Consider the following 57,671-nt stretch of genomic DNA (forward strand, 5'->3'; position numbering starts at 1 on the left):
TCAGCATGTCTTCTTAACTCAATTCCAGCTGATGGAGTTGAAAAAGAATCGAAGACTAACAATTCTTCCCCTAAATCAACAAAACCGGCATTACTCCAAGCCCCGTGACCAGGTTTTGCAATAGCAGCGTAAACCCCTTCGCTTAAACAATTCAATATAAAAAAATCAGTTTCTGTTACTCTGGTCAATTTTTGTTCCCCCCTTAATCTATATTACTCTTGTACAACTAACCTGCCCCGTTAGTTCAATAAGAAAAAAGGCTTCACTCCTTATTGAAGTAGAGCACCCGTAAGTTGAGGAATAACCACTAGCTCTAATTTAATTTTTATACATAGCTTGTAAAATAAATGCCGATCCTATAGCCAATAATGAATATAATAAAAGTTCAATCAAACTTGATTTAGTTTTTTCAGAAGAAATAAAGTTTACTAAGATTACTATCTCTGCAGAAATTAGAACTCCCCAGAATACAGAGCCACTAAAAATAAAGATAACAATCGCTATTGCGAATCCTAAAATTGTAAAAACTGTTTTTTCCACTCTTCCTTCTGACATCAAATTCTCCATTTCTATCATTCTATTGATTTCGACCCTCAAAATCCGTCGCTTCATTTTACCACATTTTAACAAAACGAACCTTATAACTTTGTTCAACTAAACTGCCCCGTTAGTTCAATAAGAATGTGACATTATATTCGTTTCAACTTTTTTGAGCAAAAATCATCTAATTTCAATCGGTTTAGAAAGTCTTAATCCGTTCATAAGCTTCCGTAGGTCTTATCTAAGCGCAAATTTCCGGTTAATTATTTTGGGTTTCCGATGCTTTCCAACTATTCTAACCTAAAAATCATGTGGTATAATTAGCCATTAATGATGAGAGGGGAATTATAATGGACACAGGCGATAAAGTAACCATAACGGTAGAAACAATAGTTCATGCACCCGTTGAAAAAGTGTGGGAATTTTGGACAGAACCACAGCATATAACGAAATGGACGTTTGCTTCTGAAGACTGGCACGCACCAATTGCCGAAAATGATGTAAGGGTTGGCGGAAGATTCCATACAAGAATGGAAGCAAAGGATGGAAGCTTTGGATTTGATTTTGGTGGAGTTTATGATGAAATTAGAATAAATGAATTTATTTCTTACACTCTTGGAGATGGTAGGAAAGTTACGATCACGTTTGTTAGTCATGAAAACGACACTAAGATAATTGAAGTTTTTGAAGGAGAAGCCACTCATTCCATTGAGCAGCAAAAAGCAGGCTGGCAGGCGATTCTAGAAAATTTCAAAAGATATAGCGAACTTTCTAAAGAAAATTAAAAATAATTCGGACTTGAGATTGAATAAAAATTATTCAAAAGCTTATTGTTACCTTCCTTTGGGAAGGTTTTTTTATGTTAACCATTTTTAAACTTACTAAGAGGAATAACGTCTGGGAACGTATCATAAACCTCTATTTTCCTTTCTTCTTCTTCAACTAACCTGCCCAATTAGTTGAACAAGAAGAAAGAGCCGTATAGGAGTCCTCCTTGTTTGATAATGAGTCAATGACAGTTGACACTCATTATCATACAAGAGGGCTCTTTTTCGTTCAAGACCTCGAACATCCTTCAAACAGGAAAGCTGCCCTGTTAGTTAAAGAAGAATTAAGGCTCATCCTTTTTTAAAAAAACTTTTTTCTGAGTCCTCTTTTTATGCACTATTATTGATTTTGAGCGTTTTTTATTTTTCATGGGAGTTCACTAACTTCAACATTAAAGAACGTCAAACCTTCTTCGATCTACACACCGATACGAAGCTAATTTTTAACATCTTACATGTTTTCGTTTAAAACCCAGCCTCCCTTTATCAATTTCTTTTTGAATACTTTCGTAAGCGTTTAGGATACTGCTTTTTTTCTTGTCCCGTTTGACTTCTACCGTACCTACTGCCTTTGCGGTCTCGACTGCCTTTTCATGGTGAGGCAAATATGAAGTCCCTACAGTGTATAGAAAATTATTCATAGCTGATTTAGTTCGTTCTGGGGAATCGTGAATCTTATTTTTTACAAGATCAAGCATATTGGAAATCTTGCTTTCGGAAAATTCATTGTCTATGCGATTACCTAAAAGCCAGCAGTAGCAACTCCAGCCCGCTGACATTCTCAGCTCTTGACCGCTTGCAATCCATTTATCAGCAACGTCTTGTGCAATATCAGACTCTGATAAAGTTACTGCAACCACATAATCGGACAGCATATAAAAATATGCTGCATCCATCCACCGATCAAAATCCGACTCAGTCATGGCTTTTGGATCTGAAATAATGCCTGCAAAGTACATTGCATCGTAGTTACCTGTGGAATAAAGCTCGTCAGCTAAATGTTGATTTATTCTTATCTTCTTTGCAATTGGTTTCATAGCGCCTGTAGCTACGCCAAAAAGAGGCTCGTGCGCACCATTAGATAAGTATATTTTTTTCGTTCGTTCCTTACCGAGGGCTTCAAGCTCCTGCATAACTGTTTTGAAATCCATAGTTTTGCACTTCCTTCCTTATTAATAATTTCATTGTAACAACTATTTACTGAAATATTAAATCATATAAAAATAAGGTCAACCTTTAAAAACTTGTTGACCTTATAATACGAAAGCACATTTTAGTTTAAGTACAATACTTCACAATCTTGCATCCTTGGATAAATTACTATTACTAAATGTTTGATATGTAAAAAAAGGGAACCCTGCTAACCAGGAGGTTCCCTTTTTTATTAGTGAGATAAAAAATACAAAATAACGTTTGGAAAAAAACAGGCTGAGGTTTGGGTTTCAGCTTTTTTCAACCGACAACTGTTACATTACCTATAGGAGTGCATTGAATGAATATAGTTGGTAACCAGTACCTATAACTAAAAATGTTGTAGCACCAAAAGGCAAAATCACAAAAACCTCCAGAATTAATAATAGCTCTTAGACAACCTAACCACTATAAACACTATCACATGTTCCAGCTGCTGGTTCATAATAACAATGATTTTTAAATTGACCAGCATAAGGTTGACCGTACCATGTTGGAGGGCATGGTGCATATGGATTAAAATACCATAGAGCATATTTCCCTGGATGGTCTCTCCAATAATCTAAATTCTTTTTTGCTAATCTTTTTTCAACAGATCTCGCTCTTTCATAAAATAAATTACCTTTTTGAACCGCTTCAAAAGAATAATTTCCTCCTTGTACTTGAAAAATTACATCTGAAATTGTTCTTAAATCTCTAAAGTCTAAACAATCGGCTTTAAGACGATTAACAATTACATTTCCAACATATAACATTCCTTGCTGTCCTTCACCTTCGGCTTCTGCCCTCATCATCCTTGCCATTAAGTCAATGTCTGAACTTTTGTATTTTACTCTTGGCATTTATTCACCCCAACAATATAGTATGAAAAAAAACCTACCTTGTGTCATTGTAAACTTAGTTTTAATGCTACAGTTTCTAAGTAATATGAAAACTTAGACAAACCTTTTTTCTCAACGTATGTCAAATAGCCATTCAGCTTGGCGGATTTCCCGAATACTGCAGAACGTATCAGGGCTAGAAAGCGGCATAATAGTACAGAATTAAAACATCAAACCCTCTAATAACTAAGCAAAAAGCATAAGTAAATGAGAAAACCTCATTTATTTATGCTACGGTTCAGCGTTTTAGTGCTAGGAGGCAAAAAAGGGTATGTTCAGAAATCACTTTGAACATACCCTTTTTGATAATTTGTCATTTTATTTGATGAATATCGCTTTATGCAAATCTATTCTTCCAGCAGTTTAATTTCTACCAGTAACCTTTTTAGCATGACTGCTGTCTCTGCCCTTGTTGCAGATTCTTTTGGTTGCAATTCATTTGCCTTGTTTCCTTGAATTACGCCAAGTTGTATAGCTAATGCTACGTCTCCTCTGGACCATGCACTGATAGATTTACGATCGATATATTTTGCCAATACTTGATCCACATCCACTGTTGGTGCTTGTTTCTCTATGATTTTGTATGCACGACCCATCAATGCAGCCATTTGTTCACGTGTGATGTACATACTTGGTTTAAATGTATTGTCTTCGTAACCATTGATTAATCCTGCTTCAACAGCTGATTGTAGTTCCGAAACATACCAATCCGTTGGTCGGACATCTGTAAAGTTTTCTTGCTCCTTTGCTTTTGGCAAGTCGAGAGCACGCGCAAGTAGGGCTGTGAATTCTGCACGTGTAATATCTTTTTCGGGTGCAAATAATCCATTTTTCAGTCCATTAATAATGCCTTTTGTTGCTAATAATTCAATATCCTCTTTTGCCCAATGTTCTGAGATATCAGCAAAAGTGATTGGTTCAGGCGTTGGCTCTGGAGTTGGTGTTGGGTTTGGTTCTGGATTTGGCGTTGACCCGTTAAGCTTAATGACTTCTTTCTCGACAAGATTGCTTTCTGTAGTTACTTGAACGGTAAAGGATACATTGTTGGTCAATGCTTCTTTCGTTTTATACGTATTCGAATACTTTCCTGATTCGTCAGCTGTGAATTCGTCGATATACATCAAATTTTCGGATGTAAGAACATTTCCTTTGAAAACTGTAATCGTCATTACTTTATTGGCATATTTGGCATCATGTCCACTAGTTGTAAATGTGCCATCTTCATTATTGGTTGTTGCAGCAAGTGTTAATAATGGGATACATAGGCTTATTACAACTGTTGCGATGAACATACATATTAATTTTTTCATCCTTAACCTCCATCTAACTTCATTCGTACTTAGAAAGTTATCAGCGAGAAGATTACTTCCCGCTGAACAGAACAATTGATTATCTTAATACAGGACGTTTTAATGTTTCATCCCATTTCCAAACCGTTTCAAAATCCCAACCTAATAACTCACTGTACGTCTCAATCGTTTCGATTTCTTCTTTTGTTTTACTTAATCCTGACACACTGGATCCAGCATTTTCTTTTGTTTTTTCCACATTAACGATCGATCCATTATAGGCAAAGTTATTTTCCAAAATTGCAGTATGTCCGCTTAATATACGACCGACGACTCTATTCGCATATGGAGATGTTACAGTTCCATTTAATGCAATCGTATTTTTCACAGCTGTATTGTTGTAACCATATCCGGAAATACCACCTGCATTACTCTTAGTGGCACTCACTTTACCAGTAGCATACACATTCTCTGTCAAACTTCCAGAATTTGTGATACCTACCAGTCCACCAGCTTGACTCCCAGTTGCCGATACATCTGCGTTGGAGTAACTATTTCGTATTACAGCATTTGAGTACCCAACTAATCCACCTACTGTATTGGCCCCAGTTACTTTACCTGTCGAATAACTATTTTCGATCGTCCCATTGTTAAGATTCACTAGTACACCAGTTTGAGATGCGCCAGTTTCTCCGGTTACATCTACATTCACCATCGCGATGTTATGGATAGTTCCACCATTTAAATGAATAAGAGCACCTGAAGTTGATTTGAAGTTAATCAGCTTTTTCCCGTTACCATCAAGTGTTCCCATAAATGGTGCATCAACAGCAAATGGTGTTAATACTTCTCCTGTTAAATCAATATCATTTTCCAAAGTATACTTTTCATTTAAATGATCATCGATTTGCTTAAGGTCTTCCACCGTTCTGATCATGTAGAATCCATTTTCATCCTGATCCAATGATGGTTTTCCTGCCCCACTGTTTTCCGTAAGTTCTTTATTCCCTATTAATATAGGTCGATCTGCGTTTTCATCCCACGTCCATACGTGATTAAAATCCCAGTCAAGATCTTCAAACGTTGCTTGGTCTTTAAGGGCATCTTCACTCTTACCAAGACCTTTTTCATTATTTGGATCTTCCTGAGTGATTGCCTCTTTGCTGACAATCATCTTCTCTTTTGCGATGTTATTTTCTAATTCCGCCTTTTCGCCAGCCAACACTCTTCCTACAATTCTATTAGCTGCGGTAGTCGTAATTACTGAAGTATTCAATGCAGCACTGTTCTGTATCACTGTATCACCATAGGCGTAACCACTGATTCCACCCGCATTGCTTGCTCCTGCTGTTACAGTACCAGTTGCATATACATTTTCTGTAATACTTCCACGGTTCGTAATCCCAACCAAACCACCCGCTTGTTTTTCATTTGCTTTTACATTGGCGGTTGAATAACTGTTTCTAATTATTCCATTTGAATAGCCAACCAGGCCGCCGACAGTCGACTGTCCCTTGATAGCTCCTGTCGTGTAGGAGTTTTCAATCGTCCCATTATTTACATCTACCAGAATTCCTACATCATTCGTTCCTGTAGCAATGTTCACATCCAAAACAGCGATATTTTTGATCGTGCCGTTATTAATCCGGAATAATCCAGCACCATTTGTTGAAATATCAACACCTGTTATAAAATGTCCATTTCCATCAAAAACTCCACTGAATGGGGTGGCATCGGATCCAATTGCAGTAATTACATCCTGGTTTCCAATGATATCTTTTGTTAGGATATAATGTTTATCCGGATAATATTGGATTTTCTCCAAGTCTTGAACTGTATCAACTTTATATGGATTTTCTGCAGTACCTTCTCCATCCATCGCTTCTCTTACAATTCTAGAAGGGAAAATAGGATTTTGATTCGTCAAATTGTCCCAAACAAAAAGTTTCACCGTATTTTGATCATTATAAATAAGTGGTTTGTCGAAATTGATGATTTGTTCACGACCAAGTCCCTCTAATGCTACCTCTTTAATCTGTGCATCGATAAGCTTTGTACCTGTTGCATCATAGGTAGCACCAATCACAGTAACTTGATCACTTGAATTCGGATAGTTTAATAAACCAACTCCATTAAACTCTCCATCCTCCACATCTACACTTGATAATTCCATATGGCTTTCCGGCGGAGTCAATGTAAATTCATCAATAACAGTTCCGGCATTATTGTAGGCTTTAATCGTTAAGGAATCTTCATTAGCTTCCAGAATCACGCCAGTCTGAACATTTTCATCGTAAACTACGTTATCCCAATCATAGACTTCATTGTCATAAAATTTAGGACCAGATGAACCCATTGTAATAAACGTAGTCCCTAAGTTCATCGCGTCTTGGTTATTATTCATGACACCGTCTCTAATGGTTGTACGTTTATATACATGGTCATGCCCGCCAATATAAAGGCTTACTCCCAATTGTTGAAGTTTCTTAGATATTTGTGCTCTACCTGTACTCATCCCAGCATCATCGCTATGTGAACCACCATAATACGGGAAATGCCCCATCACAATTTTCCATTTCTTATTGGTTGCTCTCATGTCTTGCTCAAGCCACTCTAATTGCTTATCCGTGAAGTCCATCGAGTTTAATACAGCGATGTGTGCGTCTCCATAGTCAAACGAATAATTCCCTTCTTTTTTCGTTCCTTTGCCATTTTCAGGTAAGTTGAAGAAATTCGTGTATGAGCTTGCATCAACATCTTGTATGACTTCATGATTCCCAATCATGTTTGCTGATAACAAATTCAGGTCTTTGTAGATATACTTCATTACATCCGTCCAAGCATCAGTCATACCAGCTGAATTCACCAAGTCACCAACTTGGATCATTAGCTTGCCGTTTGCATTGTTTTGTTTCAATACATCCAGCATGTCAGTATAAAGCTTAAAGCTTTCTGGATTTCGGTCCGGAACTTGGAGATCCCCCATAAGGTAAATCGTTGTATCCTCTGATTCAGGAGCTGTTTCAAATGAATACGCTTGTCCCCATGGACCTTCCGGAGTCAGGCCATATCGGTATTGATAAGTTGTCCCTCTTTTTAAACCCGCTAAATCTGCCTCATGTGAAGCTAGTACTCTATAACTACTATTGTCTATATTTTCCCCATATGCAGATTCAAAATAAGAAACCTTTGTTTCCATGACACTTGCATTGCTCCAATCTTTTTCGGAAGTAGGCATATACTGAACATGGGCTTCCTTCAGAACACTGTCCGTAACCAGTGTTATGCCTACTTCTTCTTCCGTTGCCCCAACATTTACAGTTGGCGTAAATTCATTTAAAATTTTGTCTCCATCTAGACTAGTATCATCAACCAATATTCTGACTGTGTTAACCCGTGAATTTCCTGCTGAATCCGTCGTATAGTATCTAACAAAGTATTCGCCGTATTCCTCTACCACGAAATGATTATCCACTATTTCCGCCATGCCTTTAGAATCGAAAACTTCTGCTTTCACATTAGGAGTTTCACCACTATCATCAATTGATGTTGCATCAGGAATTTCCACTGTATCACCTAACTGAACAGTAGAAGGCAATTCCCCGTTTATGACGATGTCAGGAGCGTAGTCAGTTCCTTTCGTTACTTCACCAACCCAGATCGGTGCACTAAGTATTTCATCTCCATCTTTCTGGAAAGTTCGAACGAAGAAATATTCCCCATCACTGGATGGTATCGACTCATCTAATACAAACTCATTGTTATTAATATCCTTATATTCTTTTACAATCTCACCGTTGTTTGTATAGATAGTGACATTGTCAATAAGATCCTCTGTGTCTGGATCTTTCAATAAAACATTAAGATTAAGTTCTTTTGTGTCCCCAGAGAGTATAGAACCCATTATATTTCCATTAGCTGAGTAACCTAATTCAAAATTTTCATCGAAAGTAACATACGTACGGCGGTTCGCCATTGCATCGTAAATACTTTCTCTGGTTAATTCATCTGTCCAAACACCTGTTAAAGCAGGATTTCCGCTTCCCCAATTGGCACTGTGTTCATCCCCTCCATAGGAAGGAGAAAGGTGCCACCCATTATCTAAAGCTTGGACGAATGTGTCAAAATAACGTGAAACTTTATATTCAAACAACGTAACGTTATCATCTATGTCTTTATTTAAATGACCAAAGCCATTGAAATTGCCTTTACTATTTGGATCGGGATGATTGAATTGTGCAATTGCACCTTCTTCTTCTGCAAGACGACCATAAAATGTTGGAAGATCATACATTAATTCGCCCATTCCAAATTGTCCAGTTGCCCCTTTTCCATATGTTCTAGGAAACCATTCTGTATTGAACAAATTGATATGCCCAGCATTGTCATACCAAGTTACTTCAACACCAGGTATTGTTACAAGACTGTCAGAATTCAATCTATCAAGCTCTGATCGAGAAAACTTGTATTCATCCGAGTAAGAATCTGTGTAGCTTTCCAGATAGTCATTACCAGTAGTTATATCAAACGTCACATCATGTTCCGACGTACTGTAAAAATCAAGATTCGTATTTTCCGCCACATGATTAACAGCATCCTCCGGGAACAACACACCATCACTAATGGAAGTATGCGAATGCAACTCCCCCGTAAATAACTTCAGATCTAAATACTCTGCCCTTTCACTGTCCGGTGCACTCTCATCCCCTGCAGCATAGGCAGGAAACGTTTGCATCATCAAAGCTAACGGCATTAACAAAGCTATGCTCTTTCTCATTAGAACACTACTCTTTTTTCTCACTTGTAAACCCCTTTCTTTTGGTCGTGCAATCACTCACACAATTCTCACACAATCTAATATTTATCATATTGATGCTTTTATTTTCCATATTTCGGATAATTCTTAACGAAATTTACTATAAGTTAACAAAACTTAGTATATTTTCAACAAAATCATTCATCCAAACCCAATAATAAAAACACTCCTTCTACCTTTTCAGGCGGAAGGAGTGTTTTGTGATTTTCTATTATGTGCTGTACAGTTGAGAAAAATTATTCTAGTCTTTCGGCAACTCCGGGCTGATCGGATCATTCACATTGGTATGCGACTGATTGATTAAATCAATCCTTTTGATAAGAAAAGGATGTATCGGAAAACTTGGATTCAATTAATAGTATTAAATCCTGAATGTCCTGCTTGGTGGCTGGTTGTTTATTAGCGTTCAACTTATAACCAAGTTCTCCATTAACCTCTATTGTTCCCCACTCTAGATCACCTATAGTGTAGATTCCAACTTGGCGTAATCGCATTTCAAGATTTTCAGTAGTAAGTCTCATTTTTTTCATGTTTTCTTCATTTATGGTCCCATTTTCAATTACTAATATTGATTTTCCTGTAAGAAGTTTTTCTACCCCTTCAAACTTTATTTTAAGATACTGGATTACAAACACTGTAAGTATGAGAACAGAAGCAACACCAAATGTGTTCCAAAGTCCTTGGTTCTCGATAGGACGACTAAGTAAAGGTCCAATCGTAATCATTATAACAAGTTCGGAGACGGTCATTTGAGAAATGGAATTTCTTCCAGCTAGTCTTAATAAGAGCATTCCCACTACAACAATGAGAACTGCATTCCAAATCAAATTTAATTGCATATTACCAACCCTTTTTTGATTAGTTTGCCCACAGGACTAAATAATAGACATTTAATATAGAGGGTGTAGGGATTAAAACGAGAATTTCCATTTGGTGCAGAAGATGCAGTAAATCCGGATATTCCTAGACTTTGTGGCGAAATCCATACAATTGGAGCAGCTAAACGATTAACAGACCAAATAATTGATCCTAATCGAAGTAAAGCACCCATTAGTTGAATAACAATATTGCGTTTAATACTTTACAAATGTGGTGATACCACGATGGGTACGACTTAAATCTTCTATCCACTTTTTTAAATTTAATTGATATAAATCATAAATAACTCGGTATGTATAACTTCCCACATTTACTTCAATTGGCTCAGGATTTTCTTGCATATTTTGTTTGTAATTTTCAAATGTGTGTTGATTCGGTACTTCGTATTTCTAGTACGGCACAGCACAAGTGTTTTCGGAAAAGGTTAATAATGGGGTTATAGAACAAGTAGTTGCCGTAACTGTTTTTAATGACGTGAGTATTTTAGCTACAAATGATAAATTCGCGGAAACCGAGGATTCATCCCTATCAGTACGGGCATATAGTAGAATTTATTACACAACTCCCACAAATGCGGATGGAGTGTGATTTGCGGATTTAACACGTGTAACCGGAGGCTGGACAATACTTGATTCAACCGTTAGTTTATCAAGCAGAATGGTACGTTATGGTGCTAGCAGTTGGCCTAATGGTGCGCAAACAGCCACTAAATATCCTACTGGTAATTCTTATGACTACACGACACCAGCAACATGGGCAGCCATTTCTTTAACAGGAAGTTATACCTTTGAGACAAATTCAACGGTAACTTTAAAGAGATGCACAAGTTCCACTTGGACTCTGTACTTACTAAACAATCTCTAACAAGAAAAATTAGATTAAAAGACAAAATTTACTCAAACCTTTTTTGTCTTTTTTATTTGAAATTGCATTATTCTTGTTGGCGAAGTAATAATTATTTCAACTCAATAGTTTCCGACATCCCATTCCATTTAATGGTTGCGTTTATATCTTTAGTTTCTTGAACAGAACAACCTTTACAAGAATATCCTTTAATTTCTAATACACCCTTATCAAGCCCTGAGTTCCCATCTACTTTCCCTGAACCATCTTCAATGATATAGTCAATTGTTTGTGGAATGGGGCCACCACCGACATATTCTATTGTAATGAATGTGGATTTGTCATTTTCATCAGAAATTTTCACTTCATAATTCACATCCCAATTACTACTTTCCCCTTCAAAACTTGTCATATTTGAACAAGCCATAAGCAAAATTGATAGTAAAGTAATAATTAATATTATTTTCTTAGACATACAATCGCCTCCATTTTTAGCAAATAAGTCAATATCGAACGCCCAAAAAATTATATTTCCTCCTCATACTGGTTAAATAACAACCGACATGAAGTGAAATACACTTTAAAAGATCTTTCCTTTTGTTCAACAACTAACATATATTAACTTATTATACATTATTCCCAAAAACCCCTTCTTATTTAAAACCCTTCAATTGACTTGGTTTAACAAAAAAAGGTTTCTGAACATAAATTTACTTTCCTTATTGAAATAAAGCATCCGTAAGTTGCAACTTAACTTGATTGGATCATTTTTCGTGGATATTTCACTCTCATTTTTCTACCTAAAACGCTACCTATCTGGATTTTATTCGAGTTTGCACCTCATATAATACTTTTGAAACCGAACCCCCTGAGAGCTGAAGGAAAAAAAGCTGTTTATCTACTCGTATTGGTTGAAATTTGTATCCTTTGGCATAACGGATGTAATATACGCTATTTCTTCTTCACTAAGATTAGGGGCAAAAAATTCCGTTCCCCAATGTTCAGAATGAAACATCGTAGTATCACCTTTGCTTAAGAAAATAGAGAACCATTTGATATTCTCCGTTTCAGCTATGTGATCATAAAGAAGACGATGTGAAATATCGTACGTCAGGATTCCTCGGAAAATGGTTAATTTCATATCTTCTGGCAACTCAGGATCGTCTTGAACTAAGGCTTTCGTTTCCTTAATCACTTCTTTTTCTTCATTCCAACAATGGATCTCGATGGTATCCGATTTCTCAATGAAGTATTTCATTAACGGAACCCAGTACTCATAATCTTCAGGCATCAGATTAGGATTAGGGAATGCTGGAATGGTGAAATGCAATTGATATTTCATGTTTTAACTCACCTTCCCTTCTATAGATCAACAATAAAGTATATTTACCGAACGTTTCACTTTTAAAGAAAGCTTATCATTGGCTGATTCGTCCGCCATCCATCGATTCGATTACTCAACTGGCATGTATAGTCCATACACAACCAGTTGACATAGCATCACAATTGGGAAGTATTCCTTTTATTCAACTAAAGCACCCTTTAGTTGAAGATTACCCTCTCTTTTTTTTAGTTATTTTTGGTTCTTCATACGAAATAATATCGATTATATGATTCAAGCAAGGAACCTGATAATGTACAAATTTGTCTTCGGGAAATATATCTTCTGCTATGGTTCCAGCTTTAATGAAATCTAAGTATCTTGATTTGGTGTAAACCTTAAATATTTCACCTTGAAAAACTTCATATTCATCCACCACTGTAAATGACTCATTTATTACCGAATAAGATACATAGGACTTAAATTCAAGTTGAATTGCTGGTAATCCATCATCCACTTCAAAAGGATAATAAGCTTCTGTAAATCGTTCACCTAAATCTATATCCTCACTTTTGTTACTGATTTTACATCTATCGATTAATATACATAGGGCATTTTCTTCAGGTTCTGACAAGTTGTTCAGATAAATGTAACCTTTTGATTTCATTAAATCGTTGTAATTCATATCATCATCCCCTCTTTCTTTGTACACTTAAGTATTCATTTTATCATTTCCCTTGTTCAACTATCCTGCCCCGTTAGTTGAATAAGAAAAAGGCTTTACCCCTTATTGAAGTAAAGCACCCGTTAGTTGAAGAAGAGATCCATTTTACAGGTAATTAACTTCGGCGTATCGAATAGATTGTGTAAAGGGGTGATTAAGTGGTAAGTAAAGAAAAATGGAAACGATGGCGTTTCCCAACTTTATTACTAGGGGCTGTTGGAATATCTGGACTGGGGGATTTTGTATTTTTGGTCGCTATAAATTTATTAGTGTATCAAATGACAGAATCCGCAGCAGCTGTGGCTGTTCTGTGGATTGTTGGACCACTTGCATCGATTTTCACGAGATTTTGGGCTGGGAGCATTATTGATCGTGCAAATCGCAAAAAGTTAATGATATGGACGGACTTGATTCGGGCATTATTAATCGCTTTGGTCCCTTTTATGCCTACCGTATGGGAGATATACATATTGTTGTGGTTTGTGAGCATGGCGAAAGCATTTTTTGCACCTGCATCGCTTACCTATATTACGGAACTTGTTCCAGCTGAACAACGCAAACAATTTAATGCATTTTATTCCTTAACAAGCTCTGGTGCATTTATTGTAGGACCCGCGATTGCAGGGGTGCTTTTTGTCATTGGTTCAGTGTATTTAGCAATCTATTTAAATGCAATCTCTTTTTTAATATCAGCAATTTTGTTTTTATTTTTACCTGATCAACAGAAAGAAAAAACATCATTTAAAAATCCATTGTCTTTTTCAGCTATTAGAGAAGACGCAAAAACCGTTATTGCTTTTGGAAAAAAAACACCCGTTTTTATGCTAGTACTTGCTTTGTATTTAGGAACACTGTTCACAACATTTGCTATGGATACGCAAGAAGTTGTCTTTACTCAGCGAGTCGTTGGGCTATCAGAGCTGGATTATAGTTTGCTCATTAGTATTACAGGCATCGGATCTATTTTAGGAGCATTAACGGTTGCGTCTTTTTCAAAAAAACTATCCATACGTTTTCTTTTTGGTGGAGGACTTCTTCTAATGTCACTCGGTTACTTACTGTATGCCTTCAGTACGTCGTTCATAATGATTACAATAGGGTTCGTATTACTGGGGTTTTTTAATTCTTTTGCTAACACTGGCTACAACACATTTTATCAATTTCATGTTCCAATTGAAATTATGGGGAGGGTGACTAGCTTTTATGGACTCATCCAAAGTGCAGGGCAAATCCTATTGGTAATAGTCTTTGGTATCGTAGCAGATATTTTTCCACTCCGATATACAATTATCACATTATCTCTGGTGAATTTCTTCTCTATAATTGGCCTGATCGTACTGATGAAACATCGTATCTATCAGTCGATTTTTAGTGAAGTGGAGAACAATGAAAAGATGACTGCATAAAAAATGCTACTTTTTCTTATTGAACTAACCTCCCTCTATAAACATTGATGTATCAACGGTTTACATCACTTCGTGATGTGAGGAAAAATATTTTTGACGGTTTCAATAAACATAGATTTGAATATATAGTTTTTATTACCAACTTAAGAGTACGCTTCGCTAAAACTAATGGAAATCATTAGCTTTTCTTTGCCATTATGTGATGCACAATGGATCTCTGCGAAACTTATGATGACGGACCCTCCCATGTCTCTTAGCGTCAGTGCGCTTACATTCCTTCGTTTGGTCTATTCATAAGGCAGAGGCCTGCTAAGCTGCCCCGGGGACTCATGGTCTTAGTTTAGTTATGTTGCTGGCTTCTCCGTGTCATCCTTCTTGTCATAAATCGATCATCGAAATGTTTACGCTGCCTCTGAGAGGCAGTAAAGATCCTTCATCATATACTGCTCATTAAAATGGACTTTCTTTTTACATATGCCATGTAATACTTTCAGTAATTTACCGCACAAGACCACCATTGATTGCTTACCCCGTAAGGGATTTTGTTTGCGTGTTGTGTAGTATTCATGAAGCTGTTTAAACGCCGCGTTATGACGTATGAGTGGAACTATTACTTTGAAGAGGATATATCTGAGTTTCTTTCGCCCTCTTTTCGAGATATGTTTTTGTCCCTTATGTTGACCAGACGAGTTTTCACGTAGTGTTAATCCCGCTAGTTTGATAAGTTGGCGTGGATTTTCATAAAGTGAAAAGCTCCCTACTTCAGAAAGTAAATCAACAATCGTCGCATCTCCTAAACCAGGAACGGAACTGAGTAACTCATATTCCATTGTTGTTTGTGCCATTTCGGCTAATTGATTATTTACAGAGGCAATTTCGGTTTCTAATAAGCGATACTGACGTAGGAGCGTGGCGATTTCATGTCGGGCCATCTTTTCTCCTTCTTTCAGGCCGATTGAGTTAGTCGAAGCTTCAATGAGAAGCTTTGCTTTCGGCAACTGTGGCGTTCTCATACCCTCTACCTCACGGTATAGAAAAACCAACTCCTCAGCTGTTTTCCCTTCAATATCCTGTGGAAATGGAGTCATTTCCAATGCCGCCAACGCCATCTTTCCAAAAGACGGAAAGACTTGAGTAAACTCTGGAAAATAGCGATCAAGCCAACGGACGATTCGATTTTTAATACTCGCTAAATCTTCCGTTAACTTTGAACGGAGAGTAGATCCGATACGAAGTTCAGCTTCTACCTCTTTTAACAAACGTGGATAACTAAAACGGCCATCCTTCAATAAGCGTGCGATGACCAACGCATCTTTTTTGTCGTTCTTTGTTTGTAAATTATCGTCCAGTTCCTTCGAACGTTTGACGTGCATTGGATTTACCATGACGAGTGGAATGCCATAGTTACCTAAGAAATAAGCCAAGTTCATCCAATAGTGGCCTGTAGGCTCAATTCCAACGATAACGTCTGTTTTCTTAGCTTCCTTCATGGTTTGACGAATCTTTTCATACAAACTTTCAAAGCCTTCTTTTGATTGATTTACTGCAAAGGATTTTTCAATCACACGCCCTCGTTCATCGACAAAGCACGCATAATGAACACGCTTGGCAATATCCATACCGACAACGAGTGTATTTTCAGTCACTTGATTAATTTTTTCATTGCATTTAAACTGCATAGAGAAGTCCTCCTAGTTAGCTGATGGGTCAATGGTCGTTGACACTCACATCATACTAGAGGGCTTTTTTTCTTTCAAGATGGCACAAATCCTTCAAACAGGAATGCTGCCCCATTAGTTCAATAAGAAAAAAAGAGCTGACTTGTATGCAGTTGTTTACTGCGGAAAAAATGCTTATTCACATTCTTTAGCGGTCTATTATTTTGAAATAACGATATATTTTGTTTAATTTCTCGTCATGCTTTCCCTTCGGATTTTCCATATTCCCAAATTCAAAAAACTTCACTCTTTTTATCCCAACATAATTAAATAAGGCCTTCTTCATTAATACTTTGTGCGCATTATTCAACCAGAACAAAGGATAATGCGTTGGCCCCTTCATCGTTGAAATACAAACAACAGACTTCCCCTTCAAAAGTCCTTCTGGCAGAAGTCCGCCCTTGTCTTTGTAGGCAAATTCTGAAGCAAACATTTGGTCTATATACCCCAAAAGCATAGCTGGAGGCCGTCCCCACCAGATCGGATATATGAAAACTATTTTATCGGCCCAAATAATTTGTTCTCTATACTTTTCAAGTTGGGGATCGGAGTGCATATCCCTTCTGCGTATTTTCTCATTGAAAACTAGGATCGGATTAAACTCCTCCTCATATAAATCCAGCACCTTTATCTCCGCTTTATTGGGGTTTTCACTGCTTCCTTGGATGACCTTTTGAAAAAATGCATAACTAAGGCTCTGATGATTTGGATGCGTATATATAACAAGCGTTTTCATTGTGCCACCTCTTTACTTATCATTTGATAAACAAATCGTAACACACTCTTTTTTAGTTATCAAATGATAATTGTATTAAAACAACTATTTTGTTATATTGTCAGTAAGAGGTGATCCTTTTGGACAAAAAAGCTTTATTTCATAAATTTGTGGCCTTTACTACTTCTGTACATCAAGTGACGCATGAAATTACAAAAGATATTAAATCCGATTCTATTACCCCCGTTCAACATAGTATTCTTGAATATATAGCGGTAAGTCAGCCCGTGACCATTAGTCAAATTAGTGATTGTCAGAATATGTCCATGCCTAACACGAGCCGTGAACTGAAAAAACTAAGCGAAAAAAATCTATGCGAAAAATTTGCCGTTGCTGAGGATCGACGAAAGCAATATATCCGTCTTTCCAAAGAAGGCGAAGTCATGATGAACGAAGCCTTTAAACATATAGAAGCCCGTTTCCTGCAACGGATAAAGGAGGCGTCCGATGAAGATTTGGAAGAAATTAATCGGTCGCTGGATGTGCTTCACTCAAAAGTGTTTTATTCAAGTAAATCATTGTGAAGGTGAAAGGCCAATCGTGCTGCACCTCCAAATAAACGACGACAAGCTCTTTCCCTAAATGGGAGGAGCTCGTCTTTTAACTTGCAAGAAAATCTCTATCCCGATACTTGAATAAGAGAAAGACTTTACTCCTTATTGAAGTAAGCGCCAGTTTATGGAATGTTTTATGTGATTTTTCTTAAAGAAAAGCGCCCATTGATCGATCCCGTTTCCAAACTTATACGTCGATTGGCTTGTGCTACCCCTAGAACAGAAAAAGGCAAATCATAAGATTTAACCTTTTCCCTATTTGGAATTTCTATTTATCAAATAACTTAAACCTACTTAGTCCATTGCTATTAATACTTATAAAAAGCAAAAGACGGTTTAACCTTTTTAGAGGTTAAATCGTCTTTTTTTTATAAAATCGCCCCGAAGTTTTTTAAAAATAAGAAGTCATTCCAATTATCGAAACCACTTCTAGAGCAGCGGCGGTTCCGCAAAGGGCAACGATTTCTTCTCGTATTTATTTATTTTTGAGCCCCATCATACTTAAATTCCCACTTTAAAGTCATTGGTTCATAGAACTTTTCAACATCTTCAGCGTGACGAGATAAATCAGGTTCGCTGATTTGAAAAGTTAATTCATAATTTCCAGGTTCAGGTAATAAAACATTAGACGCATAATGTGGGTCTCCTGCTACCATTTGATACAATTGCCCTTGATCTACATCTTCATTTGTATCAAGATTATGTATCTTATAGCCAATTGTTAGATATGGAATCCATTCACCTTCATGAAATCCAAAAGAATTGTCTTTTGCTGCATGAATGTCGGCTTCTAAGTGAACGTTTCCTTCTTTTCCTCCACGCTCAACAGGAGCTACTTCAACTGAATGGGGCAAATAAACAGCATTAATCTCCATTCCATTTTTAATTACCTGACCAATCATTACATCTTCTCCAGCTTGACCTTCATGTTCAGAACCGTGTTCTTTCTGATTAGTGCAATCCGATAATACTAGAATTACTAATGATGCCAAAAATAAGATTAAGTATCTTTTCACAAGCTATCCCTCCCCATATCGATTTTATTTATCATTTCTAAACTTTGTTTGAACTGCTCATTTTAATTCCAGAGTTTTTTCAGCGGAACTCGGAATTTTGTATCTCTAAGTCTGTTAATAGTTAAGGAAAATAAATGATCTATTTTGAAGTATTGATCCAAGCTTAAACTATAAATCTGTCTTTCTCTTAGTAACAAGCAAAATGCGCTTGTATAAAGGGTAAGGCTCATTACATTGATATTACCTGAGAGAAGAAAATTTATATGCATAAAGAGACAAGTCAGAATCGATGGAAGTATCATAAATCCTGCGATGAGGAACAAACCAAGCATCATTTGAACGATGGGAATGGAATAATTTAAACCCATCACGTGCTTTAAAGCTACCTCTTCAATAAGAAATTTATAAAAATCTGGTACATTAGGTTTATCTAATGCTGTCACCAGATAATCACTAAGAAATACTCCGGGTTGAGCAAACCACGAATGCCCTGTGGAACCTCCTTTTCCCAAAATCTTCGTAACTCCCGCTAAAAGCCAACCTAACCCAAATAGAATACGCATTAAAACGACTAAAGATTGAAACACTTTTTTTCCAAGTTTGTTTTGATCTGTAGTATGGAATATATCTTTAGAAACTACTTCATTTTGCATCATAAAGTCCTCCTGAATATTTTTAGAACGAAGTAGAATCAGTACTGATAATCATAAGAAAAGTTCATCGACAATCCAAAACTATTTTTTGTAAAACAACCGATTAACAAACCTATACCTACCAATAGTTTCCCCAAGTTTCTAAAAAGTTAAATGTGTGATAACGAATAGCTAAATTTTTCAGAAATATCACCCGCGAGCCATGAAACACGTTTATTCGAGTTACACATGTAACACAGCTTCGATACCATGTTTTCCTCCTATTTTTCAAAGTAAAAAGCACAAAAGATATCATAACACAATTGATAATGATTTTCATTGTCAATTACATCCATGCAGTATCATAGCTTCGCTTGTCGAGATCTACTTCCCAACCAGCCTCAAACATGCTTCTTCACGGATCATCGTCCCACGCACCCGTAGGTCCTATCCTTGGCTACTGATATCTTAAATCCAATAAAAATAAGGTCAACCAGTAAAAACTGGTTGACCTTATAATACGAAAGCATTCGTTAGTTTAAGTGCAATCTATCACAATCTTATATTCTGACCATTTGATGACAAAAATCCTGCCTAAATGACGCTCTAGTCTTTAACTCAAGCACTCTTAATTTGCAGTTGATAGACCTCACTTAGTTATTAATGATCTCAATTATTTTTTGTTGAGCATCTTTAGCTTCAGGGATTGGCATTACAACAAACGCATGGTTCATTTTTGGATAAACAAATGTAATGTTCTCAATTCCTTGCTCAGTTAGTTTTTCATCAAGTTTTATAGCATCTGGATATAAACCTTCGTGTGTTCCAATAAAGTGAGTGATTTTCCCAAGTCCTTTAAAGTTACCGTAGATTGGACTAATTAATGGGTCATCTATGTTCTTATCAGCTGCCCAAATCTTTGTAATCACTTCCATTCCTCCAATAGCCAACATTGGGTCCTTTTTTTCATATTCAGGTATAAGAGGGTTATCAAGTCCCATATCAACACATGCAGATAGCAAAATGATATCTTTTGGTTGAGGTATATTATTCGTCTTTAAAAGATGTGCCAAACCAAGTGATATATTTCCGCCTGCCGAATCCCCCATGATGGTCAATTGTTTAGGACTTTCAACGGTTCCAAGGATTTCTTTATATAGGTTTAAGAGTTTTGGGTAGGTGTGCTGATAATTAAAATTAGGTACTTTAGGATAAATAGGAGCAATAATTTTTGCATTTAATGATTGAGCCATTTTATCCATGAACCTCCAGTGAAAAATTAAAGGTTGATTAGTCCAGGCCCCTCCATGTATATAAAGAATTACTTTTTGTTCCATAGATTTTTGGTCATTTAATGTGAAAACCTTTATGTCCTCAATTACTTGCTCCTTAATATCACTGGAAAATTTAGCATTCCCTATAACATATGGCTTAATATTTTCAGTTCCCCTTTGTTTTACGAACTGCGAGGTGTTTTCAATAGTGGAAAAACCCTTTTTTGTATTTCGCAAAGTTAGATATTTTTCAAAAAGATAACTTTGTATAGAACGTTTTTTGCTGTAAATTTGTAAACTCATTTTTATATCCCCTTTCACAAACCCCTTTTTTATTTATCATTCTGTTCAGTTTATGAAATAACGTTAATAGTTATTTTTCTCTTCATCAGAAGTTTTCAAGAATTTGAAAGCATGTTTTGAATAGAACGTAGGATTCTAATCTTCTTTTCAAGTTGTTATTCACAACACCCTGTTAAACACCAATTCTATTTTTAATTTACATATATTAACTTATTCAATACCATTTCAAAATACTCCTTCTTGAAGTAAACCCGTTACTTGAACACGAGAAAAACTAACCCTCATTGCTAATGGATAATAAATTCCCCAGATATTTAAATAACAATTAAGACAATTATCCAACTGAATACGGTAATACCTAATAAAAGATTTCTGATTTTACTTCGTGTTTCTTTAGTACAACTATTTAAGTATCGACGAGTTCCTAATCCAATCGACCAAGCAACTATAAGGATTAAAGACAAAATAATTATAAATTTTGCATTAGGGAATGTATCGTTTAATACAGCTACAACTAAACCATTCAAACCAAAATATAAAAGTAAAATAATTGCTAAACCATAACCACATAAAAACCACGTACTATTTTTATTCATCTTTTCCCTCCTATTAACTACAATAAAACTCCATTTCTTTGTTCAACTATACTGCCCCTTTAGTTGAATAAGAAAAAAGAGCTGACTAGGCAGCTCTCTGATCTTTACCACATGCACACGTTAAATAAAAGTAAATAGCTATTAGCAATTAATACTTATACTCTGTCGTGCTAAAATTATAACTAACATAGGTTCCGCCAATAAAATCGTGAATTGACCTTTTGTCTTCTCTAAAAATAATCATAAAGATACTCACCACCGCTGATAATCCAAAATTGACAAAACCCATTAGACCACGTCCAATTACTTCTCTTATAACCATATTTGAAAGTTTGACATTATCACCATCTAATCGTTTTACTTTAATTTTGCACATTCGCTTACCCAAAGAATAACCAATCCATAAGACTGGTAAGATAGTTAAATACAATGTATAAAACAATTGAAAAGATAAACCAGACGTCCAATTAACATTGTAATCACCTTTTAGGATCATCAAAACAACACCTCCAAGAATGACAATAATGCTAAATTCCACTATAAAGGCAAATGCTCTCACTATTAGACCAGCAGGGTTTTTCGTCTCCACTCTATTTCCTCCAATCCAATGAAATGTGATTCAATATTTCAATCTCATCTCCTAGCACTATCGTGGAACCTTGACTGTGATTTGAGCTTGTTGATTCAACGTCATATGTGGCAGTACAAATGTTTTCAAAATAATGTCACCATTACCTTTTGTATCATTAAAGTATAATTTATATTTATTCTTACCAATCGCTTTAGGATAACCTCCATCTGCTATTAAATCATTCCCGTCTGTGTCTTCCACACTTAATTGATTCATTTCAAAATTCGATCCAAATGGGAATGAACTTATTGATTCAAAGTAAAGTGCATACTTACCATTTTCTTCTTCGACTTTTGTCACCACAATGTCGCCCATTTCACCTTGTGAAATTGTTAAAGGTAATTGATTTTCTTCTAAAGTAGCTGTAATCTCCTTCCTTTCTATAACTAACGGCATAAAGAATGGACTAATTGTAAGACCAGTTACTTCCTCACTAAGTGGTTCGAATACATATTCGTAAAGCATACTCTCATCATCTCCCGAACCAGACGCATTAATCATCGGTATAAGTGTTCCTTCTTGGTCTAATAAGTGTAGCTGAAGTACCTGATGTTCATTCATGATTTCTTCAACTGTCCCTTTATATAAAATGTGCAGACTTACAGCTGAATTTGTACTCTCAAATTTTTTCACTTCATAGGAAATGCCATCTAATTCAGCCGTTTGACCTGTGGTTAAATTAATACTATTATTATTTGTTTTTATTACATGTGTTTCAAAATGCCAATCACCTTCTGTCTTACCAATTTGATGTATGGCAACGGATAAGTCAAACTCATTCGGTAAAGGCTTTGTTGGATGAACTTGAATGAGTCCGGAATATTGCCCGTTTGGTAGATACTCCCCCGTCATATTTTCCGAAAAGTTAATTACTTCCCCGTTTACTTCAATATGAAGTGGATAAATTTCTTCTGCCTTATCTTGAACGAATGAAAATGCAAGGCGTGAACCATCATATAAAACATCCTGAATCGTTAATGAAACCCCATTACTCGTTAATGTTTCATTTAGTGACATTGCATTTTCATCATTGATTGCAACTTGCAAACCTTTATCACCAACTGATGTAAAAATTGAATCGAGTATTGGTACTTTTGCAAGGACACTTGCCATCGTTGGTGAAATAAATCCTGAGCCAATGATTAAACCAAATGCGGCAGCACTTGAAAGCAGTAGCATCATTACTTTTTTAGGCGCAACTTTTTTTTGGCTAGCTCTTAGCCCTTCTTCAATCGCTGCATCTAACTTTTGAAAAGGTACTTGAATTGAATCAATTGATTTTTTAATATCCTTGTTCATTCACTTGTCCCCCTTGATAAAACTGTTTTAACTTTTGAATTGCTCTGTGTAAATTCGACTTCACTGTGCCTTCTGGACAGTTTAAGTAATCTGCTATTTGTTGAACTGGTAAATCCCTATAATATCGAAGAATAATGACCGTTTTATATTTTTCTTCTAGCTGTTCGATTGCTTGTAATAAATCCATTTTTTCTTCAATCCGCATATCGGGAGACTGTTTTTCCACCATTTCCTCTTTGAGTAGGATGATTTTCGATTTTTTTCGCAAAACATCGAGTGCTGTATTGATAAGAATCTTCGTAAGCCATGTATTGAAATACTTTTCTTCTTTTACAGTACTCATATTTACAAAGGCTTTCGTGATTGTTTCTTGAACAATATCTAAAGCATCATTTTCGTTCTTTACATATAAATAAGCCATCTTGTAAAGCTTTTCTTTATCGATTTCAATTAAATGAAGAAATGCTTTTTTGTCGCCTTGCTGAGCCTTTTTAAATAGACTTTGATTAAACACAAAGTACCCTCCATTTCCTTTACAATTGTTAGATGAATGAAACTCCCCTTTCGTTTCAAATTTTCAACGTTTTTTTGTAGCCATACAGAAAACGCTTCTACTGCTCGCAGAAACGTGGATAGAATTATGATTAATTTAACGCCTATTCAGCTAACCTGCCCCGTTAGTTCAATAAGAAAAAAAGCTTCACTCCTTAATGGAGTAAAGCACCCGTTGGTTCAACAACTTATCGTTTGTAACTCTATTCTAAGCACCAGTTCTCGACGCTTTATTTTTTTTTATTCTCCAAAAAAGTGAAAAAATAAGGAGAAGAAATCCTACAACAACTCCTATAATTTGGTCTAATAAAAGTTCTTCAGTTCTAAAGTAACGAAGAATAAAAGTTCCACCAAATATTAAAAGAATCATACAAGCCAATTGAATAAGATATGTGTTAATTTTCATCAGCTACCTCCTAACCCTCAATAAGTTAACATAAAACCAGAAACAGTAGCCTCAAAGGATGGCTGCTGTTTTTCAACATAAGCACCCGTTACTTCGTATATTACTTTGAACGAAAGAATCCGGATCAAATGGGTTAAACTTTTTGTTTTTTTCTTTTATCCAATAAATAGAAGGCTATCGCTGCTATGAATAAACCCGTACTTAGCCATAAAGCTATTCCATTCCAATTTCCATTAAAAAGGGTGATATTGGTAAGCGTGATGAGATGCATTAAAACAATTAGAATTAATAAACCAGTTGACGTTTTCAGATTACCACTCCATTCTGTGTACTTATTCATTTCTTACTTAGACTTTTAATTCCAACATCGAGATAAAAAAAGTAAAAACTCATTTTTTAAGCTACAAAGTAATGGTTTTTATTAGTTGATTTAAATTACTTCAGTTAAAAAGTTCAGCAAATTTATATACTCAAAACATAGCATAAGCATAACATTAAAAATCCCTTAGTTGGATATATTTAGAATATTTTTTGAACTAACCTGGTCCGTTAGTTCGGTTGTCGAATCGGAGAAATCATTTCGTTAGAAAGGAACCATATTAATTGGTCCAATCGATCTGCTTAAACGCTATATGGAGAGTCGCACAGAAAATGCCCCGGCCATCTTCGTCACAGTAAGACATCCCCATAAAATGAATGTCGCCCAAATGAGATACATCATCAAGAAGATTACATATCGTCCTGGAAAAGAGATCCATCCCCATCTACTTAGAAACAGCTATGCTACTCATTTGTTGAATATTGGAACACCCATTGAAGTCGTTCAAAGTCTTCTGGGACACGAGAAGAGCGCCCCCCTCTGATTTACGCTCAACTAAGCGAAAGACTAAGGAAAGAGTATTTTCAGAAGTACTTTTAAATGTAAAAAGGGCAACGTCATAATTGACATTGCCCAAATTGACTAAAGCGCGCTTTAGTTGAAGAAGGAATATTAGCATGCTCTAGTTACATAGGTTAATTTTAGCAATAGTAATAAAAAATTGAACGATTTAACTTCTTAAAACAGCTTTAATCGAATATTTAAATATCGAATTACATTGGGGAGTGAAACATGGGGGCTATTAATGGAAAAGATTATATTTACCGATTAAACCAGCTTAACAATGAGATTTGGTACGACGGTGAAAAAATTGAGGGGTTGCTCTCGGAACACCCTGCATTCAAAGGACTTATTCAGTCAAAAGCGGCTCTTTATGATTTGCAACATGACCCAAAAATAAAAGATGAGATGACTTTTATTTCCCCAGTCTCAGGTGAACGTATTGGACTTTCCTTTTTGCAACCAAAAACGAAAGAGGACTTAATAAGAAGAAGAAAGATGATTGAACATTGGGCTAGGTATTCAGGTGGTGTCATGGGAAGAAGCCCAGATTATTTGAACACAGTTTTAATGAGCTTTGCCTCTTCGGTATCCTTTTTAAAAAATAAAGACAAATGTTTTCCGAATAATCTGCAAGCGTTTTATGAATTGGCTAGAGAAAATGACCTGTCGTTTACACATACCTTTGTTTCACCACAAGTGAATCGTTCTGAAATCTACTTTGAAGATACCGATGAGCCACCAATCGCCGCAAAAGTTATTGATACAAATGAAGAAGGAATCATCATTAAAGGAGCCCGTCTTCTTGCTACGCAAGGTGGTTTAACTGATGAGTTATTAGTATTTAGCGTTGGTAAATTTCTATTTAATGAAGATGAAGCTTTTGCTTTTTCGATCCCTTCTAACACGAAAGGAATAAAGTTTATTTGTAGGGATTCATTCATCGGAGGACAATCTTCTTTTAATTATCCATTAAGCTCGCGATTCGAAGAAATGGATTCTATCGTTGTCTTTGACAATGTATTGGTACCTTGGAATAGGGTATTTTATTACAACAATGCGGAAGTAGCCGAAGAATTCCCAATTCAAAGCTCTTTCAATCCCTTTACTAAGCACCAAGTTTTGAATAGACAAATTGTAAAAATAGAGTTCGTCTTAGGTATTGCTGAGCTTCTTATCGAAACGATTAATATTAACGGGTATCAACATATTCAAGAAAAGATGTCAGAAATCATCATTGGTCTAGAAACGATGAAAGCCTTGTTAGAAAAATCGGAGAATAACGCAAAATTAGATGAATGGGGATATATGCGTCCAGATATTTTCCCGCTTCAAGTTGCTGGTAACATTTTCCCGAAAATTTATCCTCGTTTCACTGAAATTATCCAGTTAATCGGAGCTAGTGGAATGATTACATTGCCAACTGAAAAAGCATTTCATTCTATTATTAGAAATGACTTAGATATTTATCTTCAAGGAGCAAATAAGACCGCAGAGGAACGTGTAAAAATATTTCGTTTAGCTTGGGATCTAACAATGAGTTCATTCGGAACTAGACAAACCCAATATGAGCGATACTTTTTTGGTGACCCAATTCGATTATCAAGCGATTTATATAAGAAATATCCAAAAAATGAATATGTAGAGGTAATTAATAATTTCTTAAATCTAAAATAAGAAGAATAACAGAAGTTCAATTATTGTCTTAAATAAAGGTTTGAATATTCCTTTTAGGATCAAAATAGAACGCTCAATCTTTTTATACATTGAGCGTTCTTTTATTTTTACTAGGATTCCATGCACTTTTAACAATATTTCATCAAAAAAGAACAAATTTAAGGAGACCCAGTAAAACACTTTATTAAAATTTAATTTTCATCGGAGTTTAATAAGAAAATATTTTTAACTTTCATCAAAGAGTTTTTCTGTTCGCTCCATTATTTGGTTGTTTGTTTTATAGTAAAAATCATTAATTTTAGATGTGGTAAAAAAGATCTTCACATCATTTTCTTCAAAAAGTTTTACTGAATATTTATAACCAACTCTGCCTTCTTGGTTTTCTTCAGGTTCAAAAGTAATTTCCTTGATACTATCTAACCAATCATCAATAATTTCTACATCTGTAATTGTTTTTAGTTTTCCACCACCGTGTCTAATTTCAATTTTTGTCACATGAGAAAGATTAGCAGGATAAATTTCTTGAAATGTCATTGGCTTAAGTTGGACTTCTGATTGACAACCAACTATAAAAAATAAGCAAAGAAATAAAGCAATAGATCTAAATTTGTTTAAATTCATATATTTCCCCCCTCATTAAATCCCGCATTTTCAACATAATTTGTACTCATTGTTCAGCTAACCTGCCCCGTTAGTTCAATAAGAAAAAAAGCTGCCTAAGCAGCCCGATGTTTTTTACTAAAGCACCCGTTTGTTTAAGTAGAATGCTTCTTTTAGTTATCCAAATTCTTTTTCATCAGTGTAAAAACTACTGGATGTCCAAAAAATTCGCCTTTATTTTCTTTTATTACCTGGAATCCTTCATTTTCATAAAAAGAAATATTGGAGTTCCCTTTATACACTGTTAACGATAAAGAAGTTGGTTCCTTGTATTTTGCAATTCCACTTAGCAATAGTTGTTTTCCAATCCGTTTTCCTTGGTGATTAGGGTGTACATACAAGGACTCTAAGAACACGTCTTTTTCAGATAAATTTCCTGAGAAAAAAGCATATCCCATAATCTCTTCATTATTTTCAGCTACCAAGTTTAGAGAGGATTTAAACCGATTATTCATCTCCACATTAGAGTAAGCATCCTGTAAAACTTTATCTTGTATTTCATATGGAATAAACCTACTATATGTATCCCTCCAAGTTGCAACTGCAATAGCCCTGACTCGTTCAATATCTGATATGTTCATTTCTCTTATTATCATATTGCATCCCCTAATTTAGTTTTATTGAATCCACCTAAATTATGTAATTCTTCGTTCTTTAGTAAAAACCCTTCTCCAACTAAACTGACCCGTTAGTTAAACAAGAAATGCATTACTCATATTGAAGTAAAGCACCATTAGTTCCACAAAATGATTTTAAGGTAAAATAAGGTAAAATATAATGGGAAGCATGTTTATCGTTTAAAAAACCTAGTGAGTAAGGAGTGTTTTGTTATGAAAGAAAAGATTATATTCATTTTCGTCTTTCTATTTTCCATAATGTTATTGGGAGGATGTAACGAAGATGAAACTTCAATGTCACCTTTACCATTAACAGAAATTATCGCTGAAGAACCTTTAATTATCGGCTATATCGTCGAGGTTAATGAAGAAAAACAAGTAATTGCGATTGTCGAAAACATAACAAAACAAGTAGCCATAGACTGGAAAGACAGTCAAAGCCTTGATGTATACTGGTTATTTTCAAACGGAACAAAGTTTGATGGAAAATTGGTAAAAGGTAACAAGATAGCTGTATGGAAGACTGGAGATGGACCAGAGAAAACTGGAGAAATTGCTGAACGTATCATACTCTTAGAAAAATAAGAAATGTAAAAAAATAGACATTAGACAATAAAACCATCCATTCCATTTTCAAACTGGGTTGTGTGTGGCATACACAACCTGTTGACATAACCCCCGGATTAGGAAGTCTTCGACTTTATTACTCAATAAGAAAAAGCTGCCATGTAAAAGGCAGTATCAGTAAATTTCATTTAAGTAACTCACCCAAAATTATCGCCACTCCATTTTCATCATTGGTCTCTGTTATTTAAAAAATTGAAATAATTGGAATTAATCGATATAATCGTTTAATTGAATAAAATTGACACAAAGGGTGATAAAAATGAAGACATTAGAAAATAAGAGATTTATTGTTGAAAATAAATTAGGCTATACTCCAATGATTGGAAGATTATTATCCATGATGGATTATACACGTTCGACCACATTAAATGCAGTAGATGGTTTATCAGTAGAAGAACTGGATTATCGTATAAATGGCAAGGGAAATTCAATTGGTTGTCTTTTGTATCATATGGCATGTGTTGAAGAAGTCTATCAAATTTCGACATTTGAAGACCGTGATCCTACTAAAGAAGAACTTCAAAGGCTTAATGTAGGATTAAAACTTGGTGAAAAGGCACATAAAGAAATCAAGGATAAAGAAATTGAATTCTATCTTGAACAGTTAAGTAAAGTAAGAGAACGCACGCTAGATTTATTTAAGCAAATAGAGGACATCTGGTTGGATGAAGTTTCACCATTTGGTCCTGATCATGTAGCTAACAACTATTTCCGATGGTTTCATGTATTTGAAGATGAGCTAAATCATCGAGGTCAAATCCGTCTAATTCGCAACCATATGAATAGAGAACAGGAGAACTAATATTTAATATGAGTTTTCGACTGTATGCTAGTGTAATAATCTTATCGATGTATCCAGCCACTCCCTCGCTACACGTGAGTGTACACGGCATGCACAGTAGGTTTACATAACACCCCGACTCGGAAGTTAGCCCCTACGAACCAATCCCTCCCCCCTCACTTCTTCTCCTTTCCACCCATCCATTTTTGATTCACCCAATTTACAGCGTTGAGTTGATGGGCTTTTGGTTGATTCACTTTTCCCCTCTAATGAATAAATATCCAATCTGTCTTGGGATTTAGGCAATAAAAAAAGACCGTCTCTGACGATCTCCTGTTCCTCAACTAAAGCAACCGTTAGTTGAAGATGATACTCTTTACATGTTTTTTAAAGCAAGTTTGACCGATGTATTTATTTGTTCTTTGAACACACCAGTTTTATCAATAGCTAGTAGTTCCTCTTTTAAATGTTTTTCAAAAAAATCAACGTTATCTCCAAGAAATCGTTTAGCACCAAAAGAAGTTGAATAGTGATTTCCGATTATAGAGTCAAGTGTCCATACCTGCTCATAAGAAGGCATTTGATGAATTTCTAAGTCAAACTTTGAACTTGATATAATATCCTGATGGCTAACTGTAGGATGACTGTATGTAATATTCCCTGCTCTCCTTTCATTGCCATACCAATGTTTTACCACCTCTTGGACTTTCTCTTGCCAAGGTAGAAGCACATCCTTAGGAGAGTAATTATCTATAATAGCTATTCCACCACCAATAGCAATCATTTCGTACAAACTATCAAGAACTTTTGGTCGATTCATCCAGTGAAATGCCTTTGCAATCGTTACAAATCTAAAGGTTGTATTGTTTGTACTGTTATATTTTTCAATATCACCAATAAACCACTCTGTATGTTCAACCCTAAATTCCTTACTAAGTCTTTCAGCCTCCTGAATCATCTCACGTTCCGTATCTATCCCAACAATTTTTTCGAACCAATCAGAGAACCTTAATGATAATCGGCCATCACCGCATCCCAAATCTAGCATGTGGCCATTTCCATCTAAAGAAAACTTACTTCTTAAAAATCTAATTAAAGAAGCAGAATATAATGGTCTATTTCGTGAATAATACCAAGCTGTACCTTTAAACAAATCTTCTCCGTAATCTTTCATTTTATAATCCTCCTTATTTAAGCACCCAAAGGCATAAAAATCTTCTACATGTCTGGCTTAGTAAATCAACAGAATAATGCGTTAATCCTTCTTGGATCAACGCATCATTTAGTCTTATTGTAATTTGGTTTGCCTTCTTCAACTAACCTGCCCCGTTAGTTGAAGAATTACTTTTTTAATGTGAGTAGAGTTTTCTCGGCTATTTCAATGTCATCCATATCAAACATACTAATATTGATTGTTTGGTCTAATTTCTTGTTTCTTTCCTCTGATTCCTCACCAACCCAACAAGTATATAGTTCACAATAGTCTCCTCGCTCAAGATGACTATCTAGAATCTCAAGTAAAGCTTTCAAATATTGTTGTTGTTTTTGGTAATTGTGAGGTGAATTTTTTTTATCCTTTTTGTATAAAGAAAGACCTACGCTTTCTGCAGTAGCTACTTCATAAATATATTTAGTTGTAATGTGTTTACGAACATCTTCTCTATCATATTTACTCGAAAAGTTATTACCTACAATAATTAAGTCATCGCTCTCTTCATAGTTAATTGGAAGCGTGAAATTACAACCTAAATAATTTGTCAAACTCATTTGAATTCATTCTCCTTTTGGTTTACCTTGTTCAACTAACCTTTAGTTCAATAAGAAAACGAGTTGTAAAGCAGCCCGGTGATCTTTAACTAAAGCACTCGTTAGTTGAATAAGAATTTTCATTGATGCTCATTTAAACTGAAAAAATGTAATTTGTTTTTAAGTAGTTGAATAATGCAACTTCATTATTTGATAACCACTTTAATTCCCCTAAATGGTGTCCGAATACTAACATCATAAAACGGAGTGCTTTCCCAGTTATTCAGCTCAACAACTTTATCAATACCTTGCTTTAGCTTATCGAGTATTACTTCTTTTTTCTCTTGGTCATCTAATTTTAAAAATTCGCATACATCAAAAAGAATTTCTACATCGCAAAAGCCATCTACAACATTAGAATTCGCCTCTGGAAATTCTTTTACACAGAAAATATTAATTTGGCTAATATCGGTTGTATTAAACTTTGAGAAACTACTTTCGTAAAGAGAGGTTATACATCTTGATTGAAACGACAGTTTTTTATGTACCTCTTTAATTCCCACGTCCTCATTTACATACAAAAAAAATTCCTTAAAATCATTAGTCATCACCCATTCATAATTTCTATTCAAAGTTCCCTCACTCTTCTTCGACTAAACTGCCCCGTTAGTTAAGAAGGTTTCAATAATGTAATCTTTACGTAACCCCATTCGGTTCTTTCTTTATCTTCACAATTACTATGTAAAAAACAATGCTTACTACTATTAAACAAAAGGTAACATTTTGCGAAAAACCAACAATATCTCCCCAGCTACTTGTACCGTATAAAAACAACTGAAAGATTAAACCTACAAGTAAAATTAGTAGTGCATATGGCGTTTTTTTTAATAAAAACCCTGTAATTCCACCAAGAATACCACCGATAGCTGAAGCACCGCCCCAAATTGCATAAACAAGTGCCTGTTCTTTAAATGATGATGATACTGTTGTTTCTATATAATTGTGTCCAATCGCGAAGTAAAAAGTAATTGCACAAATTGTATAAATGGATCCAAGAAATGCAGCTTTACTAATGTTATTCGCAAATAGATAGCCAACAAGCATTGCAAGAATAAACCACATTGGTAAAGAATTAATCGTTATCGCTAAATAGAAAATGACGAATTCAAGAACTGTAACACCATCAGCTATAATTGGTAAATGGTCGGAAATAACTGAGAAAATACCGACAATTAAACCAACAACAAGTGTAAAAATAATAAAACTTCTCCAATTCCCTTTATATTCTTGATTCTCCATTAACAAAACTCCCTCCTCGACTTAATTTGTCTGTTCTTGAACCACTGTAAATCCAAATATTTTTTCAATTTTAGTCACTTTAAGTATTAGGAGACCTATCATAGTACCTAAAGTATTTAATATAATATCATCAATATCGAACGACCTGTTGGGAAGTAATAGTTGAATAATCTCTATAAACGTTGAACTTAATACACCGACTAAAACAACACTCATCATATTGTTTAGTCTCTTGAATTTTAAAATTAGAATGAATCCTAAAGGCGTAAATAAGATGATATTTCCTAAAATATTTCTTAAGGGAACCATATAATAAAAGTGATTTAATAATTCATTAATACTTGCAAACGGCACAAAATTATTAGGTAAATCCTATTCAGGACCAAAAGCTATTTCAAGTGGAAAAATTGTTAGTCCTATGATTCCCATCACACTTATGAAGTAAAGAAGATTTACCACTTCTCGTTTAAAATCAAATTTCTTATTAATAATGGTAAGGTTAAAAGCCTTAAAAATTATCCATATAATCGTAATTGCTATTGCGGGGTAGAGAAATTGGATTCTAATAAATCACACATCCTTTTTTATATATAAAATTACATAAGGAACAAATTATACCATTAACTAGTCAGATAACGTGTTAGGTCAAGATATATGTTAATTACCATTTCTTATTGAACTAACCTGCCCCGTTAATTTAATAAGAAAAAATGCAAAAAATGCTTTACTCTTTCTTGAAGTAAAGCACCCGTTAGTTGATGAAGCCACCTGCATATTCTATACCAAAAACAGATTCAAATAGTGCACGTTCATTGCAAAATATAGCCCCTGTATATGTTAGACAACAGCCGAATTTCTACGGGGGCGTTTGCTATTATTTTTTTAAGTCAACGATAATCGGATCAAGCTCAATTTCGATATGACCTTTTCCGGACATAAGACTCGCAATTTCAACAGGCTGAATGATGAGCTGGCTAGCACCTTCTTGGATAGCGCCAAGTGCGGCTGTTCCGTTAAATGTTTTCCCATTATCGGGTGACATGCCTGAACCACCCGACCCATTCAAGTACACATGACCGAGATCATCGGTTACATAGAAAACAGGTGACACACTTGGCCACTCTTTTAACAGTTCATCAGTTACCACTTGTTCATATAAAATAACGGTTGAAACGTCTGTAAATTCAACAGATTGAAGCGTGAAGCTCATGTCTTTATGCAGGACAGTTTCATTGACGAGCTGTATATCTCCCTCTAAACGCTTTAATGAAAAGGCGAACGACCAATCTCCCTCAACCTCTAAATCATTCGACATACTATAAAAGGCATGTGGAGTCCAAGTGACTTCCACCGTTTCTGGAGATACATCATCTTTGAAGCGTGGCGTAAATGTTGATAAGCCAACATAACGTGTATCACTAATCTTTGTAATTTGACTACCGCCACCACTACTACCGCTTGCACCGACGGCATCAAACCAATTTGGCGCACTCATATGCATCTCTTTTCCAAATTCATGATTAGTTTCAATCGCAAACGACACAGTGACGTTAGTGCCGTCATATACCGCATTGTCAATCATGACTGTAACACCATTACTCGTCTGCGCAAGATCAATATTAGTAGAGAAGGTCTCAAAATTTTTGTAGTGCTGCTCTTCGTTATTAAAATAACTAATGACATTATCCATAAACGGAATTTGTGATGCAAAAGACGGGAATGCAAAACCGGTTGCTGTAGTGGCACCAACAATCATAACTGCAGCGACTGCAATATGACGCCAGATTGGTGATTTTTTACGCTTATTAAGTACATTTTGTTTAACTTGTGCTTTTTCAATATCTGTCACCTCTAGAAGCTCAAGTTTATCGATATCTAAATCAATCCATTCTTTCATACTCATATGAATCGCTCCTTTAGCCTCATGTTTGTAGCTAGTATCTTCTTACCTCGATATAGGCGGTTATCAACAGCAGCTTTCGTTAGCCGGAGTGCATCGGCAATTTCACTGTTTGGTAGCTCCATATAATATTTCATCATAAAAATATCGCGGTCAATTTCCTCTAGTTGACTGATTGCCAGTAATAATTCATTTTTTTCTTCTCGTTGCAAGACGGATAAATCTGTTTGTAGGGAGCTTGCTTTTTGTTCGAGTGGTGCATCCGATTGTTCATGTGCGATTTGTTTTTCAGCGTGCCGATATCGATCGATTGCTTTGTATTTCGTAATCATGCCAATCCATTTTTTAAAGTCTGGTGTATCACCTTGAAACTGATGAGCATTTTGCCAAACCGTTAGAAAAACATCATTGATACATTCATCAATATCTGGTCGCTTCATATTGTGTAAAATTTTTGTAGCAATTGTTTTCACGAGTGGCATATAGGCATCAATGATATACTCGAGTGCATCTACTTTTTGTTTTTTTAATCTAGTGATAAAGTTGGTCGATGAACTTTTCATTTACTTCGCTCCTTATGTGATTGAAAAAGCATTTTCATAAAGTACAACGAACAGTCTTACAGTTTATTCTCAAAAAATTTCTAGAATTTTTTGTTTTTTCACTCATTAGTGTAACTTTCAAATAAAGAATAAGCGAAAGTTCGAACAGAACTTCAATATTAAAAATAATAAAAAGAATCCATTTTGAAAAAAGATTTAACAAAATGGATTCTTTCTTGTAATTATTATATAAAGTTTTTATAAAAAAATTTGATTATTTTCTTGGTTCTTATTCAACTAAAGCACCCGTTAGTTGAACAAGACATTTTTATTGTTTCTATTTTTTACAATACCTTTAAATTCGGATTATATCGAAGGAAGAAAAAAGACGATTACAAAGAGGAGAAACACTGTCCATACAAATGATAGTTCAATTTTTTTCTCATTTGAAGTACTCCTTTTTATTGTCTTATGGACTATTGATAGAACTAAAATATTAATTAAAAATAGAAAGTAGTAAATGATTATGTATAATATCCAACGACTATTTTGTATTACTTCGTCTAAAGGAAATAAAAGAAAAGAACTAATGAAAACAATTACTGATATAACCATAATAAAGGAAATAATTATATGCATTTTTTTCCATATAGGGTGCAATAAAAACGTTTTGCTTTTTTTAGTTTGAAAAATCATTAATAAACTGAACAAGCTTATAACGATAGTAATAAATACTAATGTTAATACCATTGTTATTACAGGACTCGATGACATCTGTGTTGATATTTCTTCTTTGAAAAAATCCATTAAAATCGAGAAAATTACTAAAGAGAGAACTACAACCCCTTGAAAAAAAGTCCAGCGTGAAAACAACATAAACAAACCCCTCTCCGTGTTTTCATTTACCCCCAAATTGTAATATTCCCCTACGTATTTTTGTGAAACCATTATAAGTATCTCATTTTGAATAACTACTATTTAATTATATTTACGTTTCGACATACTATAGGTTTCATTTATTTCCTAAGATTCTTTATTCAACTAAACTGCCCCGCTAGATTAAAATTGATATTCATTCTTTGTCCCCCAGTTTCATGTTTTATTTCTTGAACTAACCTGCCCCATAGTTTAATAAATTCAATAAAAAATAGAACGTTAATCCTTCTTAGATCAACGCACCAATTTGTTTATTCCTCATATAACCACTCAAAATCATCATGTATGATATATTCTTATGCTTAATTCAATAATGTATCGGTAAAACCTAAGGTAGCTGTTTGTTTATCCGAATTGTGGTTTTGTAGCCTTTTATAGTGATGAATATAAAGAATCTAGTGATTAGTATGAATGTCCATATTTGGTATGTAAATTACCTGCTGAAATAATAGTAGGAGATTTGCGGCTTGAATGGAATGATTCCATAGTTTTTGTTTTAATTAAGACCTTTTGAAAAATCCGTGTTTCTTGATTTATCAGATTAGATTTAATGAATTCGATTATCCCATTCAGAGCTTGACCTAATATGCCAAAAATATCAGAGTGGATTCAGAAGGTATAAATTACCTTCTTTTTCTTTGCATAATCCATGTTATGATTCGTTAGGTACTTTACATTTTCAAATATTAAGATATTAAAATACTGATAGAAAACCTAGGAGGAAAACATACATGAAGAAACTAATATCGTTAGTTCTGCTGATGTCTTTATTCAGTGGTGTATCATCAGTTAGTGCAATCACAACATTTAAGGAACCACCTTTCCAAGCATATAAAGTAACCCAAGGAGATTCATTTTGGTTTATTGCTAATAGATACGGATTAGATTACAAAAAATTAATGGAGCTAAACCCAACAGTTGATCCTATGCAAATGAAAGTTGGATCAGTGATTCAACTAAAACCAGCTTCACAATCAACTCCAACTCCAACTCCACCAACCACAGCTTCATCAGCTCTTTCAGCATATGAACAACAAGTGGTTACATTGGTAAATCAAGAACGTGCAAAAGTTTCTCTTCCTGCTTTGAAAGTTGATGCGAAATTATCTGAAGTCGCAGGCATCAAATCACAAGATATGAAAAACCTTAATACTATGTCTCATGACGGAACTTATGGATCACCTTTCGATATGATGAAACATTTTGGAGTTACTTATAAATCAGCTGGCGAAAATATTGCTCAAGGTCAAACAACCCCTGCAGAAGTCATGAAAGCTTGGATGAATTCTCCTGGTCATAAAGCTAACATCTTGAGTAAAAACTTTACTCATATCGGAGTTGGCCATGTAGCCAGTGGAAACTATTGGACTCAACAATTTATAGGAAAATAAGAGAAAGAAGTGTGGTTAATTCCATGCTTCTTTTTTTATTTGTCTTAATATATTGTCAAAACATTTTAAATAACCTTATCCTTTGAGGGTAGCTTTTTCTTATTGCTTTTAAGAGTTCGTAAAAGTGACCCTTTAGTTGAATAAGAAAAAAAGCTATCTAAACAGCTAAATGATCTTCAAGTAAAGCACCCGTTCTTATTCACCATAAAATATAATTTATGAAGCTTTTAAAAAACGTTGTTACCGCCAAATAAACCCCCATTCTTACTTCCTTGTTTTTAAAACTTAATTCAAATCGTTCACTCATATACTCCACCCCATTTATATCTTTATTCAACTAATCTCCCTCTATAAACATTGATGTATCAACGGTTTACATCACTTCGTGATGTGAGGAAAAATATTTTTGACGGTTTCAATAAACATAGATTTGAATATATAGTTTTTATTACCAACTTAAGAGTACGCTTCGCTAAAACTAATGGAAATCATTAGCTTTTCTTTGCCATTATGTGATGCACAATGGATCTCTGCGAAACTTATGATGACGGACCCTCCCATGTCTCTTAGCGTCAGTGCGCTTACATTCCTTCGTTTGGTCTATTCATAAGGCAGAGGCCTGCTAAGCTGCCCCGGGGACTCATGGTCTTAGTTTAGTTATGTTGCTGGCTTCTCCGTGTCATCCTTCTTGTCATAAATCGATCATCGAAATGTTTACGCTGCCTCTGAGAGGCAGTAAAGATCCTTCATCATATACTGCTCATTAAAATGGACTTTCTTTTTACATATGCCATGTAATACTTTCAGTAATTTACCGCACAAGACCACCATTGATTGCTTACCCCGTAAGGGATTTTGTTTGCGTGTTGTGTAGTATTCATGAAGCTGTTTAAACGCCGCGTTATGACGTATGAGTGGAACTATTACTTTGAAGAGGATATATCTGAGTTTCTTTCGCCCTCTTTTCGAGATATGTTTTTGTCCCTTATGTTGACCAGACGAGTTTTCACGTAGTGTTAATCCCGCTAGTTTGATAAGTTGGCGTGGATTTTCATAAAGTGAAAAGCTCCCTACTTCAGAAAGTAAATCAACAATCGTCGCATCTCCTAAACCAGGAACGGAACTGAGTAACTCATATTCCATTGTTGTTTGTGCCATTTCGGCTAATTGATTATTTACAGAGGCAATTTCGGTTTCTAATAAGCGATACTGACGTAGGAGCGTGGCGATTTCATGTCGGGCCATCTTTTCTCCTTCTTTCAGGCCGATTGAGTTAGTCGAAGCTTCAATGAGAAGCTTTGCTTTCGGCAACTGTGGCGTTCTCATACCCTCTACCTCACGGTATAGAAAAACCAACTCCTCAGCTGTTTTCCCTTCAATATCCTGTGGAAATGGAGTCATTTCCAATGCCGCCAACGCCATCTTTCCAAAAGACGGAAAGACTTGAGTAAACTCTGGAAAATAGCGATCAAGCCAACGGACGATTCGATTTTTAATACTCGCTAAATCTTCCGTTAACTTTGAACGGAGAGTAGATCCGATACGAAGTTCAGCTTCTACCTCTTTTAACAAACGTGGATAACTAAAACGGCCATCCTTCAATAAGCGTGCGATGACCAACGCATCTTTTTTGTCGTTCTTTGTTTGTAAATTATCGTCCAGTTCCTTCGAACGTTTGACGTGCATTGGATTTACCATGACGAGTGGAATGCCATAGTTACCTAAGAAATAAGCCAAGTTCATCCAATAGTGGCCTGTAGGCTCAATTCCAACGATAACGTCTGTTTTCTTAGCTTCCTTCATGGTTTGACGAATCTTTTCATACAAACTTTCAAAGCCTTCTTTTGATTGATTTACTGCAAAGGATTTTTCAATCACACGCCCTCGTTCATCGACAAAGCACGCATAATGAACACGCTTGGCAATATCCATACCGACAACGAGTGTATTTTCAGTCACTTGATTAATTTTTTCATTGCATTTAAACTGCATAGAGAAGTCCTCCTAGTTAGCTGATGGGTCAATGGTCGTTGACACTCACATCATACTAGAGGGCTTTTTTTCTTTCAAGATGGCACAAATCCTTCAAACAGGAATGCTGCCCCGTCAGTTGAATATGAAATCCTTTTCTACTTTTGAAAAGTCACTCCATAAATCTATAACATTAACTTCATATTTCTCTTTTTTAACCTATTAACCATAAGTTCCAACTCGGTTTTCAAATTATTAATAAGATATTTCTTAATTTCTATGGTATTTGCAGTCTCCCATCTGTCACGTGGCATTCCTAAGTGGGCAATGTTTTATCACTTAATAGCACCTATTCTATTCGGGGTTGGTTAAAATCATCAGTCATCAACAACGTATTCTTCGATTCTGTTCAAAAGATCCGTAAAGCCGTTCAAGGTTTTATTTGTCATATCAATGAAACACCAGAAGCTACTATGAATCGGCTATGCATTCAATTCTAAAAGTTTTCCACCGGATATATATCCAAACTATTCTATTAAAACTGAATTTTCTTGAAATATATTTTATCTTATCCTATACTAGTAACGATTGAGATTGAGAGTTGAGGAGATGAAAAATACTGATGGATTTTTGAACGATTGATGTCACAAACAGAGACGGCAGCTTCAAATGACAAGTATCAATTTATATTCGGAGGGATGGGAACGAATTGAAGAAAAGGAAACACTGTTACAAGCGAATATTTAGTATTGTAGCAACATTACTTATGGTATTTTCATTACTATCACCAGGATTCGCGGATGCTGAATCAATAAAGCCATCAAACCGTTATGTAAATGATCACCAAACTGCTGCAAAGGTAAAGGTAAGCAATCGTTTACTGGAAACGTTTAAAAAAGATGATAAAGTAACTTTTTTAATCAAATTTAATGAAAAAGCAGATACAGCAAATGCTATAAAGCGGGCGAAAGCGATTGCGAAGCAAGAAAAATTAACGGCGAATAAAGAAGAGTTTATCCAACGCTCTGCAGTAGTATCTGAGTTAAAAGCTACTGCACACGTAGAGCAGCAAAACGTTTTAAAATATCTTAAACAAGAAGAACTTAAAGGGAATGTCGAATCTTTTAATTCCTATTTTATCGTCAATGGTATGGCTGTTACAGCAACGAAAGAGGTTGCAGAAAAGATAGCAACCTTTTCCGAAGTTGAAAAAGTACTGCCAAACGAAACAAGACAATTATTTGCTTCAACAACTAAAGAGGAAAGCCTTAATTCAAATCTAGCGAATGTAGAGTGGAACGCTGAGAGAGTTGGAGCTCCGGCTTTATGGGAAAAGGGAATCGACGGTTCAGGTGTTGTTGTAGCGAGTATTGATACCGGTGTTCAATTGGATCACCCCGCATTAAAGGAAAAGTATCGCGGCTATAATGCAGCAACCGGAGAAGTTGATCACGACTTTAATTGGTTTGATGCCACAGCCGGACAATCGAGTCCATATGATGATTTAGGACATGGAACACATGTGACTGGGACAATGGTCGGCAGTGAACCAGATGGATCTAACAAAATAGGTGTAGCACCTGGCGCAAAATGGATTGCTGTTAAGGCATTCTCGGAGACTAGCGGAAGTGATGCCAATCTATTGGCTGCAGCAGAGTGGATTTTAGCACCAACAGATGCAAATGGGAATACCCGCGTTGACATGGCACCTGATATTGTTAACAACTCATGGGGTGGCGGACCAGGTCTTGATGAATGGTATCGGGATGTAGTAAGAGAATGGAGAAATGCCGGGATATTTCCTACTTTCGCAGTTGGAAACACAGGCATGACTAATGATGGCGGACCTGGATCAGTCGCCAATCCAGCAAACTATCCCGAATCATTTGCAGTGGGAGCAACGGATAGTAATGATATCGTTGGAGACTTTTCATTACGCGGCCCTTCACCATATGGTGAAATAAAGCCTGATATTTCAGCGCCTGGAGCGAATATTCGTTCATCGATACCTCGCAGTGATTACGAAGGCGGTTGGAATGGATCATCGATGGCGGCCCCCGCTGTATCGGCAGTTGTAGCATTATTATATGAAGTAAATGCAAGTTTATCGGTTGATGAAATAGAAAAAATTTTAATAGAAACAGCAAAGCCTTTAACGGATAAGGAATATCCAGAATCACCAAATAACGGGTACGGCTATGGATTAGTCAATGCATACAATGCGGTATCTTCTATTAGTGATGGTCTAGGGACTTTGGAAGGAAAAGTGGTCCAAACGAATTTTGATTTGCCGATAAGCGGTAAAGTAAGCGTGCTTGAAAGTAGACAGTACATCAACACAAATCCTGAAAATGGCTCTTATAAACTCCCGCATGCTGCTGGTAAATTTACAGTTCAAGCCGAAGCATATGGATATCAATCTAAACAGCAATCAGTAACGTTTGAAAAAGATAAAGCTATACACGCAGATTTCACATTGAATGAAATCCCAAAAGGAACTATAAGTGGTGTGATTACCGATAAAATCTCGGGGGAAGTTGTTGAAGGTGTGACATTACTCCTTATGGAAGATGCCAATATTACACCTGTGGCTACGGATAGGGACGGTAAATATGAACTTACTGCTATTGAAGGAACTTATACGTTGAGAGCCATGAGAAGCGGCTATCACAGTCAAGATGTTGATATTACAATAAAAGGAAATGAACATGCGGTTGATATTGTTCTTGATCCTTTTTACACGTATCCTGGCGGCGAAATTGGCTACGATAATGGAAAAGTTGATAGTGGCAGTATGTATTTTGGCGGTGGAGCTGGCTGGGCAGTAAAAATGTCATTGCCAGAGAATAAGAAATCAGCGATTGTCACAGATGGTGTGTTTCACTTAAAGGATAAAAAATACTCAGAAACACATGGGACGGAATTTAATGTGGAAGTATGGGATGCCTCTGGGCGCGATGGGTTACCGGGTAAGAAACTTGCTGGCCCGATAGCCGCTGAAGCTGTATTGGATGACTGGACAGTAGTTGATTTAACCGATTACAATATCAAGGTTGATGGAGACTTTTATATGGTGTATGTCCAAACACTGAATTATCCGGAGGCACTTGGTTTAGCAACCGACAACGGTAATCCATATATGGAGAGAAGCTATCAATATCTTGATGGCGAATTTTATCCAGCATTTGTTGAAGACGGTAATTATATGATCCGTGCACGTGTTAGTTATGAAGTAGACAAGCCATCAATTACTTCGCCAAAACAGGATGAAGTATTCAAAGACGAAAACATCACGGTAGAAGGAACTGCCTCACCTTCAACAACGATTAAGCTGATGAATAATAATGAAGAAGTAGGTACTGCAAAAGTTGGCGATGAAGGCAAATTTTCAATCCCAATGAAAATTAAAGATGGTAAAAATAGTTTAACAGCAGTCTCCATGTTGAATGGGAAAATGACGGGAAAATCGAATCCTGTTATTGTTTCACTACTATCCAAGGATGTTGGTCCTGGCCCTGGACCTGGTCCGGTTGATCCTAAACCAGAAATACCACCAGCATTCACAGATATTACAAATACTTTCGCAAAAGATGAAATTAATAAGCTCGCAGCGAAGGGAATTATCCAAGGGAAAACGGGAACTACCTTTGCACCAAACGCACAAATTACGCGTGCAGAATTCACCGTATTACTTGCTCGCGCGCTAAACCTTCCGTTGAAGACGTACGAGGGCAAGTTTGAGGATGTGAACACAAGTAAAAAGTGGGCATTTGCAGGGATTGAAGCAGCCGCCAATGCAGGCATTGTGAACGGAATGAAGGATGGTAAATTTAATCCAGACGCTCCGATTAAACGTGAAGAAATCGCGGCAATGGTTGTAAGAGCAGTTGAGATTAAAGATAAAATAAAACTAGACAACCTAGAAAAACCAGCTAATTTTAAAGACCATCAATTAATTGGTGCATATGCAATTGATTCTGTCTATAAAGCAACTGCACTAGGTGTTATTAAAGGTAACGAAGGTCAGTTCAATCCTAAAAACAACGCAACACGTGCTGAAGCAGCAGTTATGCTCTATCGTACATTGGACACACTTAAACTACTAGACTGATTTGAAAAAGAAGAGCCGAGTAATTTCGGCTCATTTTTTAATGCACTCTAAAAAAGTACCGATATAATTAAAATCTAATACAATTAGAAATATTGATAATCACTGTATGCCATTAATATAGAAGAAACGTATGGCCAGTACAAATTCATGGTTTCCCCCTTATCAAACCGCACGTGCCCTATTTAGGCATACGGCTTACCAATATGTTACAACGAGGTTCTAGTGTGATGCATTTCAGGTATTTTGCATCTTGTGAATGCGGAGAGGCGAAAAATACTCTTCACTTTTCATTTTGAAGCGAAACTTGTCTTGATCATATTTTTGTTTTGCCTTGATTTTCTTCTCTTTTGCGAAATCATCGAGTGTTGTACCGTATGATTTGTTGAGGTACAACCATAGACAATGAAGCCTCATTTTATTCACCCTCCACAGTAATTCGACGAGTAGTAGTTATAGAAGTTTCAATACACCAAAGCATGATTTGAGTGCTTAACTTGTAAAAAACTCGCATATCCAGACACGTAATGGCGCGATTCGGTAATGGTTTCACAAATAATCCCCCTCGAAATAAGAACATTCGTTCTTACAGTGAGGGGGATTCTAATATTTGTCTAGTGAGTATGTCTTGCTTTTATCGGTAAATCATGGATATAGGTTTCAATTTCTTTTTGATCGAGCCGCCACCAATCACACCAATTTTGAGGGTTTTCATGATTTCATCAATGGTTGCCCCGGCATTTAAGCAGCCTTCCTGTGATAGCAAATGCATTCATCGCAGCGACTGATTATTGATATGGCTAATCCCATAATGGTGTACTTACCCTAACTGGCGTTTAAATACTTTAATGGCGAAGAAGTAAGCGATGACCATGATGCCGACGCACCAGGCAAGCGCAATCCAGATATCGTTGCCAACAGACCCTTCATACAAAAGGGCACGAATCGCATTCACGATTGAAGTCACGGGCTGGTTCTCAGCGAACGCACGGACAATTTTAGGCATGGTTTCGGTGGGGACAAAGGCCGAACTGATAAACGGTAGGAAAATCAGCGGGTACGAGTAGGCTGTCGCCCCTTCCATAGACCCCGCTGTCAATCCGGGAATGACCGCCAGCCATGTCAGCGCCAGTGTAAACAGCCCGAGTATCCCAGCTACCGCGAGCCAATCCAGGATATCCGCGCTGGAACGGAAGCCCATCAAGAGCGCGACGAGGATAACCACCACGATAGTTAGCGCATTGGAAACAAGCGAGGTCAACACGTGAGCCCACAATACCGACGAGCGCTTGATGGGCATGGTAATGAAACGCGACATCAGCCCGCTCTTTACATCCGTAAACAGCCGTACAGAAGTGTAAGCGACGCCGGATGCGATAGCCATCAGCAAGATTCCCGGCAATAAATAATTGACGTAGTTGTCCGTGCCTGTCTCTATCGCGCCGCCAAATACGTAGACAAACAGCAGCAGCATCATAATCGGCGTAATCGCCACCGTGATAATCGTATCCGGGCTGCGCATGATGTTGCGCATTAAACGTCCTAGTAATACCCCTGTTTTGCTTTTCATTTACATCTCCTCCTTTTTGCCGATGATCGCGAGGAAAATTTCCTCTAATGTCGGCTGCTTCTCGATGTACTCCACTTTCGCTGGCGGGAACATCTCCTTGAGTTCGGTAAGGGTACCGGTCGTGATGATTTTTCCGCCATGCAGGATGGCGATACGGTCCGCCAGTTGTTCGGCTTCCTCCAGGTACTGGGTCGTCAGCAAGATGGTCGTGCCGCCGCCGGCAAGCTCCTTGACGGTATCCCAGACTTCAATCCGCGCTTCGGGGTCAAGCCCTGTCGTAGGTTCGTCGAGAAAAATGACTGCTGGCGTCCCGATCAGGCTCATGGCGATGTCAAGCCGGCGCTTCATCCCGCCTGAATATTTGTCTGCCCGGCGGTTGGCCGCATCGGTCAGGCTGAATCTTGCAAGCAAATTGTCGGCGACTTGAGCGGGATTGGAAACTCCCCGCAACTTGGCGATCATCATCAGGTTTTCCCGCCCGGTGAGCATCCCGTCTAAAGCTGCGAACTGCCCTGTCAGGCTGATACTCTGGCGAACATGATCCGGTTGACGCTGGATGTCAAAGCCGCAAATACCTACTTCGCCGCCATCGGCCTTCATCAGCGTCGAGAGGATGTTGACTATCGTCGTCTTGCCCGCTCCATTTGAGCCCAGCAGTGCGAAAATTTCGCCACGCTGTACCTCAAAATCTACTCCCTTTAAGACTTCCTTGTCTTTAAAGGATTTTTTTAACCCTTTTACAGAAATCGCTGCATTGCTCATACTTTTTTCCTCCTTATAAAATACTCTTCTATTTAGTCTGACTGATAATCTGTATAACTTATTACTAGGTGAAAATATAACTGAATGGCGAATGTGGCAATTCACATTTGTAATCAGCTATTCAGTCGGTATTATCTATTGAATTTATTTTTTCCCAATCGCTTCATGATACTCTGATTCAAATCTTCACGATACTTGGCGACATAGGTTTTAGCGTTTGCCACTAGTTCGTCGGCAAAGGACGCCACGTCGTCCCCGGTGATTTCCAGCACTTGTCTGCCTTCCGCCGCACCGGCTTCGAACAACTCGATTAATTCGTACTGCATGTGCAGCATATCCATCCCGTTGCCCGCTGAGAAATTCCACATGTAGTTTTGAATTTTCTTAAATATAAACTGGTAGTCCTCTGGCAGGGCTTCAACCCGTGCCATCATCATCTTGTATTCTTTTTTATCACCAATCATTTTTTTGAACATTTCCATCATGTTATTTTTCCTCCTTTTTTATTAAGCTGAAAACAAGACACTCCAAAATATTGTACGGAATATCTTATGAAGCTAGATTGACTTTAAGACGTTGATTTTTGATGATACAAAATCCCATTTTCTCCAAAATAATTCAAGTTCCTGTCGGCCAGACTCATTAAGTGAGTAGAACTTGTGGGGCGGCCCCATATCTGACGGCTAGATTGCCTATACTCTTCTATTTAGTCTGACTGATAATCTGTATAACTTATTACCGGGTGAAAATATAACTGAATAGCGAAGGTGGTAATTCATATTTGTAACCAGCTATTCAGTCGGTATTATCTATTGAATTTATTTTTTCCCAATCGCTTCATGATACTCTGATTCAAATCTTCACGATACTTGGCGACATAGGTTTTAGCGTTTGCCACTAGTTCGTCGGCAAAGGACGCCACGTCGTCCCCAGTGATTTCCAGCACTTGTCTGCCATCCGCCGCGCCGGCTTCGAACAACTCGATTAATTCATACTGCATGTGCAGCATATCCATCCCGCTGCCCGCTGAGAAATTCCACATGTAGCTTTGAATTTTCTTAAATACAAACTGGTAGTCCTCTGGCAGGACTTCAACCCGTGCCATCATCATCTTGTATTCTTTTTTATCACCAATCATTTTTTTGAACATTTCCATCATGTTATTTTTCCTCCTTTTTTATAAAGCTGAACAAGACACTCCAAAATATCGTACGGATAATCTTATGAAGCTAGATTGACTTTAAGACGTTGATTTTTGATGATACAAAATCCCATTTTTTCCAAAACAATTCAAGTTCCTGGCGACCAGACTCATTTAGTGAGTAAAACTTTCGGGGCGGCCCCATATCTGACGGTTTCTTTTCTATGCTCACCAGTTTTTTCTTTTCTAATCGCACAAGGATGGTGTAGACCGTCCCTTCCACGACTTCAGTAAACCCAAGATCGTTCAGGCGGCGGGTAATCTCGTAGCCATAGGTTTCATGGCGGCTGATGATTTCCAGCACGCAGCCTTCCAGCGAACCCTTCAGCATTTCAGTTAAATTTTCCATGTTCAGTTCCTCCTCTATTTCGTCTGACTTATATTCAGTATAACTTAGTACTAAGGGGAGATTTTTACTGAATAGCTTTTGCGAAATCACGCTATTCAGTATTGCTTATTACATGTATATCGTAACACCGAGTAGCGGAGGTGTCAACTATTTTCCTTAATAATATTTTTGCAACCTCACTATTCAGTGATGTCGGTATCCAGTGTGACCTACTACAGGTATATCGTAACACGTAGTAGATGGACTGTCAACTGGGTTTTCTAAATATTTATAAAACCAGCAATCCCCATGAGATACAGCCGATTTTCTTTATGGAGCTTTTACTTCCTCCTATGCTTCTTTCAAAAAAAGTTTGATCAAAAACAGTTCGCAAACCCATATTTCACGATAGAAAGAAGCCATTTTGAAAAAAGATTGATCATGGCATTTTAATTTGTTATTAGTTATTTCGTTTTTTAAAAAAAGTTTGAGCATTTTTTAGTAGTCCTTATTCAACTAATGTATCCTTTTGTTAAAAAGTATTTATTAGGATTTATTGTTAAAACAATCTTCACAAATGAACCTACCTTCGTTGCTTAAATATGCTTTTATTTCAGTAAAACCTTTTCGCTTAGGATAACGCATTTTCACAAAAACAACGTCGTCTTCCTTAATCTCTTTATCACAAATAGTACATTTGGGTTTTTCCCACAACAATTAAATCACCTCTAAACTCAAATTACTTTCCAATTTATACTTCACATCGTTATATATTTCTATTGCTTGTTCATAAATATCATCATTTGGGTCGATTTGATAATTTTCAGCACTATCACTTAGATGAAAAATCCCCTTATCATCTATCACTAAAGTACCTGAAATTTGGTCATTATAGATAAATGTTATCGTTATCGCCTTTTCATAATTAATTTGTTGGTTTGTTTGTCCACTATAATCTATTTGATTGTAAGCCTTCACAAGTGACTGAACAGTTTCTTTATCTACTTTGTTATATCCCTGGTACAAACTCTGTCCAAAGCCAATATCAAAGTAATCTGCTCTAATTTGTTTTACAGAGTTATTATTACATCCGCTTACAATTAAAAATACAATTATTATAATAGACATAAATAATAATCTCCTCACAATTTCACTCCCTCCAAGCTACGCTGATGAAAATCTTCTAAAACTTACCTGCTTTTTCTTTAATACGTTTGAAATGAATAGAGGTTCCAATTTTAAATAAATTTTCCATTTGAAAAAAAATCCATTTTTTCTAATTGAACTAACCTGCCTCGTTAGTTGAATAAGAATGAAGAGCTTTCATTACAGCCCAACTATCTTTAACTAAAGCATCCGTTTGATTCCACATAATAATTATTTATTCGGTATAATTTTTTACACTTTTCCAAAAGGACTCTGATTTATCCATTTTTTCCAAACTTGTCCTTTGTGAAATGTTTTTTAAAAGTGTAAAAAACAGCGGAAAATAATTTTTAGAATTCGTTTACATGAATATGACTTCGAAAGACAAACTAATACGAAACTAAATTAAGAAAGGAAGATGGAATGTGGGCAGAGATGATAATAAAGCTACAAGTAATAACAAAAACAGTTTACCTCAAACGCCAAAAAGCTTAAAAATCCCACAAAGTCTTATCAAAGAAGAAACAGCTAGTGAATTTGCAGAAATAGGTTCCAAAGCGTTGAAAGTTTTAAACACATCCACTCATCAAAAAATTGCACCAGATCGTATTAGAGCAGAACTCGCTAGTGAATTTGCAGAAATAGGTACCCGAGCGTTAAGAGGTAAAAACACATCCATCCTATACACAACAAAGAAAGAGTAGCATTGAGAAAACGCAGTAGTAATAAATGAGCTCCAAGAATTTGTCGTGGTGTAAACCTGTTATTAATTCACGATAGATAAATCTTTTCTTTTAATATTCTCATTTAAAAAGCGACCGAATATGTAAATTCGGTCGCTTTCTGATTCTTCTATGTCATTATTTAGTGTTTCTTTAAACAACATCATTTGTAAATCAATCTATATCACTACATAACGCGTTTGAACATTTTTTCAATTTCGTATGTGGAGAAATGAACAATTACAGGGCGGCCGTGCGGACATGTAAATGGATGCTCGGCATGTTTAAGATCTTCCATCAGTTTGACCATATCTTCTCTCGTCAAATAGTGATTGGCTTTAATGGAACGTTTGCAACTCATCATAATCGCTGCATTTTCGCGTAATTTCTTGATGTCTGTTTTACGGCTTGTCAGTACTTGTTCAACGAGTTCTTTTACAATCTCTTCTTCGAACCCTTTCGGAAACCATACGGGGTACTCCCGCACAATAAACGTTGTCGGGCCGAACTCTTCGAGAAAAATCCCCACTTCTTCAAGTTCATTTGCCGATTCTTTTAATCGAAGTGCTTCGTCAGCAGAATAATGCATGGACAGAGGGATGAGCAGAGATTGTCTTTCATTCGACTGCACATCGCCTACCTTCTCACGGAAAAATTCATATTTAATCCGTTCCTGTGCCGCATGTTGATCGATTAAGTAAAAACCATCAGCACTTTGGGCTACGATATACGTTCCGTGGATTTGTCCGACGATATCCAACTCCGGAAAAGGTTCCTTGGACGATACTGGTACCAGATGGTCGATTGATGGCTCAGGTGAAGATTGGACCGGTTCCATCTGCTCTTTCACCATTAACGATTCTGGACTTTTATTGAAAGTCTGCATCGGCTGGAATGGAGCAGATGTTGTTGGTGTTGTTGGTGTTGGTCTTGATTTCCACAAATCCATTTGTTCGCTTGGCGCAACCATCTTTTTCGGTTTTTCTGCAATTTCAGGTGCCCGCATAACGGATCTCAAACTCTTCCGAATCGTTTCCTCGACCAACTGTTGCAACTCTTTTTCTTTGCTCAAACGAATTTGTTGTTTCGAAGGATGAACGTTAACATCTGTTAAATATGGATCGCCTTCTATATGAAGGATAACCAGTGGAAAGCGTTCAATCGGCAAAAACGTGTGGTAAGCATTGACGATTGATTGCTGGACACTATAATGTTTTACCCAACGTCCATTGACAAATAGAGTCAGGTAATTTTTCGAAGCGCGTGTGATTTCCGGTAATGACGCATAGCCATGGATTCGGTAATCTGCTGATTCCCCTTCAAAAGGAATCATTTTTTTTGCGATGGCCATGCCATAAATAGCTGCAACGACTTGTTGCAAATCACCCCGACCATTTGTATGAAGAAGCACTTGTTCTCCATGTGTCAGTTTAAAAGCGATAGACGGATAGCATAGTGCAAGTCGATTAAGTAAATCAATGATATGCCCAAGTTCCGTCTGGATCGTTTTCATATATTTCAAACGGGCCGGAGTATTAAAAAACAACTGCGACACTTTGATATCTGTACCTTTACGAAGTGCGCCTGCCTGTTGTTTTTTTAAGTGACCCCCTTCTATCTCGATGCTTGTCCCTGTGGAAACACCGTCTGAAGTCCATAAAGAAACTTTGGATACCGATGAAATACTGGCCAGTGCTTCTCCACGGAATCCGAGTGTTCGAATTCGGAACAGATCATGTTCATTTGAGATTTTGCTCGTCGCATGTCGTGAGAATGAAAGAATTGCATCCTCTCCATCCATCCCGCTTCCGTTATCCGTTATTTGAATGGTCTGCAGTCCCGCTTCTTCCAAATACACATCAATGGAAGTGCTGCCAGCATCAATTGCGTTCTCAACGAGTTCTTTCACGACGGAAGCAGGTCGTTCCACCACTTCTCCCGCAGCGATTTTATTTGATAAAGGTTCGTCCATTAATCGTATTTGTCCCATAGGGTCCGCTCCTTTCTGAATCGTTTATTTACCGATTTTTTGTTGCAATTCATATAAGAACTGAAGTGCCTTCATCGGTGTTGTTCCGGAAATATCCAAATCTCTTATGGTTGTCAGGACATCCTCTTGCTGAGGTTCTTTTGAAATATTCTCAGCATCTTTCTTCGTTTCTTGGAAGAATGTTAATTGTTCATTTACAGAAGACTGTGTATCTTTAAGATTATGTTCCTTACCAGTTTCAAGCTCTTGAAGAATGTCTCTTGCCCTAGCAAGAATCGGTTCAGGTAACTGAGCCAGTTCCGCCACATGGATCCCGTAACTCTTATCAGCTGGACCATTTTTCACTTTGTGTAAAAAGACCACTTTGCCACTCTGCTCGACCGCAGCTACATGAACATTGCGTAATTTATCCAGCTGTTTTTCGAGCTGCGTTAATTCATGGTAGTGTGTTGAAAATAAGGTATTTGCACGAATTTCATGATGAATGTATTCCATCATTGCTTGAGCGAGAGCCATCCCATCGTAAGTGGACGTACCCCTACCAATTTCATCGAACAGCAAGAGGCTGCGTTCAGTCGCATGCGTTATTGCGTATGTGGATTCCAGCATTTCGACCATGAAGGTACTTTGACCAGCTGCTAAATCATCCGCTGCACCAATACGTGTAAAAATTTGATCGGTCACAGGCAGCAATGCTTGTTCTGCCGGCACGTAGCAACCCATTTGCCCCATAATGACCGTAATAGCCACTTGTCGCATGAATGTACTTTTACCCGACATATTGGGTCCTGTAATGAGCAACATATTCTCTTCGGATGTCAGGGCACAATCATTCGGTACATAATGCTGTTTGTTCATCATTTTTTCAACTACAGGATGACGTCCGTTAACGATATTCAGTTCCAAACCGTCATGAAACTTTGGTTTAGTCAGTCGATATTGGTCAGACACTTCAGCAAAACTCGTAAATACATCCAGTTCACTTACCTTGGCTGCCAGTTGCTGAACTTGTGGAATGTATTGTTTCACTTGTTCACGTATGTCGACGAAAAGAGAATACTCCAATGCTAAACTTTCTTCTTCTGCTGTTAAAATCAAAGACTCTTTTTCTTTCAGTTCATCCGTAATATATCGTTCCGCATTAGCTAACGTTTGTTTTCTTTCGTAGCGTGCCATATCAGCCAAGTGAATATTTGATTTTGTGATTTCAATGAAATACCCAAAGATACGGTTATAGCCTATTTTAAGCCCTTTGATGCCAGTCCGTTCCCGTTCCTTCAACTCGAGAGCAGCAATCCAGTCTTTGCCGTTCTTCTTCGCATAGCGGAGCTCGTCCAAGCGTTCGTGAAAACCGTCACGGATGATATCCCCTTCTTTAACTGAAAGAGGTGGATGATCGGCGATTGCTTCTTGCAGCAAACTCAAAAGCTCTTCACACTCATCTAACTGGTCAGCCGCTTTTTTAAGCGCAGGTTTACCACTTTCAATCAATTGGGTTTTAATCAATGGAATTTGAAGAATCGATTGTCTTAATTGACTTAAGTCCCGGCCACTAGCAGTGCCAAAAGAAATGCGACCAATCAAACGTTCCAAATCATATACTTCTTTTAAGCTTTCTCGAATATCCGCTCGGGAGAAATAGGCTTCCAGCATTTCAGTGACGATTTCCAAGCGCTCTTCAATTTTCATACGATTTGCTAAAGGTTGATGCAACCACTGCTTTAATTTGCGTCCACCCATAGCGGTCATTGTTTCATCGAGCAACCAGTATAGTGAACCTTTTTGATCACCACCACGAATGGATTGAACCAGCTCTAAATTGCGTTTGGAATGAAAATCTATCGTCAAAAGCTCCTCGCGTTCCTGGAATTGGAATGCTTGAATATGCTCAAGTGAACGTTTTTGTGTGCGGTGTAAATAGTTCACCAATCGTCGACAAGCTCCACGCACCTCGACTGGATTATGTTCCGTAAAGGATTCATCAGCTTGTGCTTCGAGTTGGGTCTCTTCGATGGATAGTAAAATGGAATGCACGTCAGCCAAATCTGACAGTAGCACAAACAGTTGCTCAGGTACAACGAGTTCCCGGATGGATAACGTTTGCAATTCTTGAATTAAATTCTTTTCAGTGCCTGTTAGTATCGCGCTAGTACCTTCGCCTGTCGATAAATCCAAATAAGCATAAGCAAAGCGATTTTCATCCAGTTCTTCTGCCGAAGCGATAAAATGATTGCTTTTGCCATCCATATTTTTACCTTCAATAATCGTACCAGGTGTAATTAAACGAACAACTTCACGCTTAACGACTCCTTTTGCTTGTTTAGGATCTTCCGTTTGCTCACAAATTGCCACGCGGTGACCTTTTTGAATGAGTGTTTCTATATAATTTTGCGCTGCGTGATGTGGCACACCACACATAGGAATGCGGTCTTTACTTCCTCCATCACGACTCGTCAGTGTGATTTCAAGTATTTGTGATGCATTGATGGCATCATCGAAAAATAATTCATAAAAATCGCCCAATCGGAAAAACAAAAAGGCGTCTGTATATTCGGATTTAACTTGTAAGTATTGTTGAATCATAGGTGTATAGGTGTTCATGTCAAAACCTCTTTCAAATACTAGCGATTCTTTCATTATAACTTAACTTTCACAGTGGTTAAACAACCATGATCTTACAAAGGAACGTGCATATGTATAAAGTGAAGAAAAAATTATCGGCAATCTCTAAAAACTGCAACCAAGTTGTGAATTTAAAATTAATAGCGAAGTGACTGCGTCACCTCGCTAATGTTTTTATTTCTTATGTTCATCGGAAAGTAGATGAAGTCCAATGGTCATAAAAAAAAGCCGGATTTCGTGCCCCGGCTTAAGAGAATGATGAGGACTCTTTAGCATCACTAAATGTTGAAGTTGACGATGAAGATGAACTTTCGTCTTTATATGACCATTCTTCCTCGTAATCACCTGGTTGAACTTGAATAACAACTGTTGTTTCACCAACAACTTCTGCATGCAATTCTCTTTCTACTGTTACTTTAAATTGCTCGCCATCCGGTGTAATGATGGCTTCCGTGCAATTCGGTTGTTGTATGACACGTACATGTATGTCCTCAACACCTTGTGAATCATCTTCACGATAATGAAGTTTAATACGCTCTCTGTATGGTACTGTTTCTGAAAATACAGAGGTTTTAGAATGGTCGTGATGTGCATACCACACATTGATGTCGTACTTTCCAGACACTTCCACAAATTTACCATGTTTCTTCGCTTGGTGAGTGTGATTAATAACCCAACACCCTAAAATGCTAGAAGGGTTATTTGGTGGACGTAACGTTTCACTAGCTTCTGCTCTCTTTTTACCTTTCGCCACGACTGCTTTCGTCACGATTTGACGGGTATATTTCAAAGCCATCCTCCTTCGTTCGATTCCTTTTCATCATATGCAGGCTGTGCCCATTAGGTGATAGGAATTGTGGAAAGCGCCAATTTTCTCGACACCGCTTGTTTCCGCTTGAGGGCTTGAAGCTTATGAGCGTGCTGGCGCTTGGAACTAGACATTATGAAAGGATGATTTAATAATGATTGAAACCATCGAAGGAAAAGAAAAACTGCTCCCTCTTATATAGAAGGAACAGTTTTATTTGCGTTTTATGAGCAACTGCCTGGTTTAGTATTTTGTACTCTTGAACCTGTTTCTCCGCGAAGTAAATCGCCTTCCGTTGATTCGATGATTTGGTTTGTTACATTGTTGGCAATAGTATTTGCTACTAATTGAAGTAAATCATTTACATCCCCTTGTGATTGCTTGAATTCTTGAACAATCGGGATTTCATCAATTTCTTCTTCGATTTTCTCGATTTTACCTTCAATTAATGTTAATGCTTTTTCTTTACCGTAATGTTGGAAATTAACTGCTTGTTTTTGAAGACTCTTCAAACTCGCAATTTTTTCACGGATTTTTTGATTTTCATTAATTTGCGCTTCCGCACGTTTAAAGAAATCCACTTCTTCTGTTTGTGCAATCATATCTGCGATTTCTTTAGCTTTTGCAATAATATCATCTTTTGTATATTTCGTTGTCATAAGACACCCACTTCTTGGCCTGATAGAACTTCGATTAATTCGCCTTCTAGAGACCATGTTTTTGTATTTGTAATCTTCACGTGAACCAATTTACCGATAATATCATTCGGACCTTCAAAATTCACTAGCTTGCTTGTTCTTGTATAACCCGCAAGTACCGCTGAATTTTTCTTACTTTCACCTTCAACCAATACTTCAACAATTTGGCCATCATAAGCCTGCATTGTCTCTGCTGATAATTTGTTGACAAGATTGTTTAACCTTTGCAAACGTTGTTTCTTCACATCCATCGGAACATTATCTTCCATTTTGGCAGCCGGTGTCCCTTCACGAGGTGAATAGATATACGTATAGGCATGTTCAAACCCAACTTCTTCATATAAAGACATGGTTTCCTCAAACTGCTCGTCCGTTTCGTTCGGGAATCCGACAATAATATCCGTAGTCAATGCCGCATCAGGAATCGCAACTTTAATTTTGCTGACCAATTCCAAATATTGTTCACGGTTATATTTACGGGCCATTAGTTTTAGCATACTGGAGGAACCTGATTGGACAGGTAAATGAATATGTTCCACTAGATTTCCACGCTTCGCGAGCACTTCAATCAAGTGATCGTCAAAATCTCGTGGATGGCTTGTTGTAAAACGAATGCGTGGCATATCGATTTGACGAAGATCATTCATCAAATCACCCAGTCGATATGTAAGATCGTCGAAATCTTTCCCATATGCATTCACATTTTGCCCAAGTAAAGTGACTTCTTTATATCCTTGTGCCGCTAGCTGTCTGATTTCCTGTATGATATCTTCAGGTCTGCGGCTCCGTTCTTTTCCTCTTGTATATGGAACAATACAGTACGTACAGAATTTGTCGCATCCATACATAATATTGACCCACGCTTTGATTTCGCCACGTCGGACTTTAGGCAAACTTTCGATGACGTCTCCTTCTTTTGACCACACCTCAATGACCATTTCTTTTGACAGATAGGCTTCATTTAAAATGTGAGGCAAACGATGAATATTGTGAGTACCGAAAATCATGTCGACTTGATTATAAGTTTTTAATATTTTATTGACAACTGATTCCTCTTGAGACATGCAACCACAAACACCGATCAACACATCTGGATTATCACGTTTAATCTTTTTGTAGTGGCCAAGTTCACCAAACACCTTATTCTCGGCATTCTCACGGATGGCACATGTGTTCAGCAAGATGACATTTGCTTCTTGTACACTCTGAGTTGGCGTATAGCCCAGTTGCAGGAATATACCTGCCATTACTTCTGTATCGTGTTCATTCATTTGACATCCGAATGTCCGAATGAAAAACTTACGACCTTGTCCCATTCCCAAAAATTCAGGTTGAATCGCAAAATCTTTATGGTAAGCTACTTCTTCTTTACCACGTTTCTTTGCTTCTTTCAAAGATGGTGCCACATAAACTGATTGGAAATACTTACTGTAGTCTTTTTCCGTTTTATTCGTTTCTTTTACTTGTGAATTATGTAAGCGTTGCTCTTCGTTCATAAAATTGCTCCTTTCATCCTGTACACCCATCAGACGAAAACTTCATTCCTCTATTATACTGATACGGCATGTGTTCCTACAAGATGTCAGCTGCAATTGTCGGTGTTTCGACAAAAAAACTGCCGATTTTCACCGGCAGTTCAATTCTTACAAAAATTCTTTTACAAGTTCATCGAAATCTCTTTGGCTCATCATTAAATCTTCTGTTGATAATGGCGTTTCAGCGTAGCCTGACACCATTTCCTGATAAGAAGGTTGTTCGTTGTTTTGATAGATGATGCCTGTTACAAGGCTTTCATGTTCCATTAACGTTGCCATTGCTTGTGGACGGTTGGATGAATCGTATCCTTCGACAGTTGAAAGTTTTGTGATGCGTTCCTTGAACCAATCATATGTGTTTATTTTGTTGTAAGTAACACATGGACTGAATACGTTGATGAACGAAAATCCTTTATGGTTAATTCCAGCTTCAATGATACTTGTCAATTCTTTTAAATCGGAAGAGAATCCTTGTGCTACAAATGTTGCACCAGACGTTAAAGCCATTTCCAGTGGAGCAAGAGAAGGTTCAATCGCACCTCCAGGCGTAGATTTCGTTTTGAAACCTGCTGCTGAACGAGGCGATGTTTGCCCTTTTGTCAGACCGTAAATCTGATTATCCATGACGATATATGTGATATCGATATTTCGGCGAATCGCGTGGATTGTATGTCCCATCCC

55 protein-coding genes and 2 pseudogenes (2 of these 57 cut by a window edge) are annotated in these 57,671 nt (G+C 36.9%); 11 read left to right on the forward strand and 46 right to left on the reverse strand.

Features of this window, described 5'->3' with window-relative positions; all coding sequences use genetic code 11:
• Together MHH33_RS11025 and MHH33_RS11030 are read right to left on the reverse strand one after the other, a co-directional pair.
• Positions 1-188, reverse strand: the 5' portion of a protein-coding gene (locus MHH33_RS11025; protein ID WP_342541755.1) for an MBL fold metallo-hydrolase. 772 nt of this gene lie to the left of the window's left edge; the window shows 188 of its 960 coding nt (coding positions 1-188); it begins with the start codon at positions 186-188; the stop codon falls past the left edge of the window.
• 130 nt (positions 189-318) lie between these two features.
• The gene (locus MHH33_RS11030) at positions 319-576 is read right to left on the reverse strand and encodes a hypothetical protein (protein ID WP_342541756.1); all 258 of its coding nucleotides are present in this window, start codon (positions 574-576) and stop codon (positions 319-321) included.
• Positions 577-890: 314 nt separating this feature from the next.
• Between MHH33_RS11030 and MHH33_RS11035 the strand changes: the two genes are divergently transcribed.
• Positions 891-1,325: an SRPBCC family protein gene (locus MHH33_RS11035; RefSeq protein WP_342541757.1), complete on the forward strand. Its 435-nt coding sequence runs from the start codon at positions 891-893 to the stop codon at positions 1,323-1,325.
• Between the two features lie 485 nt (positions 1,326-1,810).
• Here the strand turns inward: MHH33_RS11035 and MHH33_RS11040 are convergent, their stop codons facing one another.
• The 8 genes from MHH33_RS11040 to MHH33_RS11075 all read right to left on the reverse strand — a co-directional run bounded on the left by MHH33_RS11040 (position 1,811) and on the right by MHH33_RS11075 (position 13,272).
• Positions 1,811-2,518 carry a DNA alkylation repair protein gene (locus MHH33_RS11040; RefSeq protein WP_342541758.1) on the reverse strand — a complete coding sequence of 236 codons (708 nt, stop codon included), beginning with the start codon at positions 2,516-2,518 and terminating at the stop codon, positions 1,811-1,813.
• Positions 2,519-2,959: 441 nt separating this feature from the next.
• A complete protein-coding gene (locus MHH33_RS11045) occupies positions 2,960-3,400 on the reverse strand; it encodes a cell wall hydrolase (RefSeq protein WP_016427522.1) in 441 nt (146 codons plus the stop codon).
• Positions 3,401-3,786: 386 nt separating this feature from the next.
• Entirely contained in the window at positions 3,787-4,749 is a 963-nt protein-coding gene (locus MHH33_RS11050; protein ID WP_342541759.1) for an S-layer homology domain-containing protein, read from the reverse strand.
• 79 nt (positions 4,750-4,828) lie between these two features.
• Positions 4,829-9,505: a CehA/McbA family metallohydrolase gene (locus MHH33_RS11055; RefSeq protein WP_342541760.1), complete on the reverse strand. Its 4,677-nt coding sequence runs from the start codon at positions 9,503-9,505 to the stop codon at positions 4,829-4,831.
• A gap of 344 nt (positions 9,506-9,849) precedes the next feature.
• Entirely contained in the window at positions 9,850-10,371 is a 522-nt protein-coding gene (locus MHH33_RS11060) for a YetF domain-containing protein (protein WP_342541761.1), read from the reverse strand.
• Between the two features lie 1,007 nt (positions 10,372-11,378).
• The gene (locus MHH33_RS11065; RefSeq protein WP_342541762.1) at positions 11,379-11,741 is read right to left on the reverse strand and encodes a hypothetical protein; all 363 of its coding nucleotides are present in this window, start codon (positions 11,739-11,741) and stop codon (positions 11,379-11,381) included.
• Positions 11,742-12,164: 423 nt separating this feature from the next.
• Positions 12,165-12,608 (reverse strand): hypothetical protein, encoded by a 444-nt coding sequence (locus tag MHH33_RS11070; RefSeq protein ID WP_342541763.1) that lies wholly within the window; start codon positions 12,606-12,608, stop codon positions 12,165-12,167.
• Positions 12,609-12,819: 211 nt separating this feature from the next.
• On the reverse strand, positions 12,820-13,272 hold the full coding sequence (locus tag MHH33_RS11075) for a hypothetical protein (RefSeq protein WP_342541764.1): 453 nt from the start codon (positions 13,270-13,272) through the stop codon (positions 12,820-12,822).
• Between the two features lie 197 nt (positions 13,273-13,469).
• Between MHH33_RS11075 and MHH33_RS11080 the strand changes: the two genes are divergently transcribed.
• Positions 13,470-14,717 carry an MFS transporter gene (locus MHH33_RS11080; RefSeq protein WP_342541765.1) on the forward strand — a complete coding sequence of 416 codons (1,248 nt, stop codon included), beginning with the start codon at positions 13,470-13,472 and terminating at the stop codon, positions 14,715-14,717.
• Positions 14,718-15,118: 401 nt separating this feature from the next.
• On the opposite strand, the gene MHH33_RS11085 is transcribed toward MHH33_RS11080, so the two are convergent.
• Together MHH33_RS11085 and MHH33_RS11090 are read right to left on the reverse strand one after the other, a co-directional pair.
• Entirely contained in the window at positions 15,119-16,396 is a 1,278-nt protein-coding gene (locus MHH33_RS11085; RefSeq protein WP_342541766.1) for an IS110 family transposase, read from the reverse strand.
• A 187-nt stretch (positions 16,397-16,583) separates the two neighbouring features.
• Complete coding sequence (locus tag MHH33_RS11090) at positions 16,584-17,171, reverse strand: NAD(P)H-dependent oxidoreductase (RefSeq protein ID WP_342541767.1); 588 nt, start codon at positions 17,169-17,171, stop codon at positions 16,584-16,586.
• Between the two features lie 119 nt (positions 17,172-17,290).
• On the opposite strand from MHH33_RS11090, the gene MHH33_RS11095 reads away from it, so the two are divergent.
• On the forward strand, positions 17,291-17,734 hold the full coding sequence (locus MHH33_RS11095) for a MarR family transcriptional regulator (RefSeq protein WP_342541768.1): 444 nt from the start codon (positions 17,291-17,293) through the stop codon (positions 17,732-17,734).
• 509 nt (positions 17,735-18,243) lie between these two features.
• On the opposite strand, the gene MHH33_RS11100 is transcribed toward MHH33_RS11095, so the two are convergent.
• The 8 genes from MHH33_RS11100 to MHH33_RS11135 all read right to left on the reverse strand — a co-directional run bounded on the left by MHH33_RS11100 (position 18,244) and on the right by MHH33_RS11135 (position 24,473).
• Positions 18,244-18,780 (reverse strand): iron transporter, encoded by a 537-nt coding sequence (locus tag MHH33_RS11100; RefSeq protein ID WP_342541770.1) that lies wholly within the window; start codon positions 18,778-18,780, stop codon positions 18,244-18,246.
• Positions 18,781-18,842: 62 nt separating this feature from the next.
• Positions 18,843-19,436, reverse strand: a complete 594-nt coding sequence (locus MHH33_RS11105) for a hypothetical protein (RefSeq protein WP_342541771.1) — start codon at positions 19,434-19,436, stop codon at positions 18,843-18,845.
• Positions 19,437-20,065: 629 nt separating this feature from the next.
• A complete protein-coding gene (locus MHH33_RS11110; protein WP_342541772.1) occupies positions 20,066-20,989 on the reverse strand; it encodes an alpha/beta hydrolase in 924 nt (307 codons plus the stop codon).
• Between the two features lie 314 nt (positions 20,990-21,303).
• Complete coding sequence (locus MHH33_RS11115) at positions 21,304-21,585, reverse strand: hypothetical protein (RefSeq protein ID WP_342541773.1); 282 nt, start codon at positions 21,583-21,585, stop codon at positions 21,304-21,306.
• A 148-nt stretch (positions 21,586-21,733) separates the two neighbouring features.
• Positions 21,734-22,174, reverse strand: a complete 441-nt coding sequence (locus MHH33_RS11120; protein WP_342541774.1) for an RDD family protein — start codon at positions 22,172-22,174, stop codon at positions 21,734-21,736.
• Between the two features lie 57 nt (positions 22,175-22,231).
• Positions 22,232-23,515: a DUF4179 domain-containing protein gene (locus MHH33_RS11125; protein ID WP_342541775.1), complete on the reverse strand. Its 1,284-nt coding sequence runs from the start codon at positions 23,513-23,515 to the stop codon at positions 22,232-22,234.
• On the reverse strand, positions 23,499-24,029 hold the full coding sequence (locus tag MHH33_RS11130; protein ID WP_342541776.1) for a sigma-70 family RNA polymerase sigma factor: 531 nt from the start codon (positions 24,027-24,029) through the stop codon (positions 23,499-23,501). The genes MHH33_RS11125 and MHH33_RS11130 overlap by 17 nt, the downstream gene beginning before the upstream one ends.
• 246 nt (positions 24,030-24,275) lie before the next feature.
• Positions 24,276-24,473: a hypothetical protein gene (locus tag MHH33_RS11135; RefSeq protein WP_016427544.1), complete on the reverse strand. Its 198-nt coding sequence runs from the start codon at positions 24,471-24,473 to the stop codon at positions 24,276-24,278.
• Positions 24,474-25,105: 632 nt separating this feature from the next.
• Between MHH33_RS11135 and MHH33_RS11140 the strand changes: the two genes are divergently transcribed.
• Positions 25,106-25,336 (forward strand): tyrosine-type recombinase/integrase, encoded by a 231-nt coding sequence (locus MHH33_RS11140; RefSeq protein WP_342541777.1) that lies wholly within the window; start codon positions 25,106-25,108, stop codon positions 25,334-25,336.
• A 248-nt stretch (positions 25,337-25,584) separates the two neighbouring features.
• Positions 25,585-27,030 (forward strand): 4-hydroxyphenylacetate 3-monooxygenase, oxygenase component, encoded by a 1,446-nt coding sequence (gene hpaB, locus MHH33_RS11145; RefSeq protein WP_342541778.1) that lies wholly within the window; start codon positions 25,585-25,587, stop codon positions 27,028-27,030.
• Between the two features lie 225 nt (positions 27,031-27,255).
• On the opposite strand, the gene MHH33_RS11150 is transcribed toward hpaB, so the two are convergent.
• Positions 27,256-27,651 (reverse strand): hypothetical protein, encoded by a 396-nt coding sequence (locus tag MHH33_RS11150; RefSeq protein ID WP_342541779.1) that lies wholly within the window; start codon positions 27,649-27,651, stop codon positions 27,256-27,258.
• 152 nt (positions 27,652-27,803) lie between these two features.
• Positions 27,804-28,286 (reverse strand): GNAT family N-acetyltransferase, encoded by a 483-nt coding sequence (locus tag MHH33_RS11155; protein WP_342541780.1) that lies wholly within the window; start codon positions 28,284-28,286, stop codon positions 27,804-27,806.
• Positions 28,287-28,520: 234 nt separating this feature from the next.
• On the opposite strand from MHH33_RS11155, the gene MHH33_RS11160 reads away from it, so the two are divergent.
• Both MHH33_RS11160 and MHH33_RS11165 read left to right on the forward strand, forming a co-directional pair.
• The gene (locus MHH33_RS11160; protein WP_342541781.1) at positions 28,521-28,892 is read left to right on the forward strand and encodes a hypothetical protein; all 372 of its coding nucleotides are present in this window, start codon (positions 28,521-28,523) and stop codon (positions 28,890-28,892) included.
• A gap of 358 nt (positions 28,893-29,250) precedes the next feature.
• Positions 29,251-29,736: a DinB family protein gene (locus MHH33_RS11165; RefSeq protein ID WP_342543766.1), complete on the forward strand. Its 486-nt coding sequence runs from the start codon at positions 29,251-29,253 to the stop codon at positions 29,734-29,736.
• Between the two features lie 355 nt (positions 29,737-30,091).
• Here the strand turns inward: MHH33_RS11165 and MHH33_RS11170 are convergent, their stop codons facing one another.
• From MHH33_RS11170 to MHH33_RS11200, 7 genes are all read right to left on the reverse strand, one after another.
• Positions 30,092-30,889, reverse strand: coding sequence for a class I SAM-dependent methyltransferase (locus tag MHH33_RS11170; RefSeq protein WP_342541782.1), 798 nt, complete (start codon positions 30,887-30,889; stop codon positions 30,092-30,094).
• 167 nt (positions 30,890-31,056) lie between these two features.
• On the reverse strand, positions 31,057-31,482 hold the full coding sequence (locus MHH33_RS11175; protein WP_342541783.1) for a hypothetical protein: 426 nt from the start codon (positions 31,480-31,482) through the stop codon (positions 31,057-31,059).
• 185 nt (positions 31,483-31,667) lie between these two features.
• Positions 31,668-32,069 (reverse strand): hypothetical protein, encoded by a 402-nt coding sequence (locus MHH33_RS11180; protein WP_342541784.1) that lies wholly within the window; start codon positions 32,067-32,069, stop codon positions 31,668-31,670.
• Between the two features lie 88 nt (positions 32,070-32,157).
• Positions 32,158-32,760, reverse strand: coding sequence for a hypothetical protein (locus MHH33_RS11185; protein WP_342541785.1), 603 nt, complete (start codon positions 32,758-32,760; stop codon positions 32,158-32,160).
• Positions 32,761-32,781: 21 nt separating this feature from the next.
• On the reverse strand, positions 32,782-33,114 hold the full coding sequence (locus tag MHH33_RS11190; RefSeq protein ID WP_342541786.1) for a VanZ family protein: 333 nt from the start codon (positions 33,112-33,114) through the stop codon (positions 32,782-32,784).
• 520 nt (positions 33,115-33,634) lie between these two features.
• Positions 33,635-34,663 carry a DUF4179 domain-containing protein gene (locus tag MHH33_RS11195; protein ID WP_342541787.1) on the reverse strand — a complete coding sequence of 343 codons (1,029 nt, stop codon included), beginning with the start codon at positions 34,661-34,663 and terminating at the stop codon, positions 33,635-33,637.
• Complete coding sequence (locus tag MHH33_RS11200; protein ID WP_342541788.1) at positions 34,660-35,223, reverse strand: sigma-70 family RNA polymerase sigma factor; 564 nt, start codon at positions 35,221-35,223, stop codon at positions 34,660-34,662. Before MHH33_RS11200 ends, MHH33_RS11195 begins: the two co-directional genes overlap by 4 nt.
• A gap of 1,646 nt (positions 35,224-36,869) precedes the next feature.
• Here MHH33_RS11200 and MHH33_RS11205 point away from each other — a divergent pair.
• Positions 36,870-37,529 (forward strand): CAP domain-containing protein, encoded by a 660-nt coding sequence (locus MHH33_RS11205; RefSeq protein ID WP_016427550.1) that lies wholly within the window; start codon positions 36,870-36,872, stop codon positions 37,527-37,529.
• Between the two features lie 714 nt (positions 37,530-38,243).
• On the opposite strand, the gene MHH33_RS11210 is transcribed toward MHH33_RS11205, so the two are convergent.
• Positions 38,244-39,521: an IS110 family transposase gene (locus MHH33_RS11210; RefSeq protein ID WP_342541766.1), complete on the reverse strand. Its 1,278-nt coding sequence runs from the start codon at positions 39,519-39,521 to the stop codon at positions 38,244-38,246.
• 344 nt (positions 39,522-39,865) lie between these two features.
• On the opposite strand from MHH33_RS11210, the pseudogene MHH33_RS11215 reads away from it, so the two are divergent.
• Positions 39,866-40,000, forward strand: a pseudogene (locus tag MHH33_RS11215) (IS630 family transposase); the annotation flags it as partial.
• Between the two features lie 209 nt (positions 40,001-40,209).
• Positions 40,210-43,611: a S8 family serine peptidase gene (locus tag MHH33_RS11220; protein ID WP_342541789.1), complete on the forward strand. Its 3,402-nt coding sequence runs from the start codon at positions 40,210-40,212 to the stop codon at positions 43,609-43,611.
• Between the two features lie 234 nt (positions 43,612-43,845).
• On the opposite strand, the gene MHH33_RS11225 is transcribed toward MHH33_RS11220, so the two are convergent.
• From MHH33_RS11225 to MHH33_RS11270, 10 genes and pseudogenes are all read right to left on the reverse strand, one after another.
• Positions 43,846-44,025: a hypothetical protein gene (locus MHH33_RS11225; RefSeq protein ID WP_016427552.1), complete on the reverse strand. Its 180-nt coding sequence runs from the start codon at positions 44,023-44,025 to the stop codon at positions 43,846-43,848.
• A 217-nt stretch (positions 44,026-44,242) separates the two neighbouring features.
• Positions 44,243-44,380 (reverse strand): hypothetical protein, encoded by a 138-nt coding sequence (locus MHH33_RS11230; RefSeq protein WP_342541790.1) that lies wholly within the window; start codon positions 44,378-44,380, stop codon positions 44,243-44,245.
• Between the two features lie 48 nt (positions 44,381-44,428).
• Complete coding sequence (locus tag MHH33_RS11235; protein ID WP_016427553.1) at positions 44,429-45,178, reverse strand: ABC transporter permease; 750 nt, start codon at positions 45,176-45,178, stop codon at positions 44,429-44,431.
• A complete protein-coding gene (locus MHH33_RS11240) occupies positions 45,179-45,940 on the reverse strand; it encodes an ATP-binding cassette domain-containing protein (RefSeq protein WP_016427554.1) in 762 nt (253 codons plus the stop codon).
• Between the two features lie 131 nt (positions 45,941-46,071).
• Positions 46,072-46,425 (reverse strand): DUF1048 domain-containing protein, encoded by a 354-nt coding sequence (locus MHH33_RS11245; protein WP_342541791.1) that lies wholly within the window; start codon positions 46,423-46,425, stop codon positions 46,072-46,074.
• A 72-nt stretch (positions 46,426-46,497) separates the two neighbouring features.
• Positions 46,498-46,623, reverse strand: a pseudogene (locus tag MHH33_RS11250) (PadR family transcriptional regulator); the annotation flags it as partial.
• Positions 46,624-46,745: 122 nt separating this feature from the next.
• Positions 46,746-47,099 (reverse strand): DUF1048 domain-containing protein, encoded by a 354-nt coding sequence (locus tag MHH33_RS11255; protein ID WP_342541792.1) that lies wholly within the window; start codon positions 47,097-47,099, stop codon positions 46,746-46,748.
• A gap of 70 nt (positions 47,100-47,169) precedes the next feature.
• Positions 47,170-47,490 (reverse strand): PadR family transcriptional regulator, encoded by a 321-nt coding sequence (locus MHH33_RS11260; protein ID WP_342541793.1) that lies wholly within the window; start codon positions 47,488-47,490, stop codon positions 47,170-47,172.
• A 525-nt stretch (positions 47,491-48,015) separates the two neighbouring features.
• Positions 48,016-48,186, reverse strand: a complete 171-nt coding sequence (locus tag MHH33_RS11265) for a Fe3+ hydroxamate ABC transporter substrate-binding protein (RefSeq protein WP_231391050.1) — start codon at positions 48,184-48,186, stop codon at positions 48,016-48,018.
• Entirely contained in the window at positions 48,187-48,597 is a 411-nt protein-coding gene (locus MHH33_RS11270) for a hypothetical protein (RefSeq protein WP_342541794.1), read from the reverse strand.
• Positions 48,598-49,040: 443 nt separating this feature from the next.
• On the opposite strand from MHH33_RS11270, the gene MHH33_RS11275 reads away from it, so the two are divergent.
• Positions 49,041-49,319 (forward strand): hypothetical protein, encoded by a 279-nt coding sequence (locus MHH33_RS11275; protein ID WP_016427557.1) that lies wholly within the window; start codon positions 49,041-49,043, stop codon positions 49,317-49,319.
• 205 nt (positions 49,320-49,524) lie between these two features.
• Here MHH33_RS11275 and mutL read toward each other — a convergent pair whose 3' ends face one another.
• From mutL to MHH33_RS11305, 6 genes are all read right to left on the reverse strand, one after another.
• Entirely contained in the window at positions 49,525-51,327 is a 1,803-nt protein-coding gene (gene mutL, locus MHH33_RS11280) for a DNA mismatch repair endonuclease MutL (protein ID WP_342541795.1), read from the reverse strand.
• A gap of 24 nt (positions 51,328-51,351) precedes the next feature.
• Positions 51,352-53,928, reverse strand: a complete 2,577-nt coding sequence (gene mutS / locus MHH33_RS11285) for a DNA mismatch repair protein MutS (RefSeq protein ID WP_016427559.1) — start codon at positions 53,926-53,928, stop codon at positions 51,352-51,354.
• Positions 53,929-54,196: 268 nt separating this feature from the next.
• Entirely contained in the window at positions 54,197-54,745 is a 549-nt protein-coding gene (gene cotE / locus MHH33_RS11290; RefSeq protein WP_342541796.1) for an outer spore coat protein CotE, read from the reverse strand.
• Positions 54,746-54,981: 236 nt separating this feature from the next.
• Positions 54,982-55,416, reverse strand: a complete 435-nt coding sequence (locus MHH33_RS11295) for a YlbF family regulator (RefSeq protein ID WP_016427561.1) — start codon at positions 55,414-55,416, stop codon at positions 54,982-54,984.
• A complete protein-coding gene (gene miaB / locus MHH33_RS11300; RefSeq protein WP_016427562.1) occupies positions 55,413-56,951 on the reverse strand; it encodes a tRNA (N6-isopentenyl adenosine(37)-C2)-methylthiotransferase MiaB in 1,539 nt (512 codons plus the stop codon). The genes MHH33_RS11295 and miaB overlap by 4 nt, the downstream gene beginning before the upstream one ends.
• A gap of 147 nt (positions 56,952-57,098) precedes the next feature.
• Positions 57,099-57,671, reverse strand: the 3' portion of a protein-coding gene (locus MHH33_RS11305) for a 2-oxoacid:ferredoxin oxidoreductase subunit beta (protein ID WP_016427563.1). It continues 294 nt past the right edge of the window; only the last 573 of its 867 coding nucleotides appear in the window; the start codon falls outside the window, past its right edge — the gene reads right to left on this strand; it ends in the stop codon at positions 57,099-57,101.

The sequence above is a fragment of the Paenisporosarcina sp. FSL H8-0542 genome (genome assembly GCF_038632915.1).
Lineage (GTDB): Bacteria > Bacillota > Bacilli > Bacillales_A > Planococcaceae > Paenisporosarcina.

Bases quoted from the DNA above. Each gene is read 5' to 3' on its own strand.
- MHH33_RS11030 (WP_342541756.1), bottom strand. From the start codon at position 576: ATGATAGAAATGGAGAATTTGATGTCAGAAGGAAGAGTGGAAAAAACA.
- MHH33_RS11035 (WP_342541757.1), top strand. From the start codon at position 891: ATGGACACAGGCGATAAAGTAACCATAACGGTAGAAACAATAGTTCAT.
- MHH33_RS11040 (WP_342541758.1), bottom strand. From the start codon at position 2,518: ATGGATTTCAAAACAGTTATGCAGGAGCTTGAAGCCCTCGGTAAGGAA.
- MHH33_RS11045 (WP_016427522.1), bottom strand. From the start codon at position 3,400: ATGCCAAGAGTAAAATACAAAAGTTCAGACATTGACTTAATGGCAAGG.
- MHH33_RS11050 (WP_342541759.1), bottom strand. From the start codon at position 4,749: ATGAAAAAATTAATATGTATGTTCATCGCAACAGTTGTAATAAGCCTA.
- MHH33_RS11055 (WP_342541760.1), bottom strand. From the start codon at position 9,505: ATGAGAAAGAGCATAGCTTTGTTAATGCCGTTAGCTTTGATGATGCAA.
- MHH33_RS11065 (WP_342541762.1), bottom strand. From the start codon at position 11,741: ATGTCTAAGAAAATAATATTAATTATTACTTTACTATCAATTTTGCTT.
- MHH33_RS11070 (WP_342541763.1), bottom strand. From the start codon at position 12,608: ATGAAATATCAATTGCATTTCACCATTCCAGCATTCCCTAATCCTAAT.
- MHH33_RS11075 (WP_342541764.1), bottom strand. From the start codon at position 13,272: ATGAATTACAACGATTTAATGAAATCAAAAGGTTACATTTATCTGAAC.
- MHH33_RS11085 (WP_342541766.1), bottom strand. From the start codon at position 16,396: ATGCAGTTTAAATGCAATGAAAAAATTAATCAAGTGACTGAAAATACA.
- MHH33_RS11090 (WP_342541767.1), bottom strand. From the start codon at position 17,171: ATGAAAACGCTTGTTATATATACGCATCCAAATCATCAGAGCCTTAGT.
- MHH33_RS11105 (WP_342541771.1), bottom strand. From the start codon at position 19,436: ATGATGCAAAATGAAGTAGTTTCTAAAGATATATTCCATACTACAGAT.
- MHH33_RS11110 (WP_342541772.1), bottom strand. From the start codon at position 20,989: ATGAGTTTACAAATTTACAGCAAAAAACGTTCTATACAAAGTTATCTT.
- MHH33_RS11115 (WP_342541773.1), bottom strand. From the start codon at position 21,585: ATGAATAAAAATAGTACGTGGTTTTTATGTGGTTATGGTTTAGCAATT.
- MHH33_RS11125 (WP_342541775.1), bottom strand. From the start codon at position 23,515: ATGAACAAGGATATTAAAAAATCAATTGATTCAATTCAAGTACCTTTT.
- MHH33_RS11135 (WP_016427544.1), bottom strand. From the start codon at position 24,473: ATGAAAATTAACACATATCTTATTCAATTGGCTTGTATGATTCTTTTA.
- MHH33_RS11140 (WP_342541777.1), top strand. From the start codon at position 25,106: ATGGAGAGTCGCACAGAAAATGCCCCGGCCATCTTCGTCACAGTAAGA.
- hpaB (WP_342541778.1), top strand. From the start codon at position 25,585: ATGGGGGCTATTAATGGAAAAGATTATATTTACCGATTAAACCAGCTT.
- MHH33_RS11150 (WP_342541779.1), bottom strand. From the start codon at position 27,651: ATGAATTTAAACAAATTTAGATCTATTGCTTTATTTCTTTGCTTATTT.
- MHH33_RS11155 (WP_342541780.1), bottom strand. From the start codon at position 28,286: ATGATAATAAGAGAAATGAACATATCAGATATTGAACGAGTCAGGGCT.
- MHH33_RS11160 (WP_342541781.1), top strand. From the start codon at position 28,521: ATGAAAGAAAAGATTATATTCATTTTCGTCTTTCTATTTTCCATAATG.
- MHH33_RS11165 (WP_342543766.1), top strand. From the start codon at position 29,251: ATGATTGGAAGATTATTATCCATGATGGATTATACACGTTCGACCACA.
- MHH33_RS11170 (WP_342541782.1), bottom strand. From the start codon at position 30,889: ATGAAAGATTACGGAGAAGATTTGTTTAAAGGTACAGCTTGGTATTAT.
- MHH33_RS11175 (WP_342541783.1), bottom strand. From the start codon at position 31,482: ATGAGTTTGACAAATTATTTAGGTTGTAATTTCACGCTTCCAATTAAC.
- MHH33_RS11180 (WP_342541784.1), bottom strand. From the start codon at position 32,069: ATGACTAATGATTTTAAGGAATTTTTTTTGTATGTAAATGAGGACGTG.
- MHH33_RS11185 (WP_342541785.1), bottom strand. From the start codon at position 32,760: ATGGAGAATCAAGAATATAAAGGGAATTGGAGAAGTTTTATTATTTTT.
- MHH33_RS11195 (WP_342541787.1), bottom strand. From the start codon at position 34,663: ATGAGTATGAAAGAATGGATTGATTTAGATATCGATAAACTTGAGCTT.
- MHH33_RS11200 (WP_342541788.1), bottom strand. From the start codon at position 35,223: ATGAAAAGTTCATCGACCAACTTTATCACTAGATTAAAAAAACAAAAA.
- MHH33_RS11205 (WP_016427550.1), top strand. From the start codon at position 36,870: ATGAAGAAACTAATATCGTTAGTTCTGCTGATGTCTTTATTCAGTGGT.
- MHH33_RS11210 (WP_342541766.1), bottom strand. From the start codon at position 39,521: ATGCAGTTTAAATGCAATGAAAAAATTAATCAAGTGACTGAAAATACA.
- MHH33_RS11225 (WP_016427552.1), bottom strand. From the start codon at position 44,025: ATGAGGCTTCATTGTCTATGGTTGTACCTCAACAAATCATACGGTACA.
- MHH33_RS11230 (WP_342541790.1), bottom strand. From the start codon at position 44,380: ATGCATTTGCTATCACAGGAAGGCTGCTTAAATGCCGGGGCAACCATT.
- MHH33_RS11235 (WP_016427553.1), bottom strand. From the start codon at position 45,178: ATGAAAAGCAAAACAGGGGTATTACTAGGACGTTTAATGCGCAACATC.
- MHH33_RS11240 (WP_016427554.1), bottom strand. From the start codon at position 45,940: ATGAGCAATGCAGCGATTTCTGTAAAAGGGTTAAAAAAATCCTTTAAA.
- MHH33_RS11245 (WP_342541791.1), bottom strand. From the start codon at position 46,425: ATGATGGAAATGTTCAAAAAAATGATTGGTGATAAAAAAGAATACAAG.
- MHH33_RS11255 (WP_342541792.1), bottom strand. From the start codon at position 47,099: ATGATGGAAATGTTCAAAAAAATGATTGGTGATAAAAAAGAATACAAG.
- MHH33_RS11260 (WP_342541793.1), bottom strand. From the start codon at position 47,490: ATGGAAAATTTAACTGAAATGCTGAAGGGTTCGCTGGAAGGCTGCGTG.
- MHH33_RS11270 (WP_342541794.1), bottom strand. From the start codon at position 48,597: ATGTCTATTATAATAATTGTATTTTTAATTGTAAGCGGATGTAATAAT.
- mutL (WP_342541795.1), bottom strand. From the start codon at position 51,327: ATGGGACAAATACGATTAATGGACGAACCTTTATCAAATAAAATCGCT.
- mutS (WP_016427559.1), bottom strand. From the start codon at position 53,928: ATGAACACCTATACACCTATGATTCAACAATACTTACAAGTTAAATCC.
- cotE (WP_342541796.1), bottom strand. From the start codon at position 54,745: ATGGCTTTGAAATATACCCGTCAAATCGTGACGAAAGCAGTCGTGGCG.
- MHH33_RS11295 (WP_016427561.1), bottom strand. From the start codon at position 55,416: ATGACAACGAAATATACAAAAGATGATATTATTGCAAAAGCTAAAGAA.
- miaB (WP_016427562.1), bottom strand. From the start codon at position 56,951: ATGAACGAAGAGCAACGCTTACATAATTCACAAGTAAAAGAAACGAAT.